This is a genomic window from Clostridium sp. (assembly GCF_050717545.1).
GTDB lineage: Bacteria > Bacillota > Clostridia > Clostridiales > Clostridiaceae > Clostridium_AD.
In genome coordinates, this window is the sequence record NZ_JBOITN010000024.1 from 115,344 (window position 1) to 173,014 (window position 57,671).

The following is a 57,671-nucleotide window of genomic DNA, read 5'->3' on the forward strand; positions in this document are numbered from 1 at the left end:
AATATTGGGATTTCTAGGACCTAATGGTGCTGGTAAATCAACTGCTATGAATATTCTCACAGGATATATTTCTGCAACTGATGGCAATGTAAGAATTGATGGTATTGACATACTTGAAAATCCTGAGGCTGCAAAGAAAAAGATAGGATATCTTCCAGAAATCCCACCATTATATTTGGATATGACTGTTGAAGAGTACCTTAAATTTGTGCATAGAATAAAAAAGGTTAAATCTGGTGCTATTGAGGCAAGTATGATAAGAATAATGTCGCTTGTAAAAATATTGGATGTTAGAGGGAGGCTTATAAAAAATCTTTCTAAGGGATATAAACAAAGGGTAGGATTAGCTCAAGCTTTGGTTGGTGATCCTGAGGTACTTGTTTTAGATGAACCTACAGTAGGCCTGGATCCAAAACAAATTATAGAAATAAGAAATCTAATTCAGAAAATTGGTAAGACATGCACTATTATATTAAGTTCTCACATATTATCAGAAGTTAGTGCAATATGCCATAGAGTCATAATAATAAATAAGGGTAAGATTGTAGCATCTGGAACTCCAAAGGAATTAGCTAAAAGAGTAAAAATTAGTAATACAGTTTTACTTAGAGTTAAAGGGGCAAAACCGGATGTATATAAAAAAATCAAAGAAATCCAGGATGTTAAATTAGTCCAAGAGCAAGGCGTTAATGAACCTGGTACAGTAGATTTAATAGTTGAGGCAAAAGATGATATAGATATAAGAGAAACTTTATTTATTTCATTAAGTAAGGCTGGGTTTATTATCTTAATGATGAAGAGCAAAGAGATTGATCTTGAGGAAATATTCTTGGATGTTACTACAAACAATAAAGGAGGGGGAATGTAATGTTAGCTGTATTCTTAAAAGAACTTAGATCATATTTCACTTCAGCTATTGGTTATATTTTTATGGGGACATTTTTACTAATAACAGGAATATTTTTTACAATGTATAATTTACTATCAGCAAGTCCAGCATATAATAATACGCTGCAAAGTTTAATTACTATATTTTTGTTTATAATTCCCATTTTAACTATGAAGATTATATCTGAAGAAACTAAAACTAAGACAGATCAATTATTATTTACCTCGCCATTAAAAATAAGAGATATTATATTAGGTAAATATTTTGCTGCTGTATCTATTTTTGCTATATCACTTTTGATAACGGTTTTATATCCACTAATTCTAAGTATGTTTGGAGTTGTTTCGACAGCTGAAATATTTACTGGATATATTGGTATATTTCTACTGGGAGCAACTTTAATATCAATAGGATTATTTGTGTCAAGTTTAACAGAAAATCAAGTTACTTCTGCAGTTTTATCTTTTGGGGTATTACTTTTTATATTCCTAATAGACAGTATACAACAGGCACTACCAAGTACTAGAACTTCTAGCATAATCTTTGCTTTAATTATAGTGGCTATATTTGCTCTGGTTGTATATTTTTCAACAAAAAACATATATGCAGCAATAATTACAGCAGTAGTAGGAGTAATTATAACTATAGGGATATATATAGCAAAGAAGGAAGCTTTTGATGGTCTAATTCAAAAGGTTTTCGATTGGTTTTCTTTAATAAAACGTTATAACTTATTTTCACAGGGTGTGTTAAGTCTTAATTCTGTGGTATATTACTTATCATTTATTGTGGCATTTGTATTTTTAACTATAAGAATGGTCGATAAGAGAAGATGGAGCTAAGGGGTGGATGAATATGAAAAAGTTAGAAATTAAAAAAGCTTTTAAAAGTAATAAGTTTAAATATGGGGGTTATGCAACACTAATTACAGCTATAGTACTTGTAATATTATTAGTTGCTAACCTAATAGTTGATAAAATGGATCTGAAATTCGATATGACAACAAATAAATTATATTCATTATCTGATCAATCATATAAAGTTATGGATAATCTAAGTAAGGATATTAATATTATTATTTTTGGCAAAGAGGGTAGTGTAGACCAAGGTATTGCGGAAATAATAAATAAGTATCCAGACAAGTCTAAAAAAATAACTATAAAATATATAGATCCAACAACTAATCCTCAAGTTGCAAAAAAATATAGTAGTACTGAAAATGTAATTGCTAGTGGAAACATAGTTGTTGAGAGTGGAAGTAAATTTAAAGTCATTAATGAAAGTGATTTATATAATACAACGCAAGATCAAAATACTGGCAAGACATCTGTGCAATCTCTTGCAGTAGAACAAAAAATCACAGGAGCTATAATGTATGTAGTAAGTGATACAAATTCAGTTGTTTATAATTTACAAGGACATAATGAAAAGGCGTTAGCAGGCGAGGTTACGAAGAGCTTAAGCAATCAGAACTTCATAGTGAAAACGCTTGATTTATTAACAAATGATTGGAAGCCAGCATCTGGAGATATGCTTCTTATTAGTTCTCCATCAGTTGATATATCAAAGGATGAATTAACTAAGTTAAAAGGTTTCTTTTCAAATGGGGGGCATGGAATATTCTTAATGGATGTGCAGAAAACCAAGTTGCCTAATTTTGATGATCTTATGAGTACATTTGGGATTCAAATAGAACAATCTATAATACTCGAAGGAGATTCAGAGAAGTTCTATCAAGCACCAGTGTATCTTATCCCCACAATGAATAGTCATGCTATTGTAGATCCTTTGACATCTGCAGGTCTACCTATTCTTTTCCCAGCAGGACAACCAATTAAGCAATTAGCTGTTAAGAAGGCTTCACTCAAAATTGAACCCTTACTTACGACGTCCGATAAGGCATGGGGAAAGAAAGATGTAAATAGCACAACTACTGAGAAAGAGGCTGGAGATTTAGATGGTCCTTTTGATGTTGCAGTTGCTATAACAGATACGCAAGGAGAAAGTTCTGCTAAAATTGTTGTTTTTTCATCATCAGGTTTTGTTAATGTAGCAGGTGGTGGTAACATGGACCTATTTATGAATAGTATGAATTGGGTACAGGATCTTAAGGATAACATCTCTATTACGCCAAAGGATTTAACAACAGAGGCATTAAAGATTACGCAGGCACAAATACTTGGATTTTCCGCATTAGTTGTAATAGTAATTCCAGGTATAGTCTTAATTGCAGGGGTTGTCATATGGCTTAAGAGGAGACATCTATGAAGAAATTTAAGAGTATTATTGCATTAGTTGTTATACTACTCGTTTTATGCGGAACATATTTTTACGTTTCAAAACACCCAAAAACTGCCCAGCAGGATTCGAGTCCTTCAAGTGATGTGGCAGCTAGCGTAGAAGTTTGGGAGTTAGATAGTGCTAAGGTTTCAAAAGTAATTATTACCGGCGATGGTTCAGACAATACATTTGTTAAAAATGCGAAAGAATGGGCTATTGAAAATTATGATTATAAGCTTAACCAAACTGCTATTACTGGTGTTACAGATCCATTAATAACTTTGTCTGGAACACTGGTAGAAAAGGATGCTAAGGACATGGGAAAGTATGGTCTTGACAATCCCATTATAAATGTAGTAATAAATGGGGAAGGAATAGATAAAACCCTATTGATTGGAGATAAAACTTCAGATGAAGCTAATTATTATGTAAGTGAAAAAACAAGTAAAAGCGTATATTTTATATCAGCTAGCACTGTAGAAGGTCTTAATTTAAAGCAGTCGGCATATAGAGATAACACTATTACTGCAATAGATGCAGCCACACTTTCTTATATGAAAATTGTGCAAGCTGGAAGTTCACCAGTTGTGATTACAAAAAGCACAAATCAAAGTGCGGACGAAATCCAATACAATATAAATACTTGGATGCTTACAGGGGCGTATAGTTCGCCACAAGGTCTAGATTCAGAGAAAATTGCTACGCTGACAGCTGCCATTCCGAATTTAATAGTTAGTGATATAGCTGAAGATAATCCAAAGGACTTAAGTAGATATGGATTTAATAAGCCGGTTATGGATCTAACGTATAAGGATAGTAAAAATACGTTACACCTCTTAATAGGTAAAAATAAAGATGAGAGTAGTGTATATTTTAAAGTAGATGGAATTAATACAGTATATATAATGGATAAGACTGTAACTGATACTTTTAAAATTAAGCCTTTTGATGTAATCTCTAAATTTGCATACATTGTAAATATAGATTATGTTGATAAAATAGTTGTAGATGCAAATGGAAAAAAAGACACCGTTATGCTTTCTAGAACTTCTGCTAAAGCTGAAAAATCCGGAGATCCTGATGTTGTAACTACAACATCTAAAGTAAACGGTAAGAGCATAGAAATTGATAAGTTTAAAACTGAGTATCAAGAAATAATAGGACTTACAGTGGATTCGCAGAATGATAAAAAATTAGAAGATAAACCAAAAATAAGTATTACTTATAGTCTTAATAAGGGAAGCAAAAAAGAAGAAGTTGTTAATTTTGTACCTTATAATGATCAGTTTTATGCAGTATTTAGGAATGGAAAATCTGATTTTGTAATTACAAAAGATAAAGTTAATAAAATGGTAACTAGTTTAAAGAATTTAAAATAAAATATTAAAAGACTATACAGTAAAATTAACGGGTTCCATTTTGAAGTTCTTTTGATTAATTATCAGACATTTTAGCATAAAAAAACTCTATGATTTTGTCATAGAGTTTTTTGTTGATGTAACTGCATTAACAAGTAGTTTTAATAAATAATACAATATTTTATCATATGTTTTAGCACATAGAATCACACTGTTAATAAATTTATTAACAGTGTGATTCTATGTGCGATTATTAATGCTAAATTCAGTGATAAATTAAATGATAATTTAGCATATTATCTATTTTAGATAATATGATTATATTAAGTATGTGATTAATAATTTGCAAAAAAATAAAGGAGGGAAAATCATTCTTACTTTATTTTACAATATTATAATGTTGCGTTATATATGAATATTGTTCATTAAATTACTGTATTAGATTACTTTTTACAAAGCAATAATCCATGATTATTCCATTCCTAAAATACTTTTTTCTCTACAACTACTCAAACTATAGTGTAGCCACGCTGCATATAAGTGATAGTAACTATAATTATAGAAACGAAAAAGCAGTTTAGATAAAAATCTAGACTGCTTTTTTTACAACTAACAATTTAATTAATTCATAGCAACCCAAGTATTTCGACCTACAATACCATCCGGTGTTAAATATATAAGAGATTTTTTCTGAAAATTAATTACAGCAGATTTTGTATTTGCTCCAAATATTCCATCCACGGTACCACAAGGATATCCTCTTTGATTTAACACGGATTGAATCTCTTTAACAGCTGCACCTATATCACCCAGTTGTATAACTCCGCCGTTTTCTGTAATATAATCAGCACTTGGTCCTCCATTTGGTCCATAATTAAATGAGGGCTGTATAATAGCTGTTGGAACAATAACTGGTGTAGTAGTAGTATAAGTCGTAGCAATACCTGGTGTTATACTAGTAGAAGTTGCAGCGAAAACTGGTGTTGTAGAAATTACAACAGTGCTCAAGATTCCCAAAGCTATTAACTTCATTTTCAAGTTTTTCATTTTTGTTTCTTCCTAAACTTTATTTAATATTCAAATATAGCTAATAACTAAATAAGTTAGTTTAGCTTTTTACTTATTTAATTGGTATTTAAATACATAATTATACAACTTTTATGTATTATGTTAACATATGCATATTATACCATAAAATAATAAGCTTGTACATATAATTTTAATAATAAAGCCAAAATATAAAAGTACAAAATCCCAATATATAAACATTTATTTGTACAATTTATTAATATGTAATAATTATTATATTAAAGAATATAGTATAAAAAGATATAGTATAAAAAGATATAAATTACAGTCGTAAACTAACATTAATGTGATTGTGCTTGAAGTGGGGTGATATATAAATGTGCATAATTCCCAAAATATCAGATGCTGAATGGGAAATAATGAAAATAATATGGGCTAACTCTGAAATTTCTTCATTCAATATTATTAAGGAATTAAAGGATAAATCCAAGTGGAAACCTGCTACAATTAAAAGTCTCATAAACAGATTGTTGAATAAAAACGCAATTGGGTTTAGTAAATTAGGTTATGAATATTTATATTTTCCTTTGGTTTCAAAAAATGATTGTATAAAATCAGAAAGTTACTTATTTGTTAATAGGGTATTCAATGGTTCTATTAAATCTATGCTCATGACTTTTGTTTGTTTAGGGTTAATATCTGAATCAGACATAAATGAATTATAAGTGGTTTTAATATCAATTATATAAAATGCACCGCACCAACAAACTATAGGAAATCCGAGTAAATTAAATGAAAATATAGTAGGGAGATAAATATGAGTAAGAAGGATAAGAAAATTAGTGCGACACTTTTAAATATTTTTTCATTACTGATTATTTTTTTATTAGGCGCAATAATTTTACCTAAAAATGCTATGGCAGATTCTGGACAAAAAACTCGAAATTCTTTTTATGTTAGTGTAATTGATAATGTGTTACCTGCTATTAAGTTAGGTAATAAAGAAAAGTATGATAGCCGTACAAGTGACATGAAAATTGCGGTCTTATCATTTTTAGGAATAGACATTTCTAATCCTATATCAATAATGACTAAAGAAATTGCATATTTGAATAGTAATGAAGACAGTACTGATGTAAGTGTAGCTGATGAAAGCAATGCTGTAGAGAAAGTAAAAGCATTTATTCTTACCCCCTTTAAGTTAGATGATAAGCAGGTAAGTAAATCTGAAGATAAAGTCGAAGCTCCTAATGTGATTGCAGACCTCTATAATCCTAATTTAAAACAAGTTCTAAATAAAGCCAAACCACGAGTGTTTATATATCATACACATACTTGTGAATCTTATCGTACCTCAGACAAGGAAACATTTAAAACTTACAATAGTTTGGACACAACAAGAAGTGTAGTTGGTGTAGGAGATGTAATAACTGAGGAACTAGAAAAAATTTATGGGATTAGCGTTATCCATGATAAAACTGTACATGATAAAACGGATTACAATAATGCCTACAAAAAATCTGGAGTTACTTTAGCTAAGTACTTAAAGGAATATGGAAACTTCGATTTAATTATAGATTTACATAGAGATAGTGTAGTGAATAAAAATACCGTAACAACTAAAATAAATGGGGAAAATGTCGCTCAAATTATGTTTGTAGTTACAGAACAAAATCCTAAATATGCAAAACAGAAAAAATTGGTAAATTCCATGGTGGGAATATCAAAAAAATTATTTCCAACTCTTTTAAGGAGCATGCCAATTAAAGTTAATCAACGAGGTAAGTCTTATTATAATCAGGATAAAAGTGATAATGCTGTGTTAATTGAAGTAGGCACATATACTAATGATATCAAGGAAGTGAAAAATACTGGTATGTATTTATCAAGAATCATCGCAGAGCAATTAAATGGCAAAAATTAAATACCTAAAGTTAGCACTGAATATACTCGCCTTGAACAATTTATAGATTAGGCATCTACACTAAAAATACGTGAATCATATTGAATTTCACTCAAAACGGACTATGTTTTGTCGTAACAAACTTAGTAGCTCCAATAAATATATACATTTCAGTTTCACTGAGAATATAGGTGGACAAAAGGACACAAGCAATTAAAAAAGCCTTAAAATTTTAAATTTTAAGGCTTTTACTTTAAAAAAATACATTTTTAAGAATATAGTACATATTATGTAATTGATATGATTTAAGATTTTAATAAGCCCATAGCGTTATCAAAAGCCTTCTCAGCAGCTTTAAATTCACCTTTTTCGTATTCTTCGCTTTCTTCCATATCATTGCTACCATCAATATTTTTAGTGAATTTACTGCCTTTAATTAAGTAATCCAACAATCCGTTTTTTTCTTTTAAATCTTCTATTTTTGTAAGATGCAATTCACCTTTGTCTTGTAAATTAAAGTTATATTTCTCTTGTTTACCATCTGCTGTATACACATTAGAATTAAATAGTTTATGAGCTATTATATTTCCATTTTTATCAGTTTTATAAATTGTTACAAAATCATTATATACTCCTAAAAAATACCTATTAGCTTTATAACTGTACCTATTACTATTATTAACAAAAACTATTACATCATTACCCATATTAGAAACTGCGTATCCTTGATTTTTAAAAAACTCATTAAGTTCTGATTGTGTTTTCCTATATAGCTCAGAAGAGTCATTAAAATATTTTTCGAGTACCATGTTTCTTACTTCATTATCAATATATTTAATTTTGAACACAAATTTTGTATCCTCAGCAACCCTAGCCAAATTAGTAGTCACCGAAGTTTGTATTAAATTATTACTAAAGCTTTTCTCAGTGAATTTTAAATATGGCAAAGTACCACAAGCTTCAAGCTTTAAATTATATTTTTTCATATAGTGCGCAAGAGAATAGTTGGCACCAACAAATGAAATAAAAATTATTGTTAACAGTGAATATAAAATTTTTTTATTGTTCATATTACCCCTCCTTATTTGGAATTATGTCCATATAGAGAGGTATTCATTCAATATATAAAGAATATACCCTAAGTAGGGGTGCAGCCAACAAAACACGTTAAGGAATTAAGTACCAGAAACCTTCGTTTATAGTTCTTAATTGCTAATTAGGTAGGTAAGACCTAGTAATGCTATATTAACGGGTTCTATAACTCAGTACCATAATCAAAGTACTGATATATCTATAATTTAACGTTTATGGTACTTTGAAAGTCCAATGATAATTTCAAAATAATGTTAAGTGGCCCTAAATTACACGAATGGTTGCCGTATGCCGAAATGGTCCAATTCCGATTATATCACCACAACATATTATTTCATCACATTTTTCATATTCAAATAATTTTAGAATAGATTCTAATGCCACTACATTATTATGTATATCTGTAATTATTCCAATCTTAATCATTACACACCCCCCCAGATATAAATAATCTTTGATTCGTCTAATATTACAACTGTTCACTAAACTATAGATTACTTATATACTAATAATAGCATAAATTTAAAGTATAAGGGATTGAATTGCCAAAAAATAAGAAAACACAGAGTTTAGCCTGTGTTTCCTTGTTTAAATATTAGATTAATAGCTTAGTATATAAGCGTGATTTTATATGATAATATTGGTGATGTTTTTGTAAAAGAACTTCAAAATGGAACCCGTTAACAGTAAAATGTATAGTCTTTTAATATTTTTAAGTCCGGAAAGCATTTGGTTTAACGACATTTCAGAAGGAGATTTAAGGGATGCTCTATTAGAAGGTGTTGGCCTTAATATATTTAACAATCATTGTTAGTAATTCTAACAAGCAAATTATTTATTTAACAGCCACGTAAGCACCAAAGCTGAGTTAGTCTTTTGCTTAGATGTACTAATAATACCAATTACCTTATTAGTTGTATCAAATCCTACATTCTTAAACGCTTTAATGTCTTTAGCATTTATGGCATACACAGCCTTAATGTTATCCTCTACAGTAGCTTCAATCTTCTCGCTTTTTATAGAATTTAAATCAAGTCCACTCAAGTTATCCAATCTTAAAAACATATTTTGTTTAGCGAAAGACTCAAACATATCTTTATCTAAAATTACAATATCAAGTTCTCCAACAGATAATTGGGCAACAAACTTTTGCATATATTGGCTTGACATTGTAGAGTCTGAGCTAGTCGAACCGCCAATGGACATATTGCCTATAGTAGCTTGCTTTTTTTTATCTCCGTCACTTACAACAACACTCGTAATTTGCTTCTCTAAATCAGTCAGCTTAGTTGTGTCTACAGTATTTCCAAGCATGGTTAGGTTGAATACGTAATCTACCTTAGTAATTTGACCATGTATAATTGAAATTATTATACATATAACAACCAAAACGCCTATAATATGCAATTTATAATATTCCCAGATGTATTCAGCTTTCTTCTTCTTGCTCATTCCTTTTAAATCAACCATAATCCCCATCCCTTTAAAAGTATATTTGTAAAATTATATATAAAATTAAGTTATTCTATATAGTCACATTTTACAATTAACTTACATGGTAGTCAACACAAACTATAACTTAATTAAATTTCAGCCTTGATTCTCCAAGTAATACTGGAATAATCTCCATTTAATTCTGTTATATTAAGACCTGAATACATAAGCTGATCACCACCATAGAAACCTTCTTTACCAGCAATTTTATAATTTAGCTCAGGATCTAGGCCTCTTAAAGTTAATTTTTCCGCTGGTCCATTAGCTGTAGCAAGAACCTTAAAATAACTAATAAACGCCTCTGTTTTATCACATGACACAAACATCCATGCAGCTGTATTTCCTTCGAATGGACTTAGCAAGCGATACATATCACCATGTTGAATGAGTTCTCTTAACTCTTTGTATAAAGAAATTTGAAGTTTTACTTCTTCTTTTTCCTCGCTTGTAAATTTCGTAAGATCTAACTCATATCCAAAGTTTCCAGACATGGCTACATCTCCTCTCATTTTAAGGGAGGTATTTCTTGATACTTGGTGATTAGGGATATCAGAAACGTGGCAGCCCATAGTACTTGTTGGATAAACTATGCTTGTTCCATACTGGATTTTAAGCCTTTCTACTGCATCGGTATCATCGCTAGTCCAGGTTTGTGGCATATAGTACAAAATTCCTGGGTCATAGCGACCGCCGCCACCGGAACAACTTTCAAACAATATATTAGGGAAACCTGTTGTTATTGAATCCATTACGCTATAAAGTCCTAACATATATCTGTGGGCTGTTTCGCGTTGCCTTTCTGGTGGTAATAATGATGAACCAATCTCGGTCATATTTCTATTCATGTCCCATTTAACATAGCTAATTGGAGCACTTTTTAATACACTACTTACCATATCTATAATATAATCACAAACGTCTTTTCTTGATAAATCTAGAACTAACTGAGTTCTAGCCTGCGAGCGAGTTCTATTTGGTACGTGCAAGCACCAATCAGGATGTGATCTATACAAATCACTATCAGGTGATATCATTTCAGGTTCAAACCATAATCCAAACTGTAGACCAAGTTTATTTACGCGACTAGCAAGGTCATCTAAGCCCATAGGCAATTTATTTTTATCAACTACCCAATCACCTAATGAAGTCTTGTCGTCATCTCTCTTGCCAAACCAACCATCATCTAATACAAAAAGTTCAATACCTAGTTCTTTTCCAACTTTTGCAATTTCCTCTATTTTATCAGCAGTGAAATCGAAATAAGTGGCCTCCCAGTTATTCACAAGTACAGGCCTCAATGCATCTCTAAATTTCCCCCTACATAAACGCGATCTATACAGTTTGTGATAAGTTCTAGACATATTACCAATACCCTCACAGGAATAAACCATAACAACTTCCGGTGTTTGAAAAGTTTCCATAGGCGTAAGTAACCATGAAAATCCAAAAGGATTAATTCCCATGGATACCCTAGTAGTATTATATTGGTCAATCTCAGCTTGAGCTAAAAAATTACCACTATAAACTAAACTAAAACCATATACCTCACCATGTTCTTCAGTTGCATCGGGGCTTAGAAGCGCTATAAAAGGATTTTGCTGATGACCACTTGCGCCTCTTCTGCTTTCTATAGATTTGTTGCCGCTACTCAGAGCAGTTCTTTCAACATGCCTCTCCCTTGCCCAAGAACCTGAAAGATTCATGAAGTCATATTCATCCTTATTAAAATCTACGCTCATGCTTAGTGCTCGGAGAAGTTTTAAATTTGTATGTCCTTCATTTATAAATCGAACACTTCTAGTAATAGCGTCATGTTTATCAAAAATACTATAAGCCAACACTACCTTAAGATTAATTAAAGAGTCAAACATTACTATTTCTAAAGTTAAAGCTTCATCTTCATTTTCTACATAGGTAGATGGTAGTCCAATGAGCGCTGGTTTTCCTTTTAAGATATCATAAGAAACAAACCTAAGGTCGGTTATTGTAGTCCCATTTTCAAGTTGTACTTCATAAGCAGGAACGCGCAAATCAGTATTACCATAAGACGGAAATTCTTGTGGTAATGTGTCCAGTGAAAAAGAATCGTCTTCATTGTCAGGGTTAGCTGAAAAAGAACCTCTTAGTTTTAAGGCTAAAAGCTCATTACTGATTGGCATTCTTAAACGCCTTCCCCAGTAAAGATGTGCTAGATAACCATCTTTATAAATTTGCATTACATAGCTTGTGTTTCCAGTTTGCAAGTGAAAAGATTTAGTAGCTTGTTCAAAAGTTATATTCATAAAGGATCATTCCTCCTATTTATATTTTAGCATGTCCATTATTATTAGTATAAATCTTTTAAATATAAATTAATACTAACACTATCTATTATAAAATATTATCATATAAAAAGAATAGTTTTATGTGTGATAAATATGGTATAATCTCAGATATATAGTATGAGTTACTGGAGGTGTGAAATCGTTTGTTTAATAAAGCAAAATTTACAGGGTTTAAAAATCCATTAGATGAAGGTATGGATTTAATAGTATATCATTACGGTTTGGAGAATTGTAAGCGGTGTCATTCGTGTGGGCCTGCTCTTAGAGACCATTTCTTATTACATTATATAATTAGTGGTAGTGGTACATTTGAATGTGATGGGAAATCTTATACTCTACATGAGAATCAGGGTTTTCTTATATGTCCAGATATAATTACATATTATGAGGCTAGTAGTAACGATCCTTGGGTTTATACATGGATTGGATTCAGAGGTATAAAGGCTGAATCCTTCTTAAAGAATGTTAAATTAGATAAAGATAACCCGGTTTTTAGTTGTAAAGGGGATGTTATAAAGAAATGTTTTGAAAACATTAGAGGTTCTAGCTCTTATAAATTTGGATATGAACTTCGTTTGCAAGGCTATTTAAGTATATTGCTTTCAGAGATTACAGAGCAATTAGGACTAGGGATAATAAAAGGTGAAGGACACAAAGAAAATTATGTAAAAAAATCAATTCAATTTATAGAAACTAATTATTCTCGCACTATATCAATAGAATCATTAGCTGATTATATAGGTCTTAATAAAAACTATTTAAGTACTATATTTAGTGATTTACTAGGAATTCCACCCCAAGAATACCTAATAAAATATAGGGTTAATAGAGCCTGCAAACTGTTAAGCAATAAGGATTTAACAATAAGTGAGATTTCACGTTCTGTTGGATACGATGATCCTCTTGGATTCTCTAAAATTTTCAAACGTATAAAAGGGGTTTCGCCAAAAGCTTATAGACAGGCTCTATTATAATATATATTATATTACCTTTTTACTGCTCTTGGATTATATTTCATACAAAGAGCTAAAAATTTTTCATTTGGTATAAACATTAATTGCATTCTAGTGGTACCTTCTGTAACCATTGCAATATATACTCGTTCCTTTGTACCAGCGGGATAGCATTTAACTATTGTATTAGGTTTGCTAGAATAATCGCGAATTTCATTGCTACCCTCTGGTGCTAGTAGTGCAACCCCTTTTATATGAAAAGAAGTTACTTTGCTTCTCTTTTTCATTTCTAGTATCTTTTCTATATCAATGTCCCCATTTGTAAATTGATATTCATATTCAACAAATAATCTTGATTTGTAAAAAAAACATGCTACAGCTAGTCCAATAAATACTACTGCAAAAATTATATTTGCGCTAAAGGATGCTATTCCAATTAATGCAAGCATATATGTTGCTCCGTTTACTAGTTTATAAGAATTTGATTTAGATGTTGTTACTAGTTGCTCATAAAAGTTATCCATTTTTTTATCCCCTTTATTTTTTTATAATTAATATAATGTGCCCTTAGGGTACATTTAGTTTTTGCTTTGCTAATTTTAAAATGCTGTATACATCTTTTTTTGTAAGTTTTAATTTGTACTAGATTTATAACCTATAAATTATTTGTTGAAAATTTTATTTAATGATTCATCAATTACTTTTGCATTATTATATGAATCATCTAAGCTAACAAGTGGCAAGTCTTCGCCGAGAATACATCTTCCAAATTGTTCTACCTCAAGCATGTAGTTATCAGGGCAGTCTATATTTATTTGTGTAATTTCTCTTCTTGTCTTTAAAGTTATGTTAATATTACCCTTAGCGTTAAATTTAATAGGAACTTCAATAACTCCGGTGTCTCCAACTATAGTGTAGCCACATCTGTCCATGCTATTTATAGAGCAATATGAAACTGCTTTCAAATCATCTTTGAAATCCATCATAATGCAACTAGATTCATCAACCTGCGAGTTTTCTCCTATTTCACCTGTGGCGAATATGGATAACGGCTCAGAGCCTGCTATATATCTTATAACATTTAGATTGTAACATCCAATATCATAAGTAGCTCCGCCTCCAAGGGCTTTAATAAGTTTTATACTGCCCTTATTAGACAAAATAAAACTAAAATTGGCTTCAATAAATTTAAGCTTACCAATTTCTCCAGAGTCTACAAGGCTCTTCACTTTAAGGGTTAGAGGGCTATGCCTGTATGGGAAAGCCTCCATAAGAAGCACACCGTTTTTAGTACAAACATCACGCATAATTTCTACTTCTTTAGCAGTAACACCTAGGGGTTTTTCACAAAGAATATGTTTTTTGTGCTGAGCAGCTTTGATAACCCATTCACAATGCAATGAATTTGGCAGCGGTATATATACAACGTCTATTTTAGGATCCTCAAGTAAATCCATATAACTTTGATATGTTTTAACTGGGTTATGCATTTTATTATATCCATCTAATTTTTCTGCGCTCCTACTTGCAATAGCATAGAGTTTTGCATTACTTGCAGATTTAATTCCAGGGATAACTGCACTATTCGCAATTTTTGCGCAACCGATTACCCCCCAGTTTAAAATTTTATTTTCCATTATATTTAGCTCCCTTCATTTAGGTGTTTATTCAATGTAACTTTATAAAATTGAGATTGCCTTAATTCTTAATAATTCCTTTTCAATTGTAACATAATCCATATATTATAAAAAGTTATTATTTTAAATTATAGAATCAATAAGAGTAAATTTATCTAACTAATAGTTGCAAAATATATTCGATAGAATGATAATGATGTTGAGGTGAAGGTGTTATTATGAAATCAATATATAAAACGTGGAAAATTATAAAAAAAGCTCGCGCGAATAAAGAAATATTTATTAGAAAATTTAACGAAGGTGGTAAAGCTTTCGCAACTATTGAATGTGCTTTTAATGCTAACATATTAATAAATAATTCAGGAGTCTTATATAACACAGCAATAGATTCAGAGTATTTTTTTATACCAATTCAAGACATAAAAAAAATCCAGGTTAAAACTGATGAAGAAATTTCTAAGCAAGAAGTATCTAATAAAACACCTAGATTTGGTGGGTTATCATTTAAACAGCAAATACATTTTTTCTTAATAATAAATTATGTTGAGAATAATATAGAAGTAGAAAAAACTATAGAATCTAAAATGGCAGAGAGTGGAGCAGGTGGAATTTTAAGAGCAAGGGAAAACTACATTATAAATAATCCTAATTCTTATATAGAAGAGCTTGATTATTCAATTAAACCCTGGTTATAATAATATTAATAAAATATAAGAAAACATTTTAAGTTAGGAGTGGTATTTATGACATTAAAAGGTAAAGTAGCTATAGTTACAGGAGGATCTAGAGGAATTGGAAAAGGTATTGCAATAGAACTTGCAAAAGCTGGCTGTTGCCTAGTAATAAATTATAAAAGCAATGATGAAGCTGCAGAAAAGACAATGCAGGAAATTAAAGAAATGGGAGCTTATGCCATAAAGATCAAAGGCGACGTTAGTGATTATAAATTTTCAAAAGAAATGATAAAAATTACTCTTGAAAAATTAGGTAGAATAGATATTTTGATTAATAACGCAGGAATATCTAAGGTAGGACTATTTATGGATGCTACAATTCAGGAATTGGATGATGTTTTAAATGTAAATCTTAAGGGAGTTATTAATTGTTCTCATAACGTTGTTAAAGAGATGATAAAACAAAAAAGTGGAAGTATAATAAATATATCATCAATGTGGGGGGAAGTAGGAGCTTCTTGTGAAGTGATTTATTCTGCATCTAAGGGAGCAATAAACGCTTTTACAAAGGCACTAGCTAAGGAACTCGCACCTTCTAATATTAGAGTTAATGCTATAGCACCAGGGGTTATAGATACGCAAATGAATAGTTTTCTAACAAAGGGTGAACGTGAATCCTTGGTAAATGAAATACCTATGATGAAGTTCGGAGAAGTACGTGACGTTGGCATGCTTGTAACATTTTTAGCTAGTGAAAATTCAAAATATATTACGGGGCAAGTGATAACAATAGATGGTGGAATGATATAGTAAACTAAGATAAATTATTTAACAGATTATTAATAGTTTTTATAAGCAGAATTAATATTTAATTCTGTTTATATGTTATAATTAAAATATCATATAGAAATAAATTCAATGAAAGAAGGCTAATATTATCATGGAATATACAAAGGGCAAAAATGTAATTTCAAAGTTCTTTAAATCAGCTTTATCAATTGCTACTTTTATTGTTATATCAATACTAGTATTTTACGCTGCAGCCTTTGTTATTAAAGCATTATTTGCTATTGCGGTTTTCGGAGTTTTAGTATGGTGTACTTTTAAAATAGTTAAGAAGATTAAAATGTCTATATATAAAATAAGCACAAAGAAAAATTCTTCACCCAAAGCGAATATATTTAATAGTGATCAAGATAACTCAGAGTCAGTTGACATTAATTATGAGGACAGTGTTATAGTTGATGTAGATTATGAAAAAGTAATATAAGTAGTAATTAATAAAATAAAAATAAGTTTATAAACTAAATTTGCAAAACCAGTCTATATTCTAGATTGGTTTTGTTTTTGTAATTTTATAATAACTATGAGGAGAGAATATTTTTGTTGAAATTAGCAAAACATATAAATATCAATATATAAAGGAGATGTTTATATGCCTAAAGATAGTCAACCGGATAATAAATTTGCAAGACTTGTAAAAAGCAACTATGATACTCCAATAACTAGAGAAACTGCTAAAAATCAAAATGCTACAAATAAAAAACAGTCAACTTCACCTTATAAAAAGTAAAAAAACAGGAGCATATAAACTTTTGTTTATATGCTCCTGTTTTTTTATTATATATGAATTTTTATGATTATAAGGAATGTAATAGATTCATAAACAGATTTAACGACATTTCAGCTCCGCAGGAGATGATTTAATAGTACAATTACTAACAAATAATAAATTATATTAATAATTTATTGCATTATGCTAATAATATGTTAATATTTATGTATATAGTTATTTTAAAAATGAAATAGCTATATATATTTTTACTTAAAAGTCCGGGTTTGTTTATACTTTGAAATTTAAAGCTACAGCATGCCTGTAGCTTTTTATATTGCATCGTCCAAGGTGAGAATCAGTTTTAATATCTCAGCTCCGCAGGAGATGATTTAATTAGAAGATTAGAATAGTGGAAGGGTTTTATAGAGTTATAGATAGATACTATTGTGCTATTGTACTATTTAAAAAGGAGTGAATATATTGAGTTTTTATGTTTATAATACTATGACTAGAAATAAGGATGAGTTTGTGCCTTATAAAGAAGGTAAGGTGGGAATGTATACCTGTGGACCTACAGTATATAATTATGCCCATATAGGTAATTTAAGGACCTATATTTTTGAAGATGTACTTAAAAAATCTTTAGAGTATGTAAATTATAAAGTTAAGCATGTAATGAATGTCACTGATGTAGGTCACCTTCAATCGGATGGAGATGAAGGCGAAGATAAAATGGCATTAGGTGCAAGTCGGGAGCATAAAACCGTGTGGGAAATTGCTAAATTTTATGAAGATGCTTTTTTTAAAGATTGCAAAAAACTTAATATAAAAAGACCAACTGTTGTATGTAGAGCAACTGACCATATTAAGGATATGATAAATCTTATAAAAAAGCTCGAAGATAAAGGATATACTTATGTTTCTAATGGAAATGTTTATTTTGAAATTGACAAGTTTGAAGATTACGCAAAACTAGCTAATATCAGTATGGATGAGCTTAAAGCAGGGAGTAGAATAGAAATAGATCCTAATAAAAAAAATCCGCTTGATTTTGTATTGTGGTTTACTAATTCTAAATTTTCTAATCAGATTATGCAGTGGGAGTCACCGTGGGGAAAAGGGTTTCCAGGCTGGCATTTAGAATGTTCTGCTATGTCTATTAAATATATTGGTGAATATTTAGATATTCATTGTGGTGGAATAGACCACATAGCTATACATCACACTAATGAAGTAGCTCAATCTGAAGGAGTACTTGGACATAAATGGGTTAAATATTGGATGCATGGGGAGTTTTTAGTATTAGACGATGGTAAGATGTCAAAATCTAATGGAGATTTCTTAACAATTTCAAGACTAGAAGAAGAAGGGTATAGCCCACTTGATTACAGATATTTCTGTCTTCAATCTAAATATAGAAAACAGTTAGTTTTTAGTTTTGATAGTTTAAATGATGCTAGAAATGGGTACAAAAAGCTTAAAGAAAGAATTTCACAGGTTTTAAATTCTATAAACAAAAATGATATAACGAGTTCAGAGGCAATAAACTCATATAAGGAAAAATTCTCATCGTTTATTAGTGATGACCTAAATATAGCAAATGCCTTTACTGTACTTTTTGATGTTTTAAAAGATAATGAACTTAATAATAGTGAAAAGGCAATACTTATAGAAGATTTTGATAAGGTATTCTCACTTAACCTCATGACAATTGAAGAAGAAGCTACAAATGTAGATGAGGAACTTATAAATAATCTCATAGTTGAAAGAGCCCAGGCGAGAAAAAGTAAAAATTGGACCAGAGCAGATGAGATAAGAAATGAATTTATAGCAATGAATATTGAACTGCTTGATACTAAAGAAGGAACGACATGGAAAGTTAAATAAAAATCAGCTATTAACCTTCTAGTTTAAAATTAAGTGGTTATAAGCTGGAATATTTTTGGAGGCTAAACAATAACCAGTTGTTTAGCCTCCAAAATTTCTATTAAATTCTTGATTAGGAGTGGTAAATAATGATGAACGCCTTTAAGGCAAAAATAAGAATAATCTATCTTAAATTGAAAAACCCTAGATCGAAAGAGGTTTTAAATATTGCTTGGCCAGTTTTAACAGAATTATTGCTAGGAAGCCTATTTGGTATGATTGATATGATAATGCTCGGCAGGTTAAGTGACACAGGGGTCGCGGCTGCATCTGTTGCGGCAGTTGGAATTACTAACCAACCTTTGTTTATTGGACTATCTTTAGTACAGGCATTAAATATAGGTGGAACAGCAATGGTTGCTAGATATATAGGGTCTGGGAAATTAGATAAAGTTGAAAATACGATTAAACATATTATATTGTTAACCCAGATTTTTTTTGCACTACCTTTAAGTATAATTGGCTTACTATTTACCAAGGAAATTATGGTATTTATGGGAGCGCAAGCTGATACACTACTTGTAGGAGAATTTTATTTTAGAGCAGTAATGGTGGGGTTTATATTTCAATCCTTTAATTTCTCATTATCAGCAGTATTAAGAGGTGCTGGTGATACTAAGACACCGATGAATGTAAATTTAAAGGCTAACTTCTTTAATGTGTTTGGGAATGCTATTTTAATATATGGATTATTAGGGTTGCCAGCGTTAGGAGTAACAGGAGCAGGTATATCGACAGCAGTATCTAATATAGTTGCATCTGTTCTACTATGTATACGTTTGTTGTCAGGAAAAGCTATAATTAAGATTAATATCAATAGTCGTTTTAAATTTAATAAAAATATAATGTATAACTTAATTCGAATTGGAATACCAGCGTCACTGGAACAAATGTCAATGAGATTCGGGCTTATGATATTTATTAAAGTAGTGGCAGCTTTAGGTACGGTTACACTAGCAGCACACCAAATTTGTTTAAGTATATTAGGATTGTCATTTACCCCAGGGCAAGCTTTTGGGATTGCAGCATCTTCTCTAGTTGGACGAAGCCTAGGACAGGGAAAACCGGTAAGGGCAGATGAATATGGAAAGGAGGCCAGAAGAATAGGTTCTGTAATATCCTCTATAATGGCAATAATTTTATTTGTGTTTGGTCCACAATTGGTAGGGTTATATACAACAGATCCAGATATCATAAGACAATCATCTAATGCCCTTAAAATTATTGCAGTTGTCCAACCATTTCAATCTTCTCAATTAATTTTATCTGGCGCACTTAGAGGTGCAGGCGATACATTTTGGCCATTTGTGGCAACATTTATAGGTGTTATTGGAATTAGAGTAGTGCTTGCATATATATTTGTAAATAAATTAGGACTTGGTCTTTCGGGAGCATGGATGGCAGTATTCGTTGATCAATTTATAAGATGGGTACTTATATATTCAAGATATAGAACAGGAAAATGGAAGTATATAAAATTAAAATAAATAGGATTTAAATAGATAAAAGGGAGTGGGTAAGAGGTTTTATGAAAAACATCTTATTCATTCTTTTTGCTTTATTATTTTTAATGCATTATAACATAATTTGGGTTATAATATTATACAGAGTTGAAGGTAAAAGAAATATATAATCTTAAATTTGAGGTGATGAATATGGATAAGGAAAATCTAAAAGCATCGTTAGTAATTGCAATTATTGGTATAATTTTAATATCGGTCATTTATTTTAAACCGGTAAACATTGAAAGAAGTTATGGCGGATACATGTATGCACAGAATAATGAATTTGGAAAATCAACAGAGATTAAACTTGTAGGAACATTAAAAAAGAAATTATCTTTAAATTATGTATTTACTGGTAGTATAGAAGTGGATGGTATTAAGGAAAATATTATTCTAAAAAGAATATGGGCAAAAAATAATATTTTCAAAACTATTGGGTACAGTGCTTTTATAGAAGACAAAAATAGTAAAACAGGTGATTATGAAGTTAATGGTACACTTAACACATCAGGTGACTTTAATGAAATAATTATTAGATTATCGAAAATAGACATTAAATATAATGGTGAATATACCATTTGTGGTCCAAGTAGTACGCTCAAAGAGGCAGAATCTCTTTTAACAAAAATGAGAAAGACAATTAAGTTATAGGATTATATATAACATTATAGAAGAAACCTTGTATTTATAAAAGTTTAGCTTATAATCTAAAATATTAAAATTACTGGAGGAGTTACAATGTCTAAAGAATTAATTCTAAAATTAAAGCCGTTCATTAGTGAGAAAATATGGGGATGGGAAAAATGGGTGCTTGCTTGTAATGAGGATGGAAATTGTACTATTCAAGAGGGGTTTTATGAAGGCCAAAAACTATCTGAAATTTTAGGTCGAGGTAATGATTTTCCTATATTAAACAAAATTATACGTGCAGAAGATACTTTATCAGTACAGGTACATCCAAATGATGAGTATGCTAAAAGGGTTGAAAATGCTAATGGTAAAACAGAGTGTTGGTATATTTTAGAGGCAAAAGATGGTGCAACTTTAATATCTGGAATAAAGAAAGGTTTAAACAAGGATAAACTAAGAGAAATTATAAAACAAGATAAATTAGAGGACTATTTGGAGAGAATCAATATTAAAAGCGGAGATTTTATTTATATACCAGCAGGTACAGTGCATGCTATAGAAGCTGGAGTCAAACTTATTGAAGTACAACAAAATAGTAATATTACCTATAGACTCCATGATTGGGGACGCGGCCGTGAAGTTCATATAGAAAAATCATTAGACGTAATAGATTATGAAGGAGAGAATAAAGGCGGAAAAATTGAAAATTTTACTAAATTAGAGACTCCTTATTTTAATGTTGAAAAAATTATTGTTAGCAGTAACTATAAAGACATCGTTAATGGTAGTTTCCATAGCTATACTGTTATATGTGGTGAGGGTATAATAAAATGGAGTAATGAGAAAATACAATTAAAGCGGGAAGAAACAATTTACATATCAAAAGGGATAAAGTATATACTTGAAGGGGATATGGAATTAATTAAATCTAGTGTAGTGTAGTAAGTGTAATTTAGTAGTTTAAAATTAGCATAAAGGAGCGTTTTCAAAATGAAAAGGATAAAATTTTTAAGAAAAACAATGGTATTATTTACACTGATTTTTGTGGTTATTGCAGGAGGATGTGGAAATAAGGAACAAGCTAAGGTTGACGATACTACAAAGGTAGAACAAGCGGTTGAACCCACAGCAGTTAAAAAGCCAACAGAAAAAGGAGCCAATGACAAAAATCCAATGGTTACTATAGAAATGGAAGATGGTTCAATTATAAAGATAGAATTATATCCAGAAATTGCCCCTAATACAGTTAGAAACTTTGTTTCATTAGTTCAAAGTAAATTTTATGATGGATTAATTTTTCATAGGGTAATTACAGACTTTATGATACAGGGTGGTGACCCAGAAGGAACAGGCACAGGCGGACCTGGTTATGAAATAAGTGGCGAGTTTAGTAATAATGGCTTTGAGAATGCTTTAAAACATGAAAGAGGAGTAATATCTATGGCTAGAAGTGCTGATCTAGATTCAGCTGGTTCACAATTTTTTATAATGGTTAAGGATACCAGTAGTTTAGATGGTGATTATGCACCGTTTGGTAAGGTTACTCAAGGATTAGAAACAGTAGATAAAATAGTAGCTGTAGAAAAAGATGGTAGTGACAAACCTACAAAAGATCAAAAGATGAAAAAAGTAACTGTAGACACTTTTGGAGTTAAGTATGGTGAAGTAGAAAAGATGAAATAAAAATAAGTGATGCCGCTAGTAAATTAAGATTACTAGTGGCATCACTTATATAATAGTATTGCATGCTATAGATATTGAATTACATGTTACATTATGGTTACAGATAGAAAATTATATTAAATATTTATGTTACAGTGGACACGTAGTAGTTTGATTATCAAAAACTGTCACAAATTTAATTGAGTAAATATCACACATTATTAAATTATCTGTACTAGGCTCTTTAAGGACAATAAAACTAATTCCAACTTCCTGTAAAGTGCCGGTTCTATCTTGAATGGTATTTGTTCCAAGTAAAAAAGCAACTCTCATATATTTGCCAATTTTACCTTGTAACCAACCTTGGTTATAGAGAGGATTGTTTACTATTGGCGAGCCAGGTGCAATTTCATAACTCTGAGTAGAAGCAGAATCTCCGGGCATAGGATTTTCTCTTTCATCATCATTCATGCCGAATTTTGGCATAGACGTAGTTGAAGATTGATTAAAATTGTTAGGTGGTGAAATAAACATAAAAAACCTCCTTAAAGAATAATATTAAATCATTATTTAAATAAATGTAAGCAATGCTTTTTAATTAAGTAGTAAAATACTTTGCTGTAGGATTGTAAAAGCAATGTTTAAGTACTTCAACTTGAAAGGTGCCGCTGCCATTGAAAGGGAATTCATATGGACAACCTGGAAGAAATGGGTTAAAATACCATAAAGATTCGCCGGTTGTATACAATCTATTACCAGCTAATGCCCAATCAGCGATATCGTAATGGATTTGTTCTGGTGGACTTGCATAAATAGTTTGTGGATTAGGGAGACCTCCAAGTGCAGAAGCTACGCAATCAAATTGCCCCATCTGAAATATTACTTTTCTTAAATCACCTTGACCAGTCCTAAGATATTCACCAGCGGCTACGTTAACTCTGTTCATAATTACAGAGGCAACTGCTTTCATTCCATTGTCTCCCTCTCCACCGGCCTCACACTTTATTAATCTAGCTAATAATTCTCTAGCACTGTAAGCCATTGTTAGTCATCTCCTTAAATCGCTTTACAGTATTAATATATTCAGGATGATAATAATGGTACATAATAAATAAAAATAAAACTGTTATATTCTGTGTAAGATTTAATTTAAATAATTACTGGTAAAGATATCGAAAATTTGATACAATTACTTGTATATACGTTTGATATTCGATATGCTTATTAAATATAAATATATTTAACATATGAAAAATTAAATATCTAATACATATATATGTATATAATGTTATTAGAAAATATATGACTATAAGTGTAAAATAATCCATAAGGGTTAGAGTTAAATATATATTATTTAATAAATAAGTTATGAAACATTTATACAAGAGGTGAATTATGCTAAATAGTGGAGATATATTAGATGAAAAATATGAGGTAATTAAAATTTTGGGTAAGGGTGGAATGGGCACCGTTTATTTATGCAAAAATATAATACTAGGGAATTTTTGGGCAATTAAAGAAGTGATAAGAAATACAAAAAATATAGATATTTTAGCTGAAGCTAACATTATAAAAGGTTTAAATCATCCAGGTATTCGTAGAATAGTTAATGTGTTTTATGTAAATAACAATGTGTACATGGTTCAAGACTATGTAGATGGGCAAACACTGAAGGAGTTTGTTGAAGCAAATGGTAGAATGCAAATAGAAAAAATTTGTAGGATTACTTCCGATTTATGTGATATTGTAGGTTATTTGCACAATCAAAATCCGGCTATCATATATAGAGACATAAAACCATCCAATATAATGATAACGACTGGTGAAAAAATTGTTTTAATAGATTTTGGTATTTCAAAAATTTATAAGAATGATGCTGTGGTAGATACTGTGTGTGCATGTTCTAATGGATATGCAGCACCAGAGCAATATGGGGCTGGTAAGTCTTGTACTCAAACTGATATATATGGTATTGGAATGTTAATATACTTTATGCTTAAAGGGAGACCACCTTTTACAGGTATAGAGCCGCTCTTAGAAGAAAATTATGAAACATATATTAATGAAAATTTAAAAATAGTAATAAAGAAGTGTGTTAAAATTGATATTAAAGATAGGTATACTTCTGTTAAGGCTTTACATAAAGAAATTTTAAAGATATTAAAAAAAGATAAATCTCAAATTTCAGTTCAAGGTAAAGTTAAAAAGACGGTTAAAGGTGTTCTCGGTTTTATAGGTGCAATTTTAGCATATATTTATATTTTACATTGGAATAAAAAAGAAAGTACAGTTATGAATACTATAGATAGGACTGAAATTGTGGTTCCTATAGAAGTTCATTAAGGATTAGAAAGGTATAGTTAAGGATATGTTTTGTAACTGTGGATTAAAAAGGGCACAATGTTATAAAATAGAATAAATTGACTGATTTATTTGTTATGATTTGTCCTAATATAGTGCTATAATGTTGTAGTACATAATAATATGAAAATTCACTATGATTTTACAACATATAATGTGGGGGGAAACAATGAGAAGAAGAATATTACCTTTACTTATAGCTATTGGGTTAGCTATGTCAGTAAGTAGACCAATTTTAGCAGATACTTTATCACAGCAGTTAAACAATCAGAAGCAACAACTTAAGCAGCAACAGGCTTCGTATAACCAGTCACAGAAAAATTCTGAGAAATTATCCATATCTATTGAGATGTTAGACTCTGATATTGAAAATATGTACTATAGTATTGATAACGCTAAAAAAGAGATAGAGAGTACTCAAAAAAAGATAGAGCAAACTACAAAAGACATAATAGTTGCACAGGACAATATAAAGGGTGAGGAAATTCTATTTAATGAAAGAATGAGAGTTATGTACATGAATGGTGCAGATAGCTATTTAGAAATATTACTTGATTCTAAGGGAGTAGAAGACCTTATCTCAAGAGTTGAAAATGTTAAAAAAATAGTAGAATATGATAACCAAATTATAAAAGAATTAAATGAGAAAAAACAAGCTATCGAGGATAGAAAAAAATTACTTAATGATAGTAAAGTAAAGGTTTTGGCATTAAAGGCTGATAATGAAACTAAATTGGACAAGCTTAGTGTAAAGAAACAAGAACAAAATGTATTAATAGTAGAAGCTGGAAAACAGCAACAATTGCAAAAGAATGAAATAGCAGAAACTCAAGCATTATTAGGTAATACCACAGATCAAATAGAAGATCAGGTAAAGCAAGCAGAGCAGGTTCAGCAAACTAAAGTTGCTGCTCATCAAGCTAAAGTTGCTGCACAGCAAAAAAGTATAAGTGATGTAGCGATAGTTCCGCAGGCTTCGCAGCAAGTTACTTTATCTAGAGGTAATTTAAGTGATGTAACAAGAAGTGAACCAAAAGTTCAAGCAGTTCAAAAAACAAGCCAACCACAAAACACTTCATCAGTCAGTTCAAACGAAGTAATAGCATATGCTAAAACATTTTTAGGAACACCATACGAATGGGCGGCTAATGGACCTAATACTTTTGATTGTTCAGGTTTCACAAAATATGTGTTTGCACATTTTGGAATAAGTATGGGTAGAACTACTTATGTACAAATAACTCAGGGTCAATATGTATCTAGAGGAAATTTACAACCAGGAGATTTAGTCTTTTTTGGGACAGGCACTCCTCATCACGTTGGTATTTATGTAGGTAATAATTGTTATATTCATGCTCCACAAACAGGTGACGTAGTTAAAATATCACAATTAACAAGAAGTGACTACTTGTCTGCAAGAAGATTTAGATAATAAATGTAGTATAAGTTGATTTATTGTAAAGATTTGTTTAATAATTCCTTAAATACCGGGTCTAGTTTAGACACGGTATTTAAGGAATTATTTTTTTCGATAATTTGCGAGGAGTAAGTCTACCATTGCACCATAGCTTTTTGTTCCAGATTTTTGATTTTGAGATTTGAGGTAAGTATCATTAACTTTATCACCTATCTTGTCTACAGGACCAGAATATTTTTGCCAAAATTCTTGATTGTAATTTAAATCATTAATTACACCTGTGCTACAAGTTAAAATTAAATCTTTATACCTTTCGGGATCAATTTTATGTAACACATTATATGAATAAGATAATGCAGCAAGTGTCCCTGAATATTGAAAGTTAACATCTGGATGATTTATGCAGGCTACATATGCAAGGTAATTAGCTTCATCTTCCTTAGCAAATCCAATTTGATGGGCCATTTCGTGGGTTGTTGTAAAGGGAAGAAATGAATCTGGCTCTGTCATATTTATATTTGCTTCGCCTGTAAACGGGAAATAAAAACCTGTAATTCCTGTATAACTCATCGTATTAGATAGTAGTATAGCTTTAGGGGTACCATAGTTACCTTTTAACTTAGGATATTGCAGGGAAGCTTTATCGTATCCTAAATGAGCAGTTTCTAGTATGTACTTCCTATTGTAGGGTAGTTCCATTACCCCATACTGATTTTCATTTATTTTTTCTCTCAGAGCATTTGAACTATCTGTAAGGCTCTCGCAAAGCAAAGCAAGCTCATTTGAAGAAGACGAGCGTACATTTAATTCAAATAATTTATTTAGGGTAAGTCTTTGATAATTAAATCCCCATAAAACCTGGAATGAAAAATATATGAGTCCCGATGTAGCGAGTATGTTTATAATAAAAATTTTTAGAATTTTTAATCTTTTGTTTTTGTATTTACATATTGTGAAAATCATATTTAAGATGTACAACAATGTTAGAATTACAAAAGATATAAGTATAAGTTCTGCAAGAGAAAAGGGCAGCAATCCTGTAATTACACTTAAAATTTTAGCAATTATTTTATAAATAAAGGATGAATAAAAATTTTCTATAAAAGTTGGAAATATCTTAGAAAGTTGGGTAATTACAATACCAAGGGGTAAAAGTAAAATTAATAACAATTGTTTAGTAGACAAGAAATTTTTCAAAATAAACACCTTCTTTATTTATTTTATACTAATATTTTATTGTTTTATACATGAATTTTAAAGAGTATTTATACTATATCATATATTATGGTTTTAAAGAGTTAAGAAAATGAAAAATATTAACATGCTACTCAAATAGTAATTAAAGAAGGAATATATTATTTATTTAATATATTCCTTCTTTGCATATTTTAGTTTTTTTCTTAATAATACATTGTTTTATTTTTTACTCTAAGGAATAGAAGGTTGGATGGTTTAATAAGTATAAAATTATTCATTAAATTTATTTATACTAATATACTTAATAATGAAAATTATTTTTTGGAGGTAGCTGGGAATTGTGAATAAAATCACTTCGAATGAAGTTCTCAATACTTCGCTGCCAGTAGTTGCGGAGATAACAATATATACGTTAATATCTATTTTTGATTTAATGATGATCGGTAGATTTGGAGGGAATATAGCAGTAAGCGCTGTAGGGTTAAGCAATAATATAACGAATGCATTTATAGGTGTATTTATTTCAGGGGGATTCTGTATAAGTATTGTTTCACTAATTTCAAGACTAGTGGGCGCGGGTCAATATAAAAGTGCTGAAAAATTCGCATCATTAGGATTTATTTTAGGATCTGTATTTTGTATAATTATCACTGCGATAGTGTTTTTTTTTGGTAAAGAATTTCTATATATACTAGGAGCAAGAAATCAAATTTTAGAAATGGGATATTCATTTATCAAGATAAATTCTATAGCTATATTTTTTTCTATGAATATGAGACTATTAAATTCAATTCTAGTAGGATACGGTGACACTTTGACACCGTTTGTATGTTGTTTAATTGTAATTTCGGTTAAATTAATTTTAAATTATTCATTAATTTTTGGTGTAGCTGGCATTGAAATTGGCTTTGGGATAGATGGATCAGCTATAGCATCCATAATCGCTTATTTATGTGGCTTTGTTTTTTCTTTGTATTATATAGTTTTCAGGGCTAAAATCAAGTTCAAACCATTTTTTGTTTTATCAATCTCAATAAAAGATATAAAAAAGATATTATCGCTTGCTATTCCCTGTTCTATGGAAGAAGCAGCATTTAGTATTAGCAAGCTGATTTGTGTTTCTATTATAATTCGTAGTGGAAGTGCTTCTTTTGCAGCTGATGAAATTGCCAATATGATAGAAGGAATTTCTGTTATGCCAAGTATTGGATTTGGTATAGCGGTTATTACTTTAGTAGGTCACAATATAGGTAAAGGAGATTATAAAAAAGCAAAAGGGGCTGCTTTTAATTGTGCCTTTTATGCCGTATTTATGATGAGTATCTTTGCTTTAATATTTTTATTTATGCCAAATATTCTGGTGAATTTTTTTCTAGGTGAAAATGAAAAAAAAGTCGCATATTTGGCAGGAAAATGTCTCGCTATAGGAGCTTTAGAACAGCCATTTATGGGTATATCACTAGTGTTTGAGGGGGCGCTTAAAGGAATAGGAGATGTTAAAAGCCCATTTTTGATTTGCTGTTTTACAAGTTGGGTTATAAGATTACCATTAACATATTATTTTATTTATGTAATGAAGTATCCAGTTACGGTATTATGGTGGATAACTGCTCTGCAGTGGGCAATAGATGCTTGCCTTATGGTAAGTGTGTTTAACTATAAATTCAATAGTATATCTAAAAAATCAAAATTTTTCAAGGTTTATAGTGGAAACAAATATTAGTAATGTGAATAAAGGGGATATCTAAAAACAATTTTTCAATCATTTTTAGATATCCCCTTTTAAAAACATAATATTTAAATTATTTATTACTCTTTGTAATTAGAAAGTGTAGAATTAGCTGCTTGCAATGCAGACTGAACCTGATTAAGGGTGTTCTGAATTTGTTGTTTATTTTCTGCCTTTTCTACTGAATTCACCGCATCAGTTAAACAAGTACTTGAATTTTGAAGTTTTTCACAGGCGTCTTGAACGTGTTGTTTTGCATTTTTTTGCATTTTAAATTCCTCCTTAAGTTCTTAATAGTATAAAAGTAGTATGAGTATTAATGTGCAAAAAAATACTCAATTTGTGAAAAAAAATAAAAATTAATTAATGTTAAATTTATTTGCAATTGGTAAAGTTAATTTACATTAGATTTTTGTCTATTTTTAATATCTATTAAAACCTCCATTCTTTCAAAAATGCTTTTATCTATATTATCACGTTTGTAGTGTTTATCTAATGGATCTAATAAATAACTATGAGTTATAGCAAATAGTTTTTTATTCTCAGTAAGTCCTTGTTTAAATATTTCTGAAAGTTTTTGAGTTGAATAGTATTCGAGTCTTAATTCATTATTTTCATTTTGTGCATATACAGGTATTGGGGTTAATATTTTTTTTGTTAGTTTATATTCAGATCTGTAAGTGTTGTGGGATTCATATTTTACGGTTGTTAATTCTTTTAATACTTTTACTGTGTTATCGTCTATTGAAAAATAACCACCACGAAAAGCTTCAATAGGACCAATTCCTAAATTCTCAATATAGTCATAACAATGTCTAATAATTATAGTTTGCTCACTATAAGAATAGTAAGATATTAAATTCTCATCTTCTTTTATAAATGGACAAAACTTTTTTATATCTTCTGGCAAATTGTTTGGATGAATGTGGAGACCAAATATGACTTTATAATCATCTTTAATTTTCTTGATTAGATTCAGATTATTCATCATTTCGGCGAAAAATGGAGTTATAAATAAAAGTGTATATATATTGTTTTTAGAATTTAATTTCAATAGTTTTTCTAAATTTAATACATTATTTTTTAAGTTATTATCAAAATTGTATCCCTCACAATCTATAGTTAAAATTAAATCGAAATCTGGTTTTTTTATATACTCATCTAAAAAATATTTCATAAATAAACACACCCCTCTAAGATATCATTGCAAATTTATAATTTGCATTGTATAATTGAATTATAACAAGCAACAACTTAATTATACGTGCGGAATTGTTACTTGTCAAAAAGTCAGTTATAATCAGTCTTACAATACGTTTTAACTAGTAGCACATCAGGTGATGATTTAATCATAAATACTTTTAAACTTAAAACACTTCAAATGGTATTTTATTATTACACCTTGTCTTATATAATTTAAAAATAGAAATAATTAGTTTATTAATTTCGAAAATTAACAAATGTGTTTTAAGTCAAAGGAATAGGATAAATGATAACAATTTATACTTGTTGTCATTTGTGACAGTAAGAGGGGGATGATATTAATGAAAACTATAGGTTTTCCAAGAATGCACAAAGAAAAAAATGAAAAAAGAGATTTTTTACCGTCATTTTTTAATATGCTAAGAAATGATAAAGTGCAAATATTTGTTGAACAAGGATATGGTTCAGCAATGGGATACACACAAGAAGATTATTTGAATGAAAATAGTAAAATGCAATTCGTATCTAATAAAGAATGTTATGAAAAAGACATAGTTTTAGTTTTACGCTCGCCAGAGTTTGAGGAAATTGAGTATATGAAAAAAGGAAGTATTTTATTAAGTATGCTTCATTATCCAACTAGAGCTACAAGAGTAGACAAGCTAAAGGAAAAAGGAATATTAGGCATTTCAATGGATTCTATTAGAAATGATTTTTTTGAGAGAATTGTTGTAGATTATGACGGAACTTCTGGAAATGGAATTAATGCAGCATTTACTGAGCTTGCTAAGAATTATAAAAGTATAAGTACCCAGGAAAGAAAACCTATAGTTGTCACCATAATGGGAATGGGACGGGTTGGGTTAACTGCAGCACGACAAGCAGGAAAATATGGGTATAATAAAGAAAATGAATATAAACTTTTAGAGAAAACTAAAGGTGTACTTGTTAATATGTTACCAAGAAATATAACCGGAGATAAAAATCAAATGATAAAAATTTTTAAAAAGACGGATATTTTAGTAGATGCAACAACTAGAGATGATGCATCTAATTATATAGTAAGCAACGAATTATTAGGGCATCTAAAAAAACATTCCATAATTTTAGATTTAACATCAGACCCGTATTTGACAGATATTTATCCTGTTCAGGTAAAAGCGTTAGAAGGAATACCACACGGAACACTTGATAAAATTGTTATCTATCCTAATGATAATGGATATAGCGATGTACCGAAGTCTTTAAGTACACTCAATCAAAGAACAGTAGTAAGTTGTAATGCATGGCCAGGTGTTAATCCAAAGGGTTGTATGGAATTGTATGGCAAGCAACTTATATATATTGTACAAAATCTTATAGGATATTCTATATGTGACTTTAATTTATATAATAATGATTATTTCAATAGAGCAATATATAGAGGCACTATCGAATGTTTTGAAGAAAGTTTAAATAACTATGGAGATGAAATAATCGATGTAGTAATATAATAAAAGCTATTGAATGCGTAAACGCATTCAATAGCTTTTATTATATTACTTTAAATTATGTGGTTACAAAGTATAATATTATAGTATTTTTTTAGATTCTAATATGTTTTCATATTCATCATTTCTTAAACCATAACATTCTAAAACTGGCATTACAAACATAACTCCAGAATCGGGAGTAGCTAAAAAATCTTTATTTATTTTATCTACAATAGTTCTCATTTTATTTTCTTTTTTTATTACGCTTATTATTGTTTTATTATATGGCTTGGTTCCTTCAACAAGGTTTCTTATACCAGCAAATATTGGAATGTCAATATTATTTCTAAGTAGTACTTTTCCAATTCCGCAACTATCTATAGTAGTAGCACCACACCCATTTTCATAAAACACTTTAGAAATATCATCTAATTCATTAACATTACTTAAGATTATAAATACAGCATACATAAGTTATCTCCCCTTTGTTAAATATTAGCTTCCTTAGCTTTTATTATAGCACTTTTAGTTAGTATTGGTCCAATTAATTCTGTAACTATTGTGGTAGCTAAAAGTATTGTTATTACTAAAGAACCTAGCTTTGTTCCGCTAAATTCCTTGCTAACAGTGATAGCTAGTCCAATAGCAACACCGACTTGTGAAAGTAATCCAAACCCTATGTACTTCTTAACAGTTTCAGGTGATTTTGATATCGTAGCACCTAAAGTTGCTCCAGATATTTTACCAATCATTCTAAATAGAAAATAGCAAACACCTGTTACACCTATTTGTGGTAATAAAGAAATATCTAATCTGCACCCCGCTAATATAAAGAAAGCAGCAATAATAGGTGGAGAGAAAGTCTCTAAGCCTGAAAATGCTTTTTTGCTGTTGGATGATACGTTCGCAACTATGCAACCCATGGTCATAGAAGCAAGTAATGAAGATAAACTAAACACTGTACATGCACCAATTAATAGTAAAATTATACCTGTAGTAAAACCAAGAACTTCTTCTTTAGTACCACACTTATCAAGTAAATAACATAGAATTATTCCTAAAATACAGCCTAGAACAAGTGATAAGACTATTTCTGCTATTGGAAATATAAGAACTTTATTTATTGTTATTTGTTGATGCTTTATAAATACCTTTGCTATGGAAGATGCAATTGAATATATCATAAGACATATTGCATCATCAACAGCTACGACTCCAAGCAGAGTACTGGTTAATGGGCCCTTAGCTTTACATTCTTTTAAAACCATAACAGTTGCAGCTGGTGCAGTTGCAGATGCTACAGCACCAAGTATTAAAGCAATAGCTATATCACCTGTTAGAACATACATTGCAATTGTAACTAATGCAAAAGCTCCCAACGCTTCACATGCCGCAATTACAAAAATGGACTTACCAAGTTTTTTTATAACTGATAATTCAAGTTCACTTCCAATATTAAAAGCAATGATTCCTAATGCAAAGTCACTAATAAATGATAGCTTGTTTAACATCGCTATATCAACAAGCTTAAATCCAGAAACTCCAAGAACTAATCCTGCAATTATGTAACCTGCAACGGATGGTATTTTAAATTTATTTATTAGTTTACCAAATATTATACCTACAATTAGAGCTGTACCTAAACTTATAAAAGCATTAATAATTATCACCTCTTTTTCATATTTTTTTATAAAACGCTTACCTATAATAATATTCCAATTAAGTTAATATAGCAATTGTCATATATATTTAAATATCATAGAATAGCCTTGTGAGTTTAGATTAGGTGTGATTAGTTTACTGAAATGCCATAATTCGCAGTATAACTTAAAAAATTACTATTTAGAAATTCACTTTAGAAAATATCTAAATAGTAACCTTGAAATTAATTTTAAATATTAATATGAATTAAACCTGCGTAATTCTTATTTCTAATATAGGATAAATTAACCTTGCACAAATCCATCAATGCAAGTTACAAGTTCTCCAATTTCGGGTTTACTCAGCTGAGCATCTGCACCAACAGAATCTCCTTTATGTTTTAAATCATTTGTAATCAATGATGAAAATAGAATAACAGGTAATTTTTTAAGAATGTTATGCTCTTTAATCTTTCTTGTCAAAGTATGACCATCCATTTGTGGCATTTCAATATCAGTTATAAGTACGTGTATATCTTCCATGAAGTTTTTGTTTTTGATCTCAACTAAATCAAGTAAATAATCCAAAACTTGTTTTCCATTATCAAATATTTTTAAATCGTTAAAGCCAGCTTTAGTTAGAGTATCTTTTAATAACATTCTGATTAAGGGGGAATCATCAGCTAAAACAAGTTTTATATTCGATCTATCTTTATAGGCTATATCGACTATTTTATCAGTGCTAATTCCTGTAGAAGGACTAATGTCAGTAACTATTTTTTCGAAATCTAACATTAATATTATTTTACTACCTAAAACGATATTACCTATAACTAGTGAATTAATAGTTATGTCATCAGGTTTAGTAATCTGTTCCCATTTAATTCGGTGGACACCTACAATGGTATCAATACTGAAAGCTACTTCAATTTTATTGAATTCACAAAGAATAATTGTTGATTTGATTTTATTTTTATGTTCTTTCTCTAAGACATATTTTAAATCTACTAAGGTTATTATTTTGTCCCTATATAAGGTAAGTCCGGCTATAGCAGGATGTGACTCGGGAAGTTTTGTTAAATTATCCGCATATATAACCTCTTTGACTTTTATAATATTAATTGCATAAAATTTATTATTTATAATAAACTCTAAGATTTCAACCTCGCCAGTTCCAGATTCTAACAGTATGTTATTATTCATATTTTCCCCTTCTTTCAAATAGATATGAGCATAGTAATTTATAAAAAAATATATACTATATATCTCGAACAGAACTAATATAACTTAACAATTAATAATATAAAAAAGATTTATATGGAAAGTCGAAATTTAAGATAATAAAATAAAATATAAAAGTGAAATAGTTTAGCTTTATATGGTAAACTGTATAGTATGAGTAAAATGAAAACATCATTATTAGAGGGTGAAGTAAAATTGATATTAAATGGCGGATGGATAGAAACTACGCAAGGCTTGCACACATTTATATTGTGGGGAGAGGGTGGAGAAACTAAATGTGTAAGAAGAGGTAGGAAACCTAAAAATGCACTTCCACTATATGAAAATATGGCTTCAATTATAGAATTGCATGACAAAATAAATAACTCAGCAAAAGAAATGAAATATGGGAAATACAAATATGATTTTGAATCTAAAGACCTTCTTAAAAGAGAAATTAGAGGGATTATCTTTAATAATTTAGATGCATTTGATATGGTTCTAAATATAGAGAAAAATAACCTAGATCAAATAGAATTATCAGGAGAGTTAAAGTATTGGATTACAGTGGCTAAATTTACTGCGGAATTAATAATAAAACATAAATATTTGCCTTCATTAACAATTGACAGAGTTCACAATAAAGTGAATTCTCAGTGGAGATGGCATACTAGTGATCCTGAGTATGTTGATAAAAAAAAGGTTCTATGTAGTAATATGCCTACGACTTGTAAATCATATTTTCACTTAGAAAATGAAGAATTCAAATATACAAACAGTGCTAAATTAGTAAGTAGTTTTATGGATTCTATGATTGATAGTATGGTAAGAAGTAGTTGTATTGATATAAATAAGGGCAATGAATACTTAGGGTACGATGTTACTAATTTAAGTAGTACTTGGATGCATTCTCTTTTTTCAAGGTTGCCTGAGATTCCAATAGAGACAAGTGATCAAATTAAAATGCTAAATGAGTATAAAAAATGGATAGAACCTATAAAAATAAAGAATAATAAATTTAAATTCCGTACATGTTTCAAGGTGAATCCACCTAACCGGGGTGATGAGTGGACACTTGAGTATTTGCTTCAAGCAAAGGATGATCCTAGTCTTATGCTGCCAGCAAAAATGATATTCGAAGAGTCAGTGGACACTATAACCTATTTGAATAAGAAATTTAATAATCCTCAAGAACGACTACTCGAAGATTTAGCAGTTGCGGCAAAGGTATTCATTCCTATTGAGAGAAGTTTGTATGATGCGGTGCCTGTAGAATGCAAGCTATCTACTGAAGAGGCTTATTCATTTTTAAGAGAAGCTGCTTATTTTTTAAATGAAAAAGGATTTGGAATTATTGCTCCAGCATGGTGGAAAAAACCTTCAAGACTTTCTGTTAAACTAAAGGATAAAAATCGAATTACAAATACTAATTCAGCGGCAAAGAGTACATTTAACATGGATACTATTCTTGAATATGATTGGAAGCTTGCATTAAATGGTAACGAGATAAGTGAGAAAGAATTTGAAAAAATTTCAAATTTAAAGGTACCATTTATTCAATTAAGAGGTCAGTGGGTTCAAGTTGATATACATCAGATTAAAACACTTTCGAAGATGAAAATGAATAAGGGTCTAAATGGAAAGATTCCAGTTGGAGAATTATTAAGGCTTAACTTAAGTGATGAGGAAATAATACCTGGAATCAGTGTTGATAATATAGATAATCAAGAAGCAGTGGGTCATTTTTTTGAAAAATTATTTAATTTAAACAATATAGAACAGGTTGGTATTCCATCAGGGTTTAGAGGTACTCTTCGTGAATATCAAAAAAGAGGGTTTTCATGGCTAACGTTTCTTAGAAATCACGGTATAGGTGCTTGTCTTGCTGATGATATGGGGCTTGGGAAAACAGTGCAAAGTATATGTCTTATGCTCTACGAGCGTGAGAAGAAGCTAACAGATAAACCTACTTTAATAATATGTCCTACTTCAGTTGTTGGCAACTGGGAAAAGGAAATTGGAAAATTTGCGCCTAATCTTAAAGCTGCAATTCATCATGGAAATAGCAGGTGGAGTTATGAAAATTTTAGCGAAGAAATACATAAAAATGAAGTAGTTATTACAACCTATGCTCTAATAGTAAGAGACAAGGATTTGTTTCAAAAGGAAGAATGGGCAGGCATTATATTGGATGAGGCCCAGAACATCAAAAATAGTGCATCAAAACAAACTCAATATATAAAAACTCTTAAAGCTGAATATAAGGTTGCATTAACAGGGACACCAGTTGAAAATAGACTTTCTGATTTATGGTCTATTATGGATTTTTTAAATAAGGGGTATTTGTACAAATGGGCTACCTTTAGGAGTGAATTTGCAATTCCAATAGAGCGGGATGGAGATCCTACAAAAAGTAATAAGCTAAAAAAAATAATTTCACCGTTTGTATTACGAAGGTTAAAAACTGATAAAAATATTATTAAAGATTTACCAGAAAAAATAGAAACTAAGGAATATGCATCGTTAACAAAGGAACAGGCTACATTATACCAAGCAGTGGTAAAAGATTGTTTAAATAAAATAGATGATTCTGAAGGTATTAGAAGAAGAGGACTTATTATTTCCTCATTAACAAAGTTTAAGCAAATTTGTAATCATCCTGTGCAATTTTTAAAGGATAATGGTGATATTGAAGGCCGTTCTGGAAAACTTGAGAGGCTTCTAGAAATGTTAGAAGTTGTTGTAGAAGAAGGGGATAGGTCATTAGTATTTACACAGTTTGCCGAAATGGGACATATTTTGGAATCAGAAATTGAGAAAAAATTAGGAGTAAGAACGTTATTTTTGCATGGAGGGACTAGCAGAAAGAAAAGGGAAGAGCTAATTGATATTTTCCAAGGGGAAGGTAATGAACCTATGGTATTTATATTATCATTAAAGGCTGGGGGACTTGGTCTAAACCTAACAAAAGCTAATCATGTTTTTCATTTTGATAGATGGTGGAACCCTGCTGTAGAAAACCAAGCAACAGATAGAGCATTTAGAATAGGTCAACTTAAGAATGTTCATGTTCATAAATTCATATGCATGGGAACACTTGAGGAAAAAATTGATGAAATGCTAGAACGAAAACAGGCTCTTGCTCAAAGCGTAGTTTCAACAAATGAAAATTGGATATCAGAGATGAGTAATAAAGAACTTAGAGAACTATTTACAATAGAGCATGAAATCAATGATAAAAATGATATAAAGTTATAAGAAGTAGAAAGTCGTTAATACATCTCCTGCGGAGCTGTTGCAGCTTCGCAGGAGATGTTTTAATGATTGTAATCTGTAATTAGATAGAGGTAAGGAGGTGTAAATTAGTGACTGGTAGAATAAGAAATGAATTTGGTAGCAATTGGTGGTCTAAGAAATGGAATAATGCGATTTCAAGTTTTACTATAAGTTCTAGAGTTGATAAAGGACGAGAATATGCAAGGGCCGGTAATGTCCTTAACATGGAAGTTTTAAAGGGAGAAATTAATGCAGAGGTTCAGGGAAGAGGATTTGAACCATATACAGTAAATATGGAGCTTGATGCGTTTACACCACTTCAGTGGGAAAAAATAATGAATATTATGTCTCGTAAAGCTATATTTTGTGCAAAACTTCTAAATGGAGAAATGCCTGAAAATATAGAGGAAGCTTTTAAAGAGGCCAAAGTTTCTCTTTTTCCAAAAAAACAAATACATTTAATAACGCACTGTTCTTGTGAGGATACTGCAAATCCATGCAAACACATCGCTGCAGTTCATTATATGCTTGGCCAGGAATTTGATAAAGATCCTTTTGTAATTTTTAAATTAAGAGGAATGGATAAGCAGCAATTTTTAAAGGCTCTTAGAACTTTAAGAAGTGGAAATGATGGAGATATAATTAAAAGAAAAGCAAAGATACACCGCAGATCAAGAAAAACTATTGAAGATTTAAGAAAAGAATTCGAAAATTTTAATAGGATAGACGATAAGCTGCAGAGTATGACATTTTCTTATGTAACACCTGAAGTTAAACATGGGGTTATAAAAACATTGGGTATTCCGGACTTTTGCACTAGTGAAGATGAGTTTAGATATAAAATGAGCACAGCATATGCCAGCGCTGAAGAGGAAACTAGAAAGTATTTAAATATAAAATGATAAAATTGAATAAAATTATAGTTATTTTTATAATATTTGTATAAACTTACAGATATTATCTTAAAAAATTGTGGGCTTAAACAATGGATTAATTGCTATTATACATACTATAATTATTAGTTATAGGGGGGATTTTAGTATGAAAGAAAAAATCAAAAGTAAAATTAAAATCAAGAGTAAAATAAAAACGAAAAAAACTAACGCAGGTATAACAAAGCAATTATTTGTAAAAAATAGTTTATTAAGAAAGTTAGTTTCGACTACCACAGCAATAGTTTTTTTCTCATTGCTGCTATTAGGACTTGTAACATTTTTTATAACGAAGAACAAAGTAACACAGGAGTTTAAACAATCAACTAATCAAATCTTAAATCAGAACAAAAATTATATTGAACTCGTAAATAAAAATGTAGAAGATATTTCAATGCAGATAGTATCTAATTCTAAGTTTACTAGCTTATTTACAACACCTGCCAAAGATGAATATGATGGATTTATAGTAAAAAATGATATTTCTGCTTATCTTCAATCTTTAAATTCAAATGGTTCGCAAAATATTATTAAAAACATCAGTGTACTTAATGATAAAGGATTATCAGGTTCATCTGTGTCCGGCAATATTACGCAGGAGCAAGTCGAAAGTATAAAAGATGAAGTATGGTATAAGGACGCATTAAAGCTTAATGGCAGAGCGTTATGGACTAAACCATACATAGACAAGCTTAATCCTGGCAGCGAGATGATTATTAGTCAAGTACGACTTTTAAAGGACATTGCTACAGGCAAGCAATGTGGAGTGATGAGAATTGATATAAACATTGATGTTTTCTCATCTACATTAAAAAATACTAAAATCGGTGAAAACGGTTATATGTTTATTGTAAATAAAGATGGAGATATAATAACAAGTAAGAACTCTGAGCAAATAGGTAAAAAAGCAAATGAAACATATTTATCTATAATAAAAAATGCTAAAGAGGGAACTTTTACTTACAAGGAAAAGAATAAAAATATGTTTGGTGTATTTTCAACATCAGACAAAACTGAATGGAAGTTTATCGCTGTAGTGCCTCATAATGAGCTTTATTCAACAGCAACTAGTATCGGGGTATTTATATTAATAATAATGGCTGTATGTATAATATTATCTTGTATTATCTCGTTTTTCACTACTCTTCAGATTACAAAACCTATAAATGATATTATAGAACTTACTAAGACTTTATCTAGAGGTAGTTTTTTAGTAGAGTCAAAGAAATATAGCATATTAGAAATTAATGAATTAAGTACATATTTTAATAAAATGGTATTAAATTTAAAAGATATGATTTTAACAACATCTAGAATTACTGACAAAACGAACGATTCAGCTAAGAAGTTACTAAGTATATGTGAAGATCTAAATATGTCTTCTGAGTCTATTAGTGCAGCTGCAGGAGAAATTGCAGCTGGATCTACAAGTCAAACACAAGAAGCTATAAGGTGTGTAGAAATTTCATACAACTTCAACTCTGAGATTAATAATGCAGTAGGTAGTTTAAATGATGTAAATAAAGCTACAAGTAAATCTGTAGATATTATGAATGAAAATAGTGTTGCTATTAATACCTTAAGCGAAACCTCAAATAATAATTCAAAGGCTATGGGAATGGTAACGGATACAATTAATGACTTAAGTAATAACACAAAAGATATAATAGGAATACTCGACAAAATTAATAATATTACACAGCAAACCAATTTACTAGCATTAAATGCTTCTATAGAAGCGGCAAGGGCAGGACAAGCTGGAAGAGGATTTTCAGTAGTTGCCAATGAAATAAGAAAACTTGCGGAGGAATCAAGGGATTCTGCACTAAAAATAAAAAGTATTATCGATAATGTAAATATGTCTATAAAAAAATCAATTAACATTTCTTCTAGTGCACAAGTTCTTTTTAATAAGGAATTAGAACAAGTGAGTCAAACAGTTAAAGCATTTAGTATAATACAGCAATCAACAGAAAATATATTAATTTCTATGGGTAATACAAAGAAGTCTATAGAAATAATAGATAGGGATAAAGATGTTTTAAATGAAAGTGTAAATAATATCTCTAATGTATCACAAAAGAATACAGCGTCGACAGAGGAGGTTACAGCATCTCTAGAAAGTCAAGTAAGTGTTAGCGCTGAAATATTTTCACTTGCAGAAAACTTAAGTGATGACTCAAGTAATCTAAAAACTCTTATAGATAAGTTTAAGTTTTAAAATATATTTTAAAATACTATTAAGTAAATGTCGTAAACTGTCGATAATAAAGAGAGTTATTATTGAGCTATGTTGTTGCAAAAAAAGAACTTGAAGATAGTGGAAAGACTTTGCTCAAAAATGGAAAATGAGAAGAATGATATAATTGTTATATTAGAAACACTTTCAGCATCAACTGAGGAGAACTCAGCTGCAACTCAGCAGGTTGCAGCCACAACTGAGCAGCAACTAGCAAGTATAGACCAAATTGTAGCACATACACAAGATCTAAAGAACCTTGCTGTAAAGCTTACAAAGGCAGTGGACGCATTTGAGGTATAGCTCATAAATAAATGTTATAAAGTAAAGAAGGAAACCAAATAATATGGTTTCCTTCTTTACTTTATATATTAAACGAACTTTTGACTTAATCTGTAGATAACGCGTTCATTGCCCATAACTTGCATTACTTCATGTAAATCTTGGGTTTGTACCTTGTTAGTTAAAGCAACTCTTACAATTGTTGCAACATCAGAAAGTATACCTTTATATAAATCGGGGTTCTTTTTATAAGTTTTTGCATTTTTTGCATATCCAAGTTTTCCAGAAAGTTCTTTAAGAACACCAAACCAAGTGTCATTATCATGAGAGTAATCATATACATCTATGTAGCTGGCAAGTACAATGTTAACATCATCCATTGGTATATGTTCAGGGAAATTAGTGCCAGCATTAATGCTACGATTATAAAAATCATCAAAGAAATATTCAATATGCTCAGCTACATCTAACCATTTCACGAAATCTTTTCTAGGTTTATCATTTTCTCTTTCAATGTTAAATATTTTTTTAGAATAATCTTCATTAGATATAAGCAATGTTGCCATTGTAGTATTATATTTTTTAGCCCAAGCAAGATAGAGATCATAAACAGTTGATGAGTCCATGGTAGCTATAACATTTTTGCTTATATCGTTAAGTTTTAAAATATCAAATAAAGCTCCACTTTTGCTCATGTTTTCAAAGGTAATGTTAAAGCTTGTGCAATTAGCATCAGCGTTCTGAGTTCTCCATTCTTGAAAATCAGAGTTAACCAAATTTATAAGATACTCAGTTACAGACATAAAAGGATATCCTTGTGATTTATAGAAATCGACAGAAATCTCAGGGTCTTTTCTTTTACTAAGCTTACGTTTTGAAGTTCCATCCATTTTCATTATTGTAGGTATATGAGCATATTCTGGAGGTGTAAATCCTAACATCTCAAACAATTGTAAATGTATAGGAAGAGATGAAAGCCATTCTTCGCCACGTATTACATGGGTTGTTCCCATCAAATAATCATCTACAGCATGAGCAAAATGATAAGTTGGAATTCCATTAGTCTTAAGGATTACAATATCTTGATCATTTTCTGGCATACTTATGGTCCCTTTAATTAAATCATTACAAATTACTCTTTTATCAGTATTTTCAGGTGCTCTAAGTCTTATAACAAAAGGAGTCCCTTTTGATAATTCATTTGTAATTTCTTCAAAACTTGCATTTCTGTGAACAGCCCATTTACCATGATATCCTGTATTTATTTTAGCATCTTGTTGAATTTTACGTGTATTGTCTAGATCTTCTTCAGTGCAAAAACAAGGATAAGCTAAACCTCTTTTTATTAAAGATTTTACAAAAGCATGATATATACTGATTCTGTCACTTTGCTTATATGGGCCATATGCACCTTTCTCATGAGTAGAATCTACAACTCCCTCATCAAAATTAATTCCAAAATCATGAAGGGTGTTTGTGCTATCTTCAATTGCGCCAGCTACTTCTCTTTTCTTGTCGGTATCCTCTACTCTAAAATAAAATATTCCATTACTTTGATGAGCTAATCTCTCGGATATAAGAGCAGCAAATACACCACCAAGATGTTGAAAGCCGGTAGGGCTTGGAGCATATCTTGTAACCATAGCGTTAGGTTTAAGATTTCGTTTTGGATAAAGTGTTCTATAGTGTTCTGGTGTTTCATGTATGGCAGGTAATAATAAATCTGCTAGTTTTAAATAATCCATTTTAATCATCCTTTCTTATAAAAGCAGAGCAGCTTAGGTGATAAGCTGACCGCTTATGACATAGTTTGTATAAAAATAAAAAACCTTTCATCCTATAATATAATAAGATGAAAGGTAAACTTTCGAGGTCCATCTAAGTTGATGAAAAGACATATTCATACTTCTTTTATCTTGCATTACATTTAACTCTAATTATACATGTATTATTAGGAATGTCAACGTGGTCTATTGTAATAGTGATATATTAGAAAACATTAAAAAGCAGATATTTAATATTAAAAGTATATATGAATTTTACAATAGGAGTATGTGTAAATAAAATATAGTATCAAAATCGTGTTAATTGAATAGAATGAATATTACCAGGAAAAAATTGTGGGGGAAATAAAGATTTATATGATTATCAAATGTTAACATTAAAATAATAAACATATAAATATGTATAGGTTTACAATATTGTGATATAATATATAAAATAGAAGTGAGGAGAGAGTTATATGGGAGCGTTAGTTTTGCTCAGTGGGTTTACACAAAAAAACAATATAAATTTAAAAATGAAGATGAAAGAAATATTCTTTGGCAAAGAATATACTTTAAGTTATATACCATCAATGACAGATAAAAAATTAAAACACTTTGAATTAGCAAAAACGGAGTTAAATGAATACGGAGATTTTAAGTATAATTATTTTGATATAGATGATTTTTGTGATTTAAATAAAATAGAAAAAATATTTAAATCAGATGTAATATATTTATCCGGTGGGAACACATATTATTTTTTAAACAACCTAAAGAAAAGATATTTAATAACTAGGATTAGAAGGTATATTAAAAATGGTGGTTGCGTAATAGGATTATGCGCAGGGGCGATAATGATGTCGAAAGATATATCGGCTGCAAAATTTGGGTGTGAGGATATAATTGGATTATCAAATTTATCATCTTTAGATTTAGTTGATTTTGATTTTATGCCGCATTGGAATAAGCACAGTCATTATCTAAATGATTTAAAGGAATACTCAAGTAGTACAGGTAACACAATTTATACATGTAACGATGGAGATGGAATTATTGTTATGGATGATAAGTTACACTTTTATGGAGATATAAATATGATAAAAGAAGGGGAGATAAAGCAGGCATAGGTAACTTTTCTAAGTTCGGGTATGCTTATGATAGCTATTTTAAATTCCTCAAAAAGGTCGATGTTATTTAAACATCGACCTTTTTGAGGGAGAATTTAAATTTGATTTAAATAGCTATATCTTATATGGCTACATTTGCAAGTTTTAGTTTAGCTTTGTTTTTCTTAAAGGTTTGATGCCTCTCTAGTATTTCTAAAGAAATATAGGTATATTTAATGAATACAGCGGCAGTGATGAAGGATATCATGTCTGATACGGGGTAAGCAATCCATGCCCCAAGCACACCCATGTCTAAACCAATTACGAATGAATATACTAGTGGAATAAATATTATTATTTGCCTAAATATAGACAATTTGAAAGAAGTTTTAACTCTATTTATAGCCTGGCAATAGGAAATTGCTAAATAATATACTCCAATGCAAGGGAATACAGATATAACCATTCTAAAAGCGCTTGTGGTTTCATCTATAATAGCACTATCATTTATAAACAAACCAATAAGTTGTTTTGAAAAAATCATAAACAATAACCATAATAAAGTTGAACTTGCAGACACCGCGATAATAGATTTTTTAACAACTTCCTTTAGCCTTGTGTAATTACCAGCAGCATAATTATAGGCGGCTATAGGTTGCATAGCTGAGCTTATACCCATGATTGTCATAAACAAAAACATAGAAACTCTTGTAGTTAAACCTATTGTTACAATGGCCGCATCTCCGCCATAGGAGAATAGTAGATTGTTTAATATAGCAGCTACAACTGCATCTGATATCTCTATTATAAAAGTTGAAAATCCAACATATATTATTCCTATTGATACTGCTTTATTAAGATTTAATTTAAATGAAAACTTTAAGTCGTTTTTTAATTTTATAAATACAAAGAAAACATATATAAAAGCTATTATTTGAGATGAAACGGTAGCTATAGCGGCCCCTTTTACTCCATATGATAATACATTTATTAGAACATAATCTATAATTACATTACAGATTGCCCCAATAGAAGTGCTTAATAGAACTATTTTGGTATTTCCAAAAGAAGTGATGATATAAGAGGATATTATAGTAAAGGATTGGAACAAAACACCTATTAATATTATATTTACATATTCTTTTGCTAGAGGGAATGTATTTTTTGATGCACCTAAACTTATTAAAATTTTATTTTGAAAAATATAAATACCAAAACCCATTATAGATACTATTATAAACATTAAAGCTATAGCATTTGGTATAATAATTTTTAAATTGTCATAATCTTTATCGCCACAACTTCTTGAAACAGAAGTACATGCTCCTATAGCAATAAGCATACTTATTGCAAAAAAAAGTCTCTGAATTGGAAATGCTATTGTTAAAGCACCGATGGCATTAGCTCCTATGGTTTGGCCTAAAAACATAGAATCTACCATGTTATACATTTCAGCTACCATTAAAGAAATTATTGCAGGTACTGAAAATTTTAATAGTAGTTTCCCAATCTTCTCTTCACCAAAGATTTTATTACTTTCTGCCACGCTAGTCATTGTCATGAAATCCACTTCTCCTTAAAAATATTGTTTCTACTATATTAGTTTACGCTATTATGGGTAGATTAACATTCCCACAATTGCTATATAAAAGGTACAAAGTTGCTAATGCATGAGTTTGATTTATCTTTAAATAACACAAAAGCACCCTAAAACAGGTGCTTTTGTACTTCTTGAAGAACTATTAGTGTTGAGCCATAGCCTTCTATTTTTATTATGTTATTATAAACAGCAGTTTTTTTTGCATAAGATAAAGAGACGTTAGGAGCAGAAATCTTAGTTAGGATTTTCCACTCGTCATAACCAAGTCGTTTTGGTTTGCCCATTCTTAACCATATATCGTAGGCTGAGCCAATTTTCTCACCAATTTCATATTTAATAACCTTATAGTCATGAAATAAATTTTTGATAGATAAAGATATTTTTCTTTCAGTAATATTTTTGCTACCTTTACCTTTATACAAATCTTCAAGCTTTATTAGTGAATTAAGTTCATCACTATAACTGTAAAGTAAGACCTGAATATCTTTATCTTGCCTTGTGATAATATATCCATCTCCCTGGTCTATAACCTCATTTCCTAGTTTTGATAATAAATAATAAGCATAGTAGGAAGCTTTTTTTATTCCATCTAAAGTAAGAAGACCAGGTGATCCAAAAAATAATTCGTTATTTAAAATTGAGGTTTCCTCTACGGTGTCAAAAGCTTTTAGAGCATGCAAACCACTAGAATTATTAATAAAATTATGGATAATATAGGGTAGCATATAGGAAGAATCGTAAATAGTGTTTATTGCAGGTGAAACATTAAAAGGGGTCTTGATTAAATTTTGTAATTTATATTTTTGAAAAATTTCAAGGCAAATATTTATATATTCAATAGATAAATCACTTGAAGCCTGAAATTTCCAGAGTCTAATTACTTCAAATCCATATATGTCTGCAAAATACAGTATAAAACTTTCTAAAAGTTTTATAAAAGAATTTTTGTCTTCAAAAATTTGGTTTAATATTATTAATGGAACAAGGGATATATCCATTAAAAATTCTAAAAGTTTTTCAACTTCATTCCAATTTAGAAACATTACATTTTCATTGAAATATATTTTCATTTCTTTCCCAAATAAATTTTGGACTATACCATTTTCAAATCCTATATTATTTTGAAGTGTCCTCAGATATCCCTGTTCACGTGCTTTAATAAGTTCCTTTGCTTGACCTAAATTTATGTTTTCTTTCCATTTATGTTTTAATTCTGAACTGGTAAGTGAGAAATCTGTTTGAAGTTTTATAATCTTGTTTGTATAGTTGAATCTATCATAGTCTTCTAAATAAGAAGATAAATACTGGAGTGTTTGAGATAAATCATAAGACTCCTTTTTTTTAGAGCTTTCATATATATCATCAACTATAGAATATTTTTTTCGAAATTGTAGTGGAGTTATGTTATTATAATCTTTAAAGCTTTTATTATAATATCTAGTATGAGAAAAACCAACATCTAAAGAAATTTCTAATATAGTTTTATCAGTATCAAGTAGTAATTTGATAGATTTATCAACGCGCACATTGTTTACAAGCTCCTTGAAACTTGTTCCAGCCATATCCTTTATTTGATGAGACAAATAATAAGAACTTAAATATTCCTGGTTTGCTATATCTTGTAAACTAATTTTATTCATATAGTTGTTATATATATATGTTATAATCCTATGGTATCTTTGAAATTGAATTTGGTTTTCCTGTGGTTTCTTATCATCATAATTAAGATAGTGAAAGTTGTTTATTAAATGAAATAATAGCTTCACCAAAATTGAATCTATTTGGTCATCAAAATTTTCATTTTTCTGTATTACTTCACAGGCTAAAATAGATAAGTATCTTCGTAAAATATCATACTTTTCTTCTCGCTGTGCACCTTCTTCACTGGAATTTGTATAAAAATAAATATTTTTCATGTCATCATAATATTTTTCGAAAAAAGCAGGGTCTAAATGAAAAATTAGAACTTTATTGTTTTCTTTAGAATGAATTCTGTGCGCTTCATCACAATTTATAATTTCAATTTCTCGCTCGTACACTTCATAATTCCCCGATTCTATAAGTACATTGATAGTGCCTTCAAGAACAAAAATTATTTCTATAGAATTATGCCAATGTATTGGGTAGTCCAATATATTTTCAAGCGAAATGTTTATAGGTAAATCGTTCATATAACTTATATATTCTTTTCTCATTGTAGTAACCTCTTTTTTTATAGTTTTGTATATTTATATTATACATCATAAAACATATTATATTATTAATTGATTTTAAGGATTAAAATATGTATAAATTACATAAAAATTGAAGTATAAGGAAATAATATTATTAGAATACCCTAAAAGATAGATATATAAATATTTTAGTAAAATAATTTATGGTAATAATCAAGTAAGGTTTACAATAGGATTACTTTTAGGTTATTCTATAGACTAAGATACGTAAATATTTATTTATTAATTGATTATTTTTAGGTGGTGAGGAGTAATAAAATGGAAAACTATATATATGTTGTTATTTCAAGAACACCAACTTCTACAGGGAAAATAATTAGAAGATTTTTAAAAGAAGAATATAACCATGCATCAATTAGTTTAGACAAAAATTTAAGTCAAATGTATTCATTTTGTAGATTCTCTGTTAGTAATCCTTTTGTGGGAGGAATTGTACATGAAAGTGCGTTTACTCTTAACATAGGGTCTCGGGATGATGTTCCAATTAATGTATACCGGATACCTATAACCGTTAGAAAATTTGAATTGATTAGGAACTTTATATATGATATATATAATGATGATGAGATATATTATTACAATTTTCTTGGGGCAATTGGAGTTCTTTTTAATAAAAGACATGCAATTTATAAGACATACATATGTACGGAATTTGTGATGGAAGCGTTAAAGCAAGGAGGAAGTGGAATTACTCCAATCGAATCATATAATATAACACCTACAGATATTTGTGAAGTTATGAGGCAATTTCTCTTTTATAGAGGGAATCTTAACGACTATCCATTTAAGCAAACTGTTAAAACAAAAGATGATGAACTTTTCTTTTGTAAAACAGGATTTATTTATGAAGCTTTACATACTCTTAGACATTTCTCCACAGTTATTTCGAGAGATAGAAATAGTAAAGGAAACAAGAGGAGAAGTCGCAGAATATAAGATGAGCAAAATTAGGGGGAATTATGGAACACAATAATCATAGTATTATAATTAAGATGAAATTAAATGAAGAAGATTACAAAGCAATTAAAAATCTAGAAACCATTTGTTATGGAGAGAAAAAAACTGATTTAAAATTAGAACTTGATTTTAAAAAACATCAGACAAAGGTAATAACAATAGATTGTGTTAAAGATAAAAGGATGACAGAGTTTTTGTATTATGAAAATGAAATCTTAACGGGTTATTTAGGATTGTCTAATTTTGGAGGATACACAGTTGAAATCACTGGTATGGTACATCCTAAATTCAGAAGAAAACGAATCTTTCAAAAGTTATATTTGATTGCAAAAGAGGAGTGGGAAAAGGAATTTCCACAAGAGGTGTTAGGCTTATGTGATCACACATCTATTTCTGGATTAGCTTTTATAAATTCTAATGCATTAGAATATGTTTCATCTGAGTATAAAATGTGCTTAAATAAAAAGATATTAAATGCTAAATATAAATATGTAATTAGCCTTAGACTCGCAACTAGTGAAGATGCAAGTGAAATTGATAGGCAGACTTCCGTTTATTTTGGACAGCCGCAAAAGGAGGATAAGGATAAAGGAGATGCAGAGAGAATAGAAACTAATGACCAAATAGAAAAACCAGTTATTCAAGATGATGATAATTTTATTAGTTATATGGCGGAGATTGATGGTAAAATTATAGGCAAAATACATATATCAATAGTGGGTAATGAAGGTTTTATTTATGGGTTTGGTGTACTGCCAAAGTATAGAGAGAATGGATATGGACGAGAAATTTTAAAATCAACATTAGACAACTTAAAGAAAAGAGATGTAGAAAATATCTTTCTTGATGTTGCTACTGAAAATAAGAGTGCGCTTGCACTTTATGAATCTTGTGGATTTGAAGAAATTTCGGTAATGGATTATTATATAATATCTTAGCACAGTATAGACTACCTTAGCTATATTCACATTTTAAGTAATAACACAAAATCAGTAATAGTTAAACAAATCATAATATGTACTTAACCCATTCTTAATCTTCATAGCATATAATGAAGTTATAAGAGAGGGGACGTGAAGATGAAAGATTTAAATATATGTATAGATATTGATGGAACTATAACTGATGCTTATTTCTGGCTTAATATTACTAATAAGTATTTCAATAAAAATATAACAGAGCAAGAGATAACACAGTATTATATCCATGAGGTAATGGGAATAAAGCAAGAAGAATATGATAAGTTTTATGAAGAAAATAAAATTGAAATTCACACGCACCAGAAAATTAGAGAAGATGCACAAAGTGTCATAAAAAGACTAAGTTCGCTTCATAGCATTTATTTTGTTACAGCAAGAGATAAATCGCTTACTATGTTAACCTATTCATATTTAAAGAATAATCAAATTCCGTATGATGATTTATTTGTTTTAGGTAGCCATCATAAGGTTAATAAAGCAAAAGAATTAAATTGTAATGTGTTTGTTGAAGATAATTATGATAATGCAGTTGAGTTATCAAATGCAGGATTTATGGTTCTTTTAATAGATACAGGTTATAATAAAAAGCCATTAAATGATAATATAGTTAGGGTTTATAATTGGGAAGAAATATATTCTATAATAAATAAACTGTTATTACAAAGCAAAGCAATGTAATAACAGTTTATTTTATTTATTAGAGGTTATATATTTTTCTTTAAATTGTAAATACCTTTTTTTTCTAAGTTTGCATGATGGGCAATCGCCACAACCGTTAGCTTTTATTCCATTATAACAAGTTAAAGTTTCCTCTTTAACTATATCAAGTACACCTAAATCATAAGCCATTTTCCAAGTCTCGGCTTTATCAATCCACATTAAAGGCGTTTCAATTACAAAATCATAACCCATGGCTAATTTGTTCGCCTCCATTTATTAAGTAAAAGTACCCTATTTATTGTAAATCATCATTAGTTTGTTATTTAAAATTACGTCAGTATTAAATCTTCCTCTAAAAGTAGTAGACATTGTTTTAGTACCTGGCTTTTTTATTCCACGGGTTGTCATGCAGGCATGTTCACCTTCGATGATAACTGCAATGTCGCTAGAGGATGTTACTATTTGCATAATCTCTGCTATATCGGTTCCTATTCTTTCTTGAAGTTGAAGCCTACGTCCTACCATATCAGCTATTCTTGCGATTTTACTTAAACCAATTATTTTTTTATTAGGAACGTATGCAATGGAAACTTTCATATCGTACATCAATGCTAAATGATGTTCACAATGACTAAATATTTGAATATCTTTCATTATAACTATATCAAGGTTATCACCTTCAACTACTAAATCATCAACAAATGTTGTGTTAAACATTTGTGCAATTTCACAGTTGCTATATAGCATTCCGGCAAATACTTCTTCATACATTTTAGCTACGCGCTTTGGAGTATCAATAAGTCCTTCTCTTGATGGATCATCACCTAGTGCAATTAAAATGCCTTTTATATGTTCTTCAATCGATTTAGTATCAATTGACATAATTCTACACACCTCCCTTATTTGGATCCCAAATGATTTTATGAAGTTGCATTTGGAGATTAACACCATTCATTTTATTTTCCTTATACTGATTCATTGATTACACTATATTAATGTTATTATATTATAATTTTTTATATAAAAAACGTGTAATTCACGCTCAATAAAAAAAGCTACCTAAAATGGTAGTTAGGTCCTAGTTTTGTTTATAGACAGGATGGTTTAGAACTGTCTTATTATGTTTTATAATTAATAATTTTACTATAAGTTGTGAAGGATGTCAAATGGACAGGTATAGTTTACTTTAAAGTGGAATTGTGCAATAATATAAAGTTGTAAAAGCATATTTATTCATGGAAATATTATTATAAAATATATACAAAATAATGTTATTAGTGAGGAGTAAAAATGAAAATAGGATTTGATCAAAAGAAATACTTAGAAGAGCAATCAAAATTTATACTAGAAAGAGTTAATAATTATGATAAGTTATATTTAGAATTTGGTGGTAAGCTTTTTAATGACCTGCATGCTAAAAGAGTTTTACCAGGATTTGATGAAAATGCAAAGATTAAGTTATTACATAAATTAAAGGAAAAAGTTGAGGTTGTTATCTGTGTATATGCAGGAGATATTGAAAGAAACAAAATAAGAGGAGATTTTGGCATCACGTATGATGTGGATGTTTTAAGATTAATTGATGATTTACGTGAATATGAGCTTGATGTAAATAGCGTTGTAATTACAAGATATGATGGTCAACCAGCAACCACAATTTTTATAAACAAACTTGAACGTAGGGGCATAAAAGTATATAAACATAGGGCAACGAAAGGATATCCAACGGATGTGGACGCAATTGTAAGTGATGAGGGGTATGGCAAAAATCCATATATCGAAACAACAAAATCTATTGTAGTTGTAACAGCACCAGGACCTGGAAGTGGAAAACTTGCAACTTGTCTAAGTCAGCTTTACCATGAACATAAACAAGGTAGAGCAGCGGGTTATTCGAAATTTGAAACATTCCCAGTATGGAATATTCCTTTAAAGCATCCTCTAAACATAGCATATGAGGCTGCTACAGCAGATCTTAATGACGTCAATATGCTGGATTCATTCCATTTCGATGCCTATAATAAGATATCTGTGAATTATAATCGTGATATTGAAACATTCCCTGTACTTAGGCGGATAATAGAAAGGATAACTGGGGAAGAGGCGGTTTATAAATCTCCAACAGACATGGGGGTTAATAGAGTAGGTTTTGGTATAATTGATGATGATGTTATTAAAGAAGCATCTAGGCAAGAGATAATAAGAAGGTATTTCAAAACAGGGTGTGAATATAGAAAAGGATACATAAATAAGGAAACTTTTGATAGGGTAAAACTTCTTATGGAAGAACTTAACTTAAAGCAAGAAGATAGGAAAGTTGTTATGCCTGCGAGAGAACGCTCAGCTACATTAAAGCAATGCTTACGCACAAATGAGAATTGCCCAGCAATTGCAGTTCAGCTCCATGATGGTACAATATTAACAAGTAAAAGTTCCGATATAATGGACGCAACTGCTGCTATAATCATAAATGCTGTTAAATACTTTGCAAATATAGATGATGAAATGCATCTTATATCACCAGTTATACTTGAGCCAATAATAAAACTAAAATCACTAACATTAGGGAGCAAGAAACCGGCGTTAGATTGTGAAAATGTACTAATCGCACTTAGCATATGCGCTGCTACTAATCCAACAGCAAAGGTTGCTATGGATAAATTAATAATGCTAAAAGGATGTAAGGCTCATTCAACTACAATTATAACTAATAGTGATGAACAAACTTTTAGAAAACTTGGAATAGATATAACTTGTGATGCGGAGTATGCAACTGAAAGTCTTTATTATAACAATTAATATTTCAGCTCCGCAGGAGATGATTTAATGTAAAATATATAACAAAATAAAAGCTCACTCTATCTTAAGGTAGAGCGAGCTTTTTTAACTTGAAATATCAGTGACACTTCTCATTTTTTTATATATTTTAATTGGTTAATGATTAATTAATCTAGAATTTGTACCTTTAGACGTTTAACACCAAATCCAATAGCTTCCTGTTTTGTATTAAAGAAAACATCGATATAATTACCTTTGACGCTAGAACCTTTATCAGCTGCGATAGCATTTCCGTAGCCTTCAATATAAAGTTTTGTTCCAAGGGGTATGACACTAGGGTCTACAGCTATAGTGCTATAACCATTTGGATTACGAACAGCTTTTGTTCCTGAAGCTGTATAAGTATTTGGCCCATTAAATGCCCAATAAGCAGTAGCTTTTACATAAAGAGTTTTTCCAGAAGCTTTCGATGATGGGATAGAACTTGTGCCGCTTGCTGATGGAAGGTTTCCTCTTGAATAAGTTACAGCAGGTTTTGTGCCTTGAACTATAATTTTATTTTTAGGTTTTTTAACTATTGTTTCTTTAACTTTTCTAGTTACTTCCTTTCCATCTTCATAAGTAATATCTGTTGTAATAGCTTTTTCACCATTTACTCCCTTTTGTGAAATATTATTTTTAGAGACTAATAGAGAAGTATCTTTCTTAATAACTGTTTTAAAATCAATAGACTTTTTCTGATTAATTGTCTCTGTTTTAACTCTAGTTATTGTAATAGACATATCACTAGATAATTTGCTTTTTACTGTAGGTGATATCTTATCAGTAGGACCTAATGTTATCTTTTGCGATGCAAGCATTGATGAGATATCGTTTTCAGACGATTTTAGGTTAATCTCTTTATTATCTACAAATACCTTAAGATTTACAGCACGATTTATAGTTATAACGTCATTGTTAGTTACATTTGCATTTAAAGATTTATTTACTTTATCATTTATGCCTATTGTTATATTGGATTTTTTTAAGGCGCTACCAAAAGTTTTCTGATAAGTTACTAGTTTATTTGGGTTGCCGTCTACAACTACTGTAATATCTTTCTTTAAGGAATACGTAAACCCAGTTAAAGTTGTAAGTACGCTTACTATCATAAATCCAGTAATAATTTTTTTTCGGTTGTTCTTTAGAAATTTAACCATATTTAATCATCTCCTATTATAGATTTCAGTACAAAGAAGCTTTAAAAGTAGATATTTAGTATGATAGTCTATTTTAAAAGCTACCTAATTACTTATGTCGGATGCCCAAAGCACAGTATTCTTAGTTATATGATATTTAAGAATACTCTCAAAAAATGCATGAGAGGTAGGGGATAAATGTATATCAATACCAATTTATGGATTGGCATTTTAGCATAAGTACACTATAGCATGGTTTAATGTAAGATGCAATTTTTTTGCCTTATTTTAATTTTGCATGCATGTTATAATTGTTATAGGGAACACATTGTAAAATATTTAATTATTTTTGAAATTTAGTAACAATAATTTGGAGGTGAGTTTTTGAATTTAAAAGAGCTAGAGAATATAGTGTTTAAATCATCTTCGAATATTATGAGAAGTGAGGGTCAAAAATCATTTAATAGTGGATTAGTATTGAAAATTAAAGGTAAAAAAATAAACCGGATATATCATATTTATGCAAATGTAAGAAATAATACTAAATCAAATGAATTTAGCACCCATATAAAAATAGATTTGTTAAACAAAAAATTGGATGGATTAGACTGCACTTGTGATGAGTTTAGAAATGCATCGAGAGCCGGCTATTTATTTATGTGTAGCCATTTAACAGCAACAGCATACAGATTTTTTGAAAGAGCTACAAAAAATAATGACCACGTAAATGTAAAACCAGCAGAAAATAGAAAAACACTTAAAGATAATGATCTAAATAAGCAAGGATCTCGGGAAATTATAAGACTAGTCCGCAAGGCAACAAAAGATCCAACTTATTATGAAGCACAAAATGTGGTGGGGGCAGATAAAACAAAAATCGATCCAAAGGATTTAAGAACTATTTTGGCTCAGATTACTCATGGAAAAATCAAGTTCAGCTATGATAGTTTTGAGTTTGATGCACCAATTATTATAAAAGATTTACCACTTAACTTTACGTTGAAAATTAGAAATGAATATTTTGTTTTAACAACCCATAAGCGGTTTCCAATCCCTTTAAACGATAAAAATGATGTATATCTGTTTAATTGGAAGATTTATCTACCACCTGAAAATCAAGTTCGAAAATATGCTTTTTTATATCAAAAATTAAAAAATAATGGTGAAATTTTATACAAAAATACCATAGAAAACTATAATAAACTTATACCTTTCTTAAGTAGTATTTCAAAAGAAATTAATATTAGTGAGGATATAAAAGTATTTGCATCAAATTATATAAAACCAGAATTTCTTATATATGAGACTGATAATGTTGTCTATTGTGATATAAAAGTATGCTATGGTAATCAAAAAATTAACATATTAAAGGAAGATAAAAATGCATGCTCCGTCATGCGTGACTATAAAAAGGAAGATAAAATCCTTATGGAGCTTGAGAAATACAGATTTATAAAAAGAGATAAGAGATTATTGTTTATAGGTGGAGATGATGAGCTGTTTTCGATATTAAGTAAGAAGGCAGATAGTATACATTCACTTGGGAATATTTGTTTTGGAACAGGATTTAAAGATAGAAAGATATTTGATTATACATCAATAAAAGCAGAAATTGTAGAAAATGATGGCTATTATGATTTTTCTTACAGTATAAGTGATATTGAAAATAGGGAACTAGATAGTGTGATTACAAGTTTTAAACAAAATAATAGATTTTATAAAACTAAGAATAATAATTTTTTAGATTTTAGTGATAAGGATGTTAGAAGCTTTTTTAATTTACTAGAAACATTAAATATTAATGATAACAAAGATACTGGTTTGATTCGTTTGGAAAAAAATAAAGCATTATACTTAAACGAAAAAATTAAAAGTATGGGCCTAGAATTTATTAAAGGTTCTAAGCTTTTAAGTGATATAGAAAATACTTTAATTAATATAAAAAATTCGTATATAAAAGTTCCAGTTAAACTTAAGGCTACACTTAGGGGATATCAAATTGATGGGTTTAAGTGGCTTAAAACTCTAAGTCAAATTGGTTTTGGAGGAATACTAGCCGATGAAATGGGACTTGGTAAAACTATTCAAACAATAGTTTTTATCTTATCTGAAAAGAATAAAAAGTCAATTATAGTTTGTCCAACATCCCTCATTTATAATTGGAAGGCAGAACTAGAAAGATTTGCTCCTAGCCTAAAGGTTGCTATTGTGCATGGGGAAAAGAATGAAAGGGTTAAAGCAGTTCATAATTTTAAAAAATATGATATAATACTAACGACATATGGAACTTTAAGAATGGATATAGAACTATATGAAGATATTATCTTTGATTTTTGTATTATAGATGAAGCGCAAAACATAAAAAATTACTTAGCGCAAAACGCATTGGTTATTAAAAAAATTAAAGCCAAAGCAAGATTTGCGTTAACCGGTACTCCTATTGAAAATAGTCTAACTGAGCTTTGGTCAATCTTTGATTTTATAATGCCTGGTTATCTGTATACAAAAGAGGATTTTGAATCGAAATTTATT

At 29.9% G+C, this 57,671-nt stretch carries 51 protein-coding genes and 2 pseudogenes (2 of these 53 cut by a window edge); 31 read left to right on the forward strand and 22 right to left on the reverse strand.

Annotation, left to right across the window (positions count from 1 at the left end; genetic code table 11):
* The 4 genes in view from ACREVX_RS05900 to ACREVX_RS05915 are tightly spaced (at most 13 nt apart) and all read left to right on the forward strand, a layout consistent with a single transcriptional unit that may run on beyond the window.
* Positions 1 to 868: the 3' portion of an ABC transporter ATP-binding protein gene (locus ACREVX_RS05900; RefSeq protein ID WP_500861853.1), read on the forward strand. 83 nt of this gene lie to the left of the window's left edge; only the last 868 of its 951 coding nucleotides appear in the window; the start codon falls outside the window, past its left edge; its stop codon occupies positions 866 to 868.
* Positions 868 to 1,731, forward strand: a complete 864-nt coding sequence (locus ACREVX_RS05905; RefSeq protein WP_431543238.1) for an ABC transporter permease — start codon at positions 868 to 870, stop codon at positions 1,729 to 1,731. Before ACREVX_RS05900 ends, ACREVX_RS05905 begins: the two co-directional genes overlap by 1 nt.
* A gap of 13 nt (positions 1,732 to 1,744) precedes the next feature.
* Positions 1,745 to 3,157, forward strand: coding sequence for a GldG family protein (locus ACREVX_RS05910; RefSeq protein ID WP_431543239.1), 1,413 nt, complete (start codon positions 1,745 to 1,747; stop codon positions 3,155 to 3,157).
* On the forward strand, positions 3,154 to 4,548 hold the full coding sequence (locus tag ACREVX_RS05915) for a DUF4340 domain-containing protein (RefSeq protein WP_431543240.1): 1,395 nt from the start codon (positions 3,154 to 3,156) through the stop codon (positions 4,546 to 4,548). Before ACREVX_RS05910 ends, ACREVX_RS05915 begins: the two co-directional genes overlap by 4 nt.
* 600 nt (positions 4,549 to 5,148) lie before the next feature.
* Here the strand turns inward: ACREVX_RS05915 and ACREVX_RS05920 are convergent.
* Positions 5,149 to 5,574, reverse strand: a complete 426-nt coding sequence (locus ACREVX_RS05920; protein ID WP_431543241.1) for a peptidoglycan-binding domain-containing protein — start codon at positions 5,572 to 5,574, stop codon at positions 5,149 to 5,151.
* A gap of 359 nt (positions 5,575 to 5,933) precedes the next feature.
* Here ACREVX_RS05920 and ACREVX_RS05925 point away from each other — a divergent pair, with 359 nt between their 5' ends.
* Both ACREVX_RS05925 and ACREVX_RS05930 read left to right on the forward strand, forming a co-directional pair.
* Positions 5,934 to 6,281, forward strand: coding sequence for a BlaI/MecI/CopY family transcriptional regulator (locus tag ACREVX_RS05925; RefSeq protein WP_431543242.1), 348 nt, complete (start codon positions 5,934 to 5,936; stop codon positions 6,279 to 6,281).
* Positions 6,282 to 6,373: 92 nt separating this feature from the next.
* Positions 6,374 to 7,480 (forward strand): stage II sporulation protein P, encoded by a 1,107-nt coding sequence (locus ACREVX_RS05930; RefSeq protein WP_431543243.1) that lies wholly within the window; start codon positions 6,374 to 6,376, stop codon positions 7,478 to 7,480.
* Positions 7,481 to 7,764: 284 nt separating this feature from the next.
* Here ACREVX_RS05930 and ACREVX_RS05935 read toward each other — a convergent pair whose 3' ends face one another.
* Positions 7,765 to 8,529 (reverse strand): hypothetical protein, encoded by a 765-nt coding sequence (locus ACREVX_RS05935; RefSeq protein WP_431543244.1) that lies wholly within the window; start codon positions 8,527 to 8,529, stop codon positions 7,765 to 7,767.
* Positions 8,530 to 8,815: 286 nt separating this feature from the next.
* On the reverse strand, positions 8,816 to 8,977 hold the full coding sequence (locus ACREVX_RS05940) for a metallophosphoesterase family protein (RefSeq protein WP_431543245.1): 162 nt from the start codon (positions 8,975 to 8,977) through the stop codon (positions 8,816 to 8,818).
* Positions 8,978 to 9,221: 244 nt separating this feature from the next.
* Between ACREVX_RS05940 and ACREVX_RS05945 the strand changes: the two genes are divergently transcribed.
* Positions 9,222 to 9,365 carry a hypothetical protein gene (locus ACREVX_RS05945; protein ID WP_431543246.1) on the forward strand — a complete coding sequence of 48 codons (144 nt, stop codon included), beginning with the start codon at positions 9,222 to 9,224 and terminating at the stop codon, positions 9,363 to 9,365.
* 17 nt (positions 9,366 to 9,382) lie between these two features.
* Here ACREVX_RS05945 and ACREVX_RS05950 read toward each other — a convergent pair whose 3' ends face one another.
* Together ACREVX_RS05950 and ACREVX_RS05955 are read right to left on the reverse strand one after the other, a co-directional pair.
* Entirely contained in the window at positions 9,383 to 10,021 is a 639-nt protein-coding gene (locus ACREVX_RS05950; protein WP_431543247.1) for a hypothetical protein, read from the reverse strand.
* Positions 10,022 to 10,134: 113 nt separating this feature from the next.
* Positions 10,135 to 12,327: an alpha-galactosidase gene (locus tag ACREVX_RS05955; protein WP_431543248.1), complete on the reverse strand. Its 2,193-nt coding sequence runs from the start codon at positions 12,325 to 12,327 to the stop codon at positions 10,135 to 10,137.
* Between the two features lie 185 nt (positions 12,328 to 12,512).
* Between ACREVX_RS05955 and ACREVX_RS05960 the strand changes: the two genes are divergently transcribed.
* Complete coding sequence (locus ACREVX_RS05960; RefSeq protein ID WP_431543249.1) at positions 12,513 to 13,343, forward strand: AraC family transcriptional regulator; 831 nt, start codon at positions 12,513 to 12,515, stop codon at positions 13,341 to 13,343.
* A gap of 11 nt (positions 13,344 to 13,354) precedes the next feature.
* Here ACREVX_RS05960 and ACREVX_RS05965 read toward each other — a convergent pair whose 3' ends face one another.
* Entirely contained in the window at positions 13,355 to 13,846 is a 492-nt protein-coding gene (locus ACREVX_RS05965; protein WP_431543250.1) for a DUF6106 family protein, read from the reverse strand.
* 138 nt (positions 13,847 to 13,984) lie between these two features.
* Complete coding sequence (locus ACREVX_RS05970) at positions 13,985 to 14,959, reverse strand: Gfo/Idh/MocA family protein (protein WP_431543251.1); 975 nt, start codon at positions 14,957 to 14,959, stop codon at positions 13,985 to 13,987.
* Between the two features lie 218 nt (positions 14,960 to 15,177).
* Between ACREVX_RS05970 and ACREVX_RS05975 the strand changes: the two genes are divergently transcribed.
* The 9 genes from ACREVX_RS05975 to ACREVX_RS06015 all read left to right on the forward strand — a co-directional run bounded on the left by ACREVX_RS05975 (position 15,178) and on the right by ACREVX_RS06015 (position 22,932).
* Entirely contained in the window at positions 15,178 to 15,654 is a 477-nt protein-coding gene (locus tag ACREVX_RS05975; protein WP_431543252.1) for a hypothetical protein, read from the forward strand.
* Positions 15,655 to 15,702: 48 nt separating this feature from the next.
* Complete coding sequence (gene ymfI, locus ACREVX_RS05980) at positions 15,703 to 16,443, forward strand: elongation factor P 5-aminopentanone reductase (protein WP_431543253.1); 741 nt, start codon at positions 15,703 to 15,705, stop codon at positions 16,441 to 16,443.
* Between the two features lie 130 nt (positions 16,444 to 16,573).
* Positions 16,574 to 16,903, forward strand: a complete 330-nt coding sequence (locus tag ACREVX_RS05985; protein WP_431543254.1) for a hypothetical protein — start codon at positions 16,574 to 16,576, stop codon at positions 16,901 to 16,903.
* A gap of 165 nt (positions 16,904 to 17,068) precedes the next feature.
* Positions 17,069 to 17,206, forward strand: a complete 138-nt coding sequence (locus tag ACREVX_RS05990) for a hypothetical protein (protein WP_431543255.1) — start codon at positions 17,069 to 17,071, stop codon at positions 17,204 to 17,206.
* Positions 17,207 to 17,668: 462 nt separating this feature from the next.
* Positions 17,669 to 19,075, forward strand: a complete 1,407-nt coding sequence (gene cysS, locus ACREVX_RS05995; RefSeq protein ID WP_431543256.1) for a cysteine--tRNA ligase — start codon at positions 17,669 to 17,671, stop codon at positions 19,073 to 19,075.
* A gap of 128 nt (positions 19,076 to 19,203) precedes the next feature.
* A complete protein-coding gene (locus ACREVX_RS06000; RefSeq protein ID WP_431543257.1) occupies positions 19,204 to 20,601 on the forward strand; it encodes an MATE family efflux transporter in 1,398 nt (465 codons plus the stop codon).
* 168 nt (positions 20,602 to 20,769) lie between these two features.
* Complete coding sequence (locus tag ACREVX_RS06005; protein WP_431543258.1) at positions 20,770 to 21,270, forward strand: hypothetical protein; 501 nt, start codon at positions 20,770 to 20,772, stop codon at positions 21,268 to 21,270.
* Positions 21,271 to 21,357: 87 nt separating this feature from the next.
* Positions 21,358 to 22,191, forward strand: a complete 834-nt coding sequence (locus ACREVX_RS06010) for a type I phosphomannose isomerase catalytic subunit (protein WP_431543259.1) — start codon at positions 21,358 to 21,360, stop codon at positions 22,189 to 22,191.
* 48 nt (positions 22,192 to 22,239) lie between these two features.
* On the forward strand, positions 22,240 to 22,932 hold the full coding sequence (locus tag ACREVX_RS06015) for a peptidylprolyl isomerase (RefSeq protein WP_431543260.1): 693 nt from the start codon (positions 22,240 to 22,242) through the stop codon (positions 22,930 to 22,932).
* A 129-nt stretch (positions 22,933 to 23,061) separates the two neighbouring features.
* Here ACREVX_RS06015 and ACREVX_RS06020 read toward each other — a convergent pair whose 3' ends face one another.
* Positions 23,062 to 23,445, reverse strand: coding sequence for a hypothetical protein (locus ACREVX_RS06020; RefSeq protein ID WP_431543261.1), 384 nt, complete (start codon positions 23,443 to 23,445; stop codon positions 23,062 to 23,064).
* Positions 23,446 to 23,509: 64 nt separating this feature from the next.
* Positions 23,510 to 23,953 (reverse strand): cell wall hydrolase, encoded by a 444-nt coding sequence (locus ACREVX_RS06025; protein ID WP_431543262.1) that lies wholly within the window; start codon positions 23,951 to 23,953, stop codon positions 23,510 to 23,512.
* Between the two features lie 353 nt (positions 23,954 to 24,306).
* Between ACREVX_RS06025 and ACREVX_RS06030 the strand changes: the two genes are divergently transcribed.
* Both ACREVX_RS06030 and ACREVX_RS06035 read left to right on the forward strand, forming a co-directional pair.
* Complete coding sequence (locus ACREVX_RS06030) at positions 24,307 to 25,254, forward strand: serine/threonine-protein kinase (protein WP_431543263.1); 948 nt, start codon at positions 24,307 to 24,309, stop codon at positions 25,252 to 25,254.
* 187 nt (positions 25,255 to 25,441) lie between these two features.
* Positions 25,442 to 26,704: a C40 family peptidase gene (locus ACREVX_RS06035; protein ID WP_431543264.1), complete on the forward strand. Its 1,263-nt coding sequence runs from the start codon at positions 25,442 to 25,444 to the stop codon at positions 26,702 to 26,704.
* 87 nt (positions 26,705 to 26,791) lie between these two features.
* Here the strand turns inward: ACREVX_RS06035 and ACREVX_RS06040 are convergent, their stop codons facing one another.
* Positions 26,792 to 27,886, reverse strand: a complete 1,095-nt coding sequence (locus tag ACREVX_RS06040) for a DUF3810 domain-containing protein (RefSeq protein ID WP_431543265.1) — start codon at positions 27,884 to 27,886, stop codon at positions 26,792 to 26,794.
* A gap of 340 nt (positions 27,887 to 28,226) precedes the next feature.
* On the opposite strand from ACREVX_RS06040, the gene ACREVX_RS06045 reads away from it, so the two are divergent.
* A complete protein-coding gene (locus tag ACREVX_RS06045; protein WP_431543266.1) occupies positions 28,227 to 29,609 on the forward strand; it encodes an MATE family efflux transporter in 1,383 nt (460 codons plus the stop codon).
* 86 nt (positions 29,610 to 29,695) lie between these two features.
* Here ACREVX_RS06045 and ACREVX_RS06050 read toward each other — a convergent pair whose 3' ends face one another.
* On the reverse strand, positions 29,696 to 29,884 hold the full coding sequence (locus ACREVX_RS06050; RefSeq protein WP_431543267.1) for a hypothetical protein: 189 nt from the start codon (positions 29,882 to 29,884) through the stop codon (positions 29,696 to 29,698).
* 125 nt (positions 29,885 to 30,009) lie between these two features.
* Positions 30,010 to 30,792, reverse strand: a complete 783-nt coding sequence (locus tag ACREVX_RS06055; RefSeq protein ID WP_431543268.1) for a polysaccharide deacetylase family protein — start codon at positions 30,790 to 30,792, stop codon at positions 30,010 to 30,012.
* A 367-nt stretch (positions 30,793 to 31,159) separates the two neighbouring features.
* Between ACREVX_RS06055 and ACREVX_RS06060 the strand changes: the two genes are divergently transcribed.
* Positions 31,160 to 32,311 (forward strand): Rossmann-fold NAD(P)-binding domain-containing protein, encoded by a 1,152-nt coding sequence (locus ACREVX_RS06060; RefSeq protein ID WP_431543269.1) that lies wholly within the window; start codon positions 31,160 to 31,162, stop codon positions 32,309 to 32,311.
* Positions 32,312 to 32,389: 78 nt separating this feature from the next.
* Here the strand turns inward: ACREVX_RS06060 and ACREVX_RS06065 are convergent, their stop codons facing one another.
* The 3 genes from ACREVX_RS06065 to ACREVX_RS06075 all read right to left on the reverse strand — a co-directional run bounded on the left by ACREVX_RS06065 (position 32,390) and on the right by ACREVX_RS06075 (position 35,133).
* On the reverse strand, positions 32,390 to 32,761 hold the full coding sequence (locus ACREVX_RS06065) for a hypothetical protein (RefSeq protein WP_431543270.1): 372 nt from the start codon (positions 32,759 to 32,761) through the stop codon (positions 32,390 to 32,392).
* A 17-nt stretch (positions 32,762 to 32,778) separates the two neighbouring features.
* Positions 32,779 to 33,960: a cation:proton antiporter gene (locus ACREVX_RS06070; RefSeq protein WP_431543271.1), complete on the reverse strand. Its 1,182-nt coding sequence runs from the start codon at positions 33,958 to 33,960 to the stop codon at positions 32,779 to 32,781.
* A gap of 276 nt (positions 33,961 to 34,236) precedes the next feature.
* A complete protein-coding gene (locus ACREVX_RS06075) occupies positions 34,237 to 35,133 on the reverse strand; it encodes a chemotaxis protein (RefSeq protein ID WP_431543272.1) in 897 nt (298 codons plus the stop codon).
* A gap of 192 nt (positions 35,134 to 35,325) precedes the next feature.
* Between ACREVX_RS06075 and ACREVX_RS06080 the strand changes: the two genes are divergently transcribed.
* The 4 genes from ACREVX_RS06080 to ACREVX_RS06095 all read left to right on the forward strand — a co-directional run bounded on the left by ACREVX_RS06080 (position 35,326) and on the right by ACREVX_RS06095 (position 41,901).
* Positions 35,326 to 38,409, forward strand: coding sequence for a DEAD/DEAH box helicase (locus ACREVX_RS06080; RefSeq protein ID WP_431543273.1), 3,084 nt, complete (start codon positions 35,326 to 35,328; stop codon positions 38,407 to 38,409).
* A gap of 107 nt (positions 38,410 to 38,516) precedes the next feature.
* Positions 38,517 to 39,329, forward strand: a complete 813-nt coding sequence (locus ACREVX_RS06085) for an SWIM zinc finger family protein (protein WP_431543274.1) — start codon at positions 38,517 to 38,519, stop codon at positions 39,327 to 39,329.
* A gap of 139 nt (positions 39,330 to 39,468) precedes the next feature.
* Positions 39,469 to 41,580 carry a methyl-accepting chemotaxis protein gene (locus ACREVX_RS06090; protein ID WP_431543275.1) on the forward strand — a complete coding sequence of 704 codons (2,112 nt, stop codon included), beginning with the start codon at positions 39,469 to 39,471 and terminating at the stop codon, positions 41,578 to 41,580.
* 120 nt (positions 41,581 to 41,700) lie between these two features.
* Entirely contained in the window at positions 41,701 to 41,901 is a 201-nt protein-coding gene (locus tag ACREVX_RS06095) for a hypothetical protein (RefSeq protein ID WP_431543276.1), read from the forward strand.
* A 68-nt stretch (positions 41,902 to 41,969) separates the two neighbouring features.
* Here the strand turns inward: ACREVX_RS06095 and gltX are convergent, their stop codons facing one another.
* A complete protein-coding gene (gene gltX, locus ACREVX_RS06100; RefSeq protein WP_431543277.1) occupies positions 41,970 to 43,625 on the reverse strand; it encodes a glutamate--tRNA ligase in 1,656 nt (551 codons plus the stop codon).
* Between the two features lie 497 nt (positions 43,626 to 44,122).
* On the opposite strand from gltX, the gene ACREVX_RS06105 reads away from it, so the two are divergent.
* On the forward strand, positions 44,123 to 44,773 hold the full coding sequence (locus ACREVX_RS06105) for a Type 1 glutamine amidotransferase-like domain-containing protein (RefSeq protein WP_431543278.1): 651 nt from the start codon (positions 44,123 to 44,125) through the stop codon (positions 44,771 to 44,773).
* 121 nt (positions 44,774 to 44,894) lie between these two features.
* Here the strand turns inward: ACREVX_RS06105 and ACREVX_RS06110 are convergent, their stop codons facing one another.
* Together ACREVX_RS06110 and ACREVX_RS06115 are read right to left on the reverse strand one after the other, a co-directional pair.
* Positions 44,895 to 46,313, reverse strand: a complete 1,419-nt coding sequence (locus ACREVX_RS06110) for an MATE family efflux transporter (RefSeq protein WP_431543279.1) — start codon at positions 46,311 to 46,313, stop codon at positions 44,895 to 44,897.
* A gap of 146 nt (positions 46,314 to 46,459) precedes the next feature.
* On the reverse strand, positions 46,460 to 48,547 hold the full coding sequence (locus ACREVX_RS06115) for an AraC family transcriptional regulator (RefSeq protein WP_431543280.1): 2,088 nt from the start codon (positions 48,545 to 48,547) through the stop codon (positions 46,460 to 46,462).
* 297 nt (positions 48,548 to 48,844) lie between these two features.
* Here ACREVX_RS06115 and ACREVX_RS06120 point away from each other — a divergent pair, with 297 nt between their 5' ends.
* The 3 genes from ACREVX_RS06120 (at position 48,845) to ACREVX_RS06130 (ending at position 51,201) form a co-directional block, all read left to right on the forward strand.
* Positions 48,845 to 49,522 (forward strand): hypothetical protein, encoded by a 678-nt coding sequence (locus ACREVX_RS06120; RefSeq protein WP_431543281.1) that lies wholly within the window; start codon positions 48,845 to 48,847, stop codon positions 49,520 to 49,522.
* 23 nt (positions 49,523 to 49,545) lie between these two features.
* A complete protein-coding gene (locus ACREVX_RS06125; RefSeq protein ID WP_431543282.1) occupies positions 49,546 to 50,481 on the forward strand; it encodes a GNAT family N-acetyltransferase in 936 nt (311 codons plus the stop codon).
* Between the two features lie 141 nt (positions 50,482 to 50,622).
* Positions 50,623 to 51,201, forward strand: coding sequence for a 5' nucleotidase, NT5C type (locus tag ACREVX_RS06130; protein WP_431543283.1), 579 nt, complete (start codon positions 50,623 to 50,625; stop codon positions 51,199 to 51,201).
* Positions 51,202 to 51,213: 12 nt separating this feature from the next.
* Here the strand turns inward: ACREVX_RS06130 and ACREVX_RS06135 are convergent.
* From ACREVX_RS06135 to ACREVX_RS06145, 3 genes and pseudogenes are all read right to left on the reverse strand, one after another.
* Positions 51,214 to 51,441 (reverse strand): annotated as a pseudogene (locus tag ACREVX_RS06135) (7-cyano-7-deazaguanine synthase); the annotation flags it as partial.
* Between the two features lie 33 nt (positions 51,442 to 51,474).
* Positions 51,475 to 52,065 carry a GTP cyclohydrolase I gene (gene folE / locus ACREVX_RS06140; protein ID WP_431543284.1) on the reverse strand — a complete coding sequence of 197 codons (591 nt, stop codon included), beginning with the start codon at positions 52,063 to 52,065 and terminating at the stop codon, positions 51,475 to 51,477.
* Positions 52,066 to 52,069: 4 nt separating this feature from the next.
* Positions 52,070 to 52,150, reverse strand: a pseudogene (locus ACREVX_RS06145) (putative 7-carboxy-7-deazaguanine synthase QueE); the annotation flags it as partial.
* Positions 52,151 to 52,473: 323 nt separating this feature from the next.
* Between ACREVX_RS06145 and ACREVX_RS06150 the strand changes: the two are divergent.
* Positions 52,474 to 53,982, forward strand: a complete 1,509-nt coding sequence (locus ACREVX_RS06150; RefSeq protein ID WP_431543285.1) for a DUF1846 domain-containing protein — start codon at positions 52,474 to 52,476, stop codon at positions 53,980 to 53,982.
* A 146-nt stretch (positions 53,983 to 54,128) separates the two neighbouring features.
* On the opposite strand, the gene ACREVX_RS06155 is transcribed toward ACREVX_RS06150, so the two are convergent.
* The gene (locus tag ACREVX_RS06155) at positions 54,129 to 55,160 is read right to left on the reverse strand and encodes a resuscitation-promoting factor (RefSeq protein WP_431543286.1); all 1,032 of its coding nucleotides are present in this window, start codon (positions 55,158 to 55,160) and stop codon (positions 54,129 to 54,131) included.
* A gap of 363 nt (positions 55,161 to 55,523) precedes the next feature.
* On the opposite strand from ACREVX_RS06155, the gene ACREVX_RS06160 reads away from it, so the two are divergent.
* Positions 55,524 to 57,671: the 5' portion of a DEAD/DEAH box helicase gene (locus ACREVX_RS06160; RefSeq protein WP_431543287.1), read on the forward strand. It continues 810 nt past the right edge of the window; only the first 2,148 of its 2,958 coding nucleotides appear in the window; its start codon is at positions 55,524 to 55,526; its stop codon lies beyond the right edge, outside the window.

Bases quoted from the DNA above. Each gene is read 5' to 3' on its own strand.
- ACREVX_RS05925 (WP_431543242.1), top strand. From the start codon at position 5,934: ATGTGCATAATTCCCAAAATATCAGATGCTGAATGGGAAATAATGAAA.
- ACREVX_RS05975 (WP_431543252.1), top strand. From the start codon at position 15,178: ATGAAATCAATATATAAAACGTGGAAAATTATAAAAAAAGCTCGCGCG.
- ACREVX_RS06155 (WP_431543286.1), bottom strand. From the start codon at position 55,160: ATGGTTAAATTTCTAAAGAACAACCGAAAAAAAATTATTACTGGATTT.
- ACREVX_RS06055 (WP_431543268.1), bottom strand. From the start codon at position 30,792: ATGAAATATTTTTTAGATGAGTATATAAAAAAACCAGATTTCGATTTA.
- ACREVX_RS05970 (WP_431543251.1), bottom strand. From the start codon at position 14,959: ATGGAAAATAAAATTTTAAACTGGGGGGTAATCGGTTGCGCAAAAATT.
- ACREVX_RS06075 (WP_431543272.1), bottom strand. From the start codon at position 35,133: ATGAATAATAACATACTGTTAGAATCTGGAACTGGCGAGGTTGAAATC.
- ACREVX_RS05955 (WP_431543248.1), bottom strand. From the start codon at position 12,327: ATGAATATAACTTTTGAACAAGCTACTAAATCTTTTCACTTGCAAACT.
- ACREVX_RS05910 (WP_431543239.1), top strand. From the start codon at position 1,745: ATGAAAAAGTTAGAAATTAAAAAAGCTTTTAAAAGTAATAAGTTTAAA.
- ACREVX_RS05945 (WP_431543246.1), top strand. From the start codon at position 9,222: ATGGAACCCGTTAACAGTAAAATGTATAGTCTTTTAATATTTTTAAGT.
- ymfI (WP_431543253.1), top strand. From the start codon at position 15,703: ATGACATTAAAAGGTAAAGTAGCTATAGTTACAGGAGGATCTAGAGGA.
- ACREVX_RS06065 (WP_431543270.1), bottom strand. From the start codon at position 32,761: ATGTATGCTGTATTTATAATCTTAAGTAATGTTAATGAATTAGATGAT.
- ACREVX_RS06000 (WP_431543257.1), top strand. From the start codon at position 19,204: ATGATGAACGCCTTTAAGGCAAAAATAAGAATAATCTATCTTAAATTG.
- ACREVX_RS06130 (WP_431543283.1), top strand. From the start codon at position 50,623: ATGAAAGATTTAAATATATGTATAGATATTGATGGAACTATAACTGAT.
- ACREVX_RS06115 (WP_431543280.1), bottom strand. From the start codon at position 48,547: ATGAGAAAAGAATATATAAGTTATATGAACGATTTACCTATAAACATT.
- ACREVX_RS06030 (WP_431543263.1), top strand. From the start codon at position 24,307: ATGCTAAATAGTGGAGATATATTAGATGAAAAATATGAGGTAATTAAA.
- ACREVX_RS06060 (WP_431543269.1), top strand. From the start codon at position 31,160: ATGAAAACTATAGGTTTTCCAAGAATGCACAAAGAAAAAAATGAAAAA.
- ACREVX_RS06015 (WP_431543260.1), top strand. From the start codon at position 22,240: ATGAAAAGGATAAAATTTTTAAGAAAAACAATGGTATTATTTACACTG.
- ACREVX_RS06020 (WP_431543261.1), bottom strand. From the start codon at position 23,445: ATGTTTATTTCACCACCTAACAATTTTAATCAATCTTCAACTACGTCT.
- ACREVX_RS05935 (WP_431543244.1), bottom strand. From the start codon at position 8,529: ATGAACAATAAAAAAATTTTATATTCACTGTTAACAATAATTTTTATT.
- ACREVX_RS05940 (WP_431543245.1), bottom strand. From the start codon at position 8,977: ATGATTAAGATTGGAATAATTACAGATATACATAATAATGTAGTGGCA.
- ACREVX_RS06110 (WP_431543279.1), bottom strand. From the start codon at position 46,313: ATGACAATGACTAGCGTGGCAGAAAGTAATAAAATCTTTGGTGAAGAG.
- ACREVX_RS06080 (WP_431543273.1), top strand. From the start codon at position 35,326: ATGAGTAAAATGAAAACATCATTATTAGAGGGTGAAGTAAAATTGATA.
- ACREVX_RS05965 (WP_431543250.1), bottom strand. From the start codon at position 13,846: ATGGATAACTTTTATGAGCAACTAGTAACAACATCTAAATCAAATTCT.
- ACREVX_RS06025 (WP_431543262.1), bottom strand. From the start codon at position 23,953: ATGGCTTACAGTGCTAGAGAATTATTAGCTAGATTAATAAAGTGTGAG.
- ACREVX_RS06005 (WP_431543258.1), top strand. From the start codon at position 20,770: ATGGATAAGGAAAATCTAAAAGCATCGTTAGTAATTGCAATTATTGGT.
- ACREVX_RS06105 (WP_431543278.1), top strand. From the start codon at position 44,123: ATGGGAGCGTTAGTTTTGCTCAGTGGGTTTACACAAAAAAACAATATA.
- ACREVX_RS06050 (WP_431543267.1), bottom strand. From the start codon at position 29,884: ATGCAAAAAAATGCAAAACAACACGTTCAAGACGCCTGTGAAAAACTT.
- ACREVX_RS06090 (WP_431543275.1), top strand. From the start codon at position 39,469: ATGAAAGAAAAAATCAAAAGTAAAATTAAAATCAAGAGTAAAATAAAA.
- ACREVX_RS06095 (WP_431543276.1), top strand. From the start codon at position 41,701: ATGGAAAATGAGAAGAATGATATAATTGTTATATTAGAAACACTTTCA.
- ACREVX_RS05950 (WP_431543247.1), bottom strand. From the start codon at position 10,021: ATGGTTGATTTAAAAGGAATGAGCAAGAAGAAGAAAGCTGAATACATC.
- ACREVX_RS05990 (WP_431543255.1), top strand. From the start codon at position 17,069: ATGCCTAAAGATAGTCAACCGGATAATAAATTTGCAAGACTTGTAAAA.
- ACREVX_RS06150 (WP_431543285.1), top strand. From the start codon at position 52,474: ATGAAAATAGGATTTGATCAAAAGAAATACTTAGAAGAGCAATCAAAA.
- ACREVX_RS06010 (WP_431543259.1), top strand. From the start codon at position 21,358: ATGTCTAAAGAATTAATTCTAAAATTAAAGCCGTTCATTAGTGAGAAA.
- ACREVX_RS05985 (WP_431543254.1), top strand. From the start codon at position 16,574: ATGGAATATACAAAGGGCAAAAATGTAATTTCAAAGTTCTTTAAATCA.
- gltX (WP_431543277.1), bottom strand. From the start codon at position 43,625: ATGGATTATTTAAAACTAGCAGATTTATTATTACCTGCCATACATGAA.
- ACREVX_RS06120 (WP_431543281.1), top strand. From the start codon at position 48,845: ATGGAAAACTATATATATGTTGTTATTTCAAGAACACCAACTTCTACA.
- ACREVX_RS05915 (WP_431543240.1), top strand. From the start codon at position 3,154: ATGAAGAAATTTAAGAGTATTATTGCATTAGTTGTTATACTACTCGTT.
- folE (WP_431543284.1), bottom strand. From the start codon at position 52,065: ATGTCAATTGATACTAAATCGATTGAAGAACATATAAAAGGCATTTTA.
- ACREVX_RS05920 (WP_431543241.1), bottom strand. From the start codon at position 5,574: ATGAAAAACTTGAAAATGAAGTTAATAGCTTTGGGAATCTTGAGCACT.
- ACREVX_RS05905 (WP_431543238.1), top strand. From the start codon at position 868: ATGTTAGCTGTATTCTTAAAAGAACTTAGATCATATTTCACTTCAGCT.
- ACREVX_RS06125 (WP_431543282.1), top strand. From the start codon at position 49,546: ATGGAACACAATAATCATAGTATTATAATTAAGATGAAATTAAATGAA.
- ACREVX_RS06035 (WP_431543264.1), top strand. From the start codon at position 25,442: ATGAGAAGAAGAATATTACCTTTACTTATAGCTATTGGGTTAGCTATG.
- ACREVX_RS05930 (WP_431543243.1), top strand. From the start codon at position 6,374: ATGAGTAAGAAGGATAAGAAAATTAGTGCGACACTTTTAAATATTTTT.